We start from the raw sequence: 49,742 nt of genomic DNA, 5'->3' as shown, positions 1-49,742 counted from the left end.
TACCCCGAAAACCTCTTTCAACGCGTGAATATCCAGATGCGCCTCCGCGAGAAGCTTCTTGAGCTTGGCGTTCTCACTTTCCAATTCCTTGAGCCGCTTGGCATCGGTTGCTTCCATGCCGCCATACTTGGCCCGCCACTTGTAGAAGGTGGCATCACTGAACCCGCCAGTGCGGCACAGTTCCTTGATTGGCATCCCGGCTTCCGCCTGTTTGAGGAAACCAATGATTTGTTCTTCCGTGAATCTGCTCTTCTTCATGTCCGTCATTCTCCATGGTTTGACGGACTTCTCTACTTTAGATTGGTACGGCTGGCGGGGAGCAGGTCAATCCGAACCTCACCAGCTCTTAAATTTGCCAATTAAATGGTAAATATAAATCGACGCGAAGTCTCATTTATACGGTTCGTTAGCAATGGCCTCAATCAACAAAATCATACTCATCGGCAACCTCGGTGCGGACCCCGAGGTCCGCTACGCCCCTTCGGGCGACGCCATCTGCAATCTCCGACTGGCTACAACCGAAAAATGGAAAGACAAGTCCTCGGGGGAAATGCGTGAAACGACCGAATGGCATCGTGTCGTCCTCTACCGCCGACTAGCCGAGATTTCCCAAGAGTACTTGCGCAAAGGATCGAGCGTATACATTGAAGGGCGAATCCGTACGCGTAAATGGCAGGACAAGGAAGGCAAAGAGCGCTATACGACCGAGATCGAAGCGAATGACATGAAGATGCTTGGCGGTAGTCAGTCGGGCGCAACGAAATCAATGCCGGAAACCACCAGCGAAGAATACGGCGAGTCACCACACCAGCAGCGCAACAAACTCGGTGTCAAATCTACCCCTTTTGATCCAGGCGACATTCCGTTTTAGCCATGCCCGTTTTCGTTCGCCACGATGAACTCCCCTGCTGGTTAGGTTTGTGGCCCACCAAAAACGGGTACGACCTTGGCGAAATAAAAACGGAGCTTGCTCGCCGAGGAATCAATGCCAGAGGCTGGCGTCTGTACCTCGACTACGGCGACGATTTGTTCCAGCCCTTGCGCATCCTGTGGATTCAACCGTTCGTCACCAGCAACAACGCCATCTATGCCGTGATCTGGCTGCGTATTCTGCAACAATGCGAAATGGACGTGCCGCCGCCTCCTGCTCTAGCTGAATCCATGCATCACTGGCGGTTTCCCGGTAACGGATTCGGGCATATGCCACCGCTGTTCTTCCGAGCCGCATGGAAAGCCTGCATGGCGGCGGTGTATTGCGGGCACGATATGGAAGCATTTATCTGGGACGAAATCATTCCTGTCGCCCGGTGGTATTTTGATTCGGATTCGTATAAACGTTTGGAATCAGGGCAACTCAAGGCAGGCTGGTCAGCAATCCACCGGTTATATGAAGAGTGGCAACTTGAATTCAATCCGAACGAATACCAGCGCGATGAATGGCCCCCGTTTGTCCGATCACTCGAATGGGGGGCATTTCGCTTTCAGGCGTTAACAAGTCGTTCCGCATTGCAGATTGAAGCCCGGATCATGCGACATTGCATTGATGCCTACGACAACGATTGCCAATACGGAGGCACGCGTGCTTACTCCGTACGGGATCGACAAAGTGGACGGCGTATTGGTACGGCATCGATAGTCTGTCGTTCAGAGGGAACCAATCCTTCTTGGGACATCGACCAACTCAGGGGGCCAGAAAATGCCGATTTACCAGCTGATGCCTGCGAAGCAGCTGAAGCGTTGACGCGTTGCTTCGCAGAAATTCCTCAGGACTTTTTCATTGACTTCTTCAATGCGTTGCGCTTAACGCGTCACCGCGTGAGGAAAGTCCCGCAATTCGAAGATTTTGATGAATGTGATCTCCTCTAGCGCAATACAGAGACCATGATGGAGAGTGACTTTTACAAGAATCTCGAGAATGCCCAAGTTTATTCTTTGAGCTTCCCGGCTGATCAGGATGGTATCGGCCCTTACTGGGACGAATCAGGGAAATTGGCTATCGAAAAGCTCGCTTGCAAAGTTGACGAGCCCGTCGAACTTGTCAAACTCGGCAACGGCCGTTATCGCTTGGCAGAAAAATCTGTCGGACCTTTTTCCAGCTTGCGGCTCTACTGGGGGGATGAGTTCTTGGGCAAGAGTCTCGGAGGCAATGAAATTGAACTGCTTGGGATTCTTGTCCCGCTTAAATTCAAACACTATAGCTTCATGGTTTCGTCCGGTTTCGACAATGAGAACTCGCTTGCGCGCCTCGTCCACCAGAATTCCGGGGGGTGGGAACTCGTCGCAGGGGGGATGCTGACAATCTCGATTCCAATCGCTAACGTCATGAATTTTGAAAATCAGTTGAACACACACGAGTAAAACCCAACGATTGTCTAGGGCGCGCGAGGAGCAAGCAATACGGCAATACCAACTGCCATTACCCGCTCGCCATCCCCTCCCCCCGTCTCCAGAAGCCACCCCCCGGTTCGGATTTGATCGCTGTTTTCCGGTCGGAGTCCCAGGTTCCCGCCTGGGTTGGTTTGTTTCCCCTTTCATTTTCACACTGGCAGTCGCGCCATCGCAGAACCTCCGATGGCGCAACCTTTACTCCATGCGAGTTGGGAGATAGCCCTGGCCTTCGGCCAGCGCATTCCTTTCTCTTGAGCGAGATCGGGGAACGTCCTGATCTTGCTCGGCGCCCGTGAATCACGTCGCGACGCCGGTTTTTTCCAACCATCGCAAGGAGAATTTTCATGTCCATCAAGACCCATCCGGTTTCACTGCCTTCCTGTTCGTCGGCGGACGATCGTCCCGTAAAAGCCGCGGCGTTGTCCGTCTTCCGTGTAGTGCGCGAGATCGCCGCCCACGCCAAGGATGTCCCCCAGATCCTCACTGTCGCTGCCGCTGACATCCGTTCAGCGTGGGAGGAATCCGCCTCCCCAAAGTCGTGAAGGAAGACGCTCATGCTCTCGACAGGATTTACGATCTTTCTTGGTATCGCGCTGATACTGGCCAAGCTGCCACGCCGGACGATGCTGCGGGTGCTGAAGCACGACTTGGCGCTGGATGTAGCCGTCTCGCTGATTACCCTGCTGATCCACTGGGGGACATTCAGCGGGGTGATGGCGGCGACGGTGGCCGGCCTGCTCACCAGCCTGGCCACCTCGGGCCTCAAGCGCCTGATTGGCTATGTCGATGGCGACACCTACTATCCCGGACGGCTCCGTCTCGACGTCTGACGCGTAACCGGGATTCACTTCGTTGGCTGTTTCTTTCCGCGGCCACCGGGGAAGCCGGGCGGCAAGGCCTGCGCCTGATCCTGCGCTACAGCCTGCGCCTGCTGCGCTAGAACGCGGGTGTTCTTGCCCTTGATTCCCTTGTTTATTGCCCCGGTCCGAGTGACTTCCGGCCGGGGCCTTTCATTTTCTGGAGAACCCTCATGAACGACATTTATCAGACCGTTACCGACAAACTCATCGCCGAACTGGAAGATGGCACCGTTCCCTGGGTGCGTCCGTGGTCGGGCGACGCCGATCCCGTACCGCGTAATGCCTTATCGCAACGCCCGTACCGGGGCATCAACCAGGTCTTGCTCGGCATGGAATCCTTTGGGCACGGTTACAGCACCAACCAGTGGCTGACGTTTCGTCAGGCTCACCGGTTGGGCGCTCATGTCCGCAAGGGCGAACATGGCGCGCTGATCATCTATTACGAGTCACGTCTGGTCGAGAAGGCCGAAGCGGAGCCGCTGATCGACGGGCAGGAGCCGGAAAGGCGGTATATCCCGCTGCTCAAGGTCTTTACCGTCTTTAACCTCGATCAGGTCGAGGCTCTGCCCGACGAATACCGCGTTTTCTCCACCGATGGCACCTGGAATAGCGAAGAGTTGCCGGAGCGCATCATGACCCTGTCCGGCGCGGAAATCCGTCATCAGGGCTTCCGGGCCTTCTATTCGCCGCCCAATGACCTGATCTATCTGCCGTCTCGCGAGCACTTTGCCGATGCTGCCGCCTATTACGGGACCGCGCTGCATGAGCTGTGCCACTGGACCGGAAATCCCACTCGTCTGGGCAGGAAGCTTGGCCGGCGTTTCGGCGAGGCCGCCTATGCCATGGAAGAACTGGTTGCCGAGATGGGTGCGGCTTTCCTTGCCGCGCACTGTCGACTCGACGGCCGACTGCAACATGCCAGTTACATCGCGTCGTGGCTGGAAGTCCTGCAGCGCGATAAGCGGGCCGTCTTCGTGGCGGCAGCGCAGGCCCAGAAGGCGGCGGATTATCTGCTCGAACAGGCCGGCCTGATCGCGCCCGAGGATGCTATGCCCCTGGCGGCCTGATTCTCCCCTGATGTTGGGGATAAGTCTGTGGACAGCCGGTGTGCTGAGACGCCAAGTCCTTGGTGCGACAACCGCTAATTTCCCCTGCCTCCTTTTTTGGCAAGGGAGAGAAATCAATAACCACAAGACTGTTTGGCGACATTGTGTGGTCGAGAAACTGACAACGTCGCATCTCCCTCGCTGGCGCCATTGAGCCGGCTTCCCCTGACAAAGCCCGAACGGTTCTGCCGTCTCGGGCTTTGTCGTTTTCAGCAGCATCTTTCAAGGAGTTCATCATGTCTGAGCAAAATAACACCTTCCGATCCATGTTCCAGATCGATGTAGCGAAATTCGTCGAGAAGAAGGGGCAGTTTTCTTATCTGTCCTGGCCGTTTGCCGTGGCCCAGCTGCGCCTGGCCGATCCGGGCGCGTACTGGGAAGTGCGACGCTTCGACGGACTTCCCTATCTTTCGAGCGAACTGGGTTTCTTCGTCGAGGTAGCCGTGACGGTGCAGGGCGTGACCCTGAGTCAGGTCCATCCGGTACTGGACAACAAGAACCGCCCGATCCTGGCACCGACACCGTTCGATATCAATACCAGCATCCAGCGCTGTCTGGTCAAGGCCATTGCCCTGCACGGACTGGGCTTGTCGATCTACGCCGGAGAGGATTTGCCCGACCTCCCGGAGGGCGAGGAGTCTGCGCCAGTAGAAGAACCGGCAAATCCACCGAGAGGCAGGCGCTCGACGCCGTCCAAGGTCACCGCCTTACCCGGTCGTGTTCCTGATCCGTTCGATCCGCCGCGCAGCGAATGGCTGACCGACGCGCAGTTGCGCTTCGTCATGAAGCTGATTTCTGAAACGCACACCGATACCGATCAACTGCTGGCGTATTTCGGATTTGAGTCGCTGGACACGATTCCCAAGGCCGAAGTGAACCGCGTGATCAAGGCACTGGAATCCAAGCGGAGGGCGGCGTAATGAGCGCGACGATCGTGAAACTGGTGCAAGGCACCCCGGAATGGCATGCGCACCGTGCGCAGTACCGCAATGCCAGCGAAACGGCGGCGGTGATGGGCGTCTCGCCCTGGCAGACGCCGTACCAGCTATGGGAACTGCGCACTGGGCGTAAAACGCCGGATGTGAATGCGGCGATGGCCCGGGGATCGGCGCTGGAGCCGCAGGCACGCAGCGCATATGAAGCACTCACCGGCAACGTCATGCAGCCGCTGGTGCTGGTCGACGGCAGTTACTCGGCCAGCCTCGACGGGCTGACCTTCGATGGGCAGCTGATCGTGGAGATCAAATGCCCGGCGAAGGGGTGCGACTCGACGCTGTGGCAGGCGGTGGAGCAGGGCAACGTGCCGGAGCATTATGGCTGGCAGATCGAGCATCAGCTGATGGTGTCGGGGGCCGCACTCGCTCATATGTATGTTTTCGACGGTAGCGAGGGCATCTTGCTCGACGTTACACCGCAACCGGAACGCTGGCGGGAGATTCATACGGCGTGGGAGGATTTCATGCGCTGTATCGAAACAGATACGCCGCCGGCGCTGACGGAGCGGGATAAGGTACAGCGATCTGATCCGGCATGGAAGACGGCTGCCGAGACCTATGTGAAGCTGAAATCTGACGTGGATCGATTAGCGGAGCAGTTGGATACGGCCAAGACGGCTTTACTCAATCTCGTCAGCCATCCGAGTGAAGCTGGCTTCGGCGTCTCGGTCACGCGCTTCTGGAAACAGGGGGGCGTGGATTACAAGAAGGTACCGGAGTTGGCTGTTGTCGATCTTGAGGCGTATCGCCAGAAAGGAAGGTGGGAAACACGAATCACGACTAACAGGTGACGATCGTGACTGTCTGCGATAGAATGCGCGTCTTTGGCGATGCGTCACGTCATTCTGTAGTGCAGCGCGCAACGGATGACGGTATTTTTGACGGTATCTCTGTTATTGAATTCACTGTGTTTTAGTGTTTGCAAGGGGTTTAAGCCTTGGTTTGAACCCGTCAGCACACCAAATACCAATCCAAAGCAGTTCGGCAGTATCCATTAAACCCTCGTAGCTTCTGGCTTCGAGGGTTTTTTGTGCCCGCCTGGCACGGGCTCACGGTTGTCAGTGCAAGTCCCACCGTGAGTTGATCTCAGCGAACGAGGCGCAACTGCATGAGGGGGACCGAGTGTGGGGAGGAAGTGTGGAGCGAAACTGCGAGCCGATGAACAAGAACCGGATAGAAGGTGCTACCGAGCAGGGCGAGCGGGAACGATTCCGCTAAGCTCGCGTGATCAAGGCAGGAGGGTACTTCCGTTTGTGATCTCAACTACTCCAACCCCCGTTACCGACCCGCATGTGGGGTAGTGTGGCTGGGGGCTGTCCATAGTGACATCCCCCATATGCCAATCGAAGTATTACCCTTTTCAGATATCGATCTTTTTCTTCCGGAACTGGGAGCGTAGTCCCTGGAAGACCGAAATGGCGGTAAGCCCGATGATGATCAACGACAATGGCCGCGTGAACATGCTGCCGATCAATGCGGGGACGTTGTCCTGTACGAGCGCCAGTGATCTGGCGAGTTCCCCCTCCGCCATGGTGCCAAGAACGAGTCCAAGCACCAAGGGTTCCCTGGGGACGTCGAACTGTTTCATTACGTAACCAAGCAGGCCGATGACCAGCATGATCCATACATCAAGCAGCGACATATTGAGTGCATATGCGCCGATGACGCCAAGCGCAATGATGAGCGGGCCGAGGATCGTGGCGGGGGTCTTGATGAAGCTGACCCCGTAGCGGGCCACGGCAAGGCCGGCGGGCACAAACACCAGATTCGCGAGGAACATGCTGATGATGAAGCCGTAGGTGATGCCGGCATTGTCGGTGAACAGCCCGGGTCCCGGTTTCAGTCCGTGGATCATCAGCCCGCCGAGCATGACCGCGGACACCGCATTGCCTGGAATGCCCAGTGTCAGCGCGGGAATCAGAGATCCTCCCACCACCGCGTTGTTGGCAGTTTCCGAAGCAACGAGACCTTCGGGATTGCCCGTTCCGAACGTTTCCGGAGTTTTCGAATTTCTCTTGGCGTCGTCGTAGGCAATGAATCCGGCGATGCTTGACCCTGCCCCGGGAACGACGCCGACGATGAGACCGATGAGGGTGGCCCGCAGCATCAGCATCTTGTACTTGAAGACCTCCATCATTCGTCCGAATATGCCTTTGACTTCATGAACGGCGGCCTCCTGATGCACCGTACCTGAAATGTTCTCGACAACCTCCGGCAAGGAATAGAGTCCGATGAGCGCAACCACCAGGGGAATGCCGTTGAAAAGTTCGGGAATGCCCATGGCGAAGCGGATATCGCCGGTCATCGGGTGCATGCCCACGACCGCGAGGAACAAGCCGAATACGCCCGAGATAAATCCCTTGAGCAGGTTGTGCTCGGAAAGCGAGGCGATGACGGAGACGCCAAAGAGCGCCAGCAGGAAATACTCCTGGGATCCGAATTGCAGCGCCAGTTCTGCCAGCGGCGGGGCCATGAAAAGCAGCGCGAAGTTGCTGACGAAACCGCCGATGGCCGATGCCGCCGTCGCGAGCGCGATGGCAAGCCCGGCCTGGCCTTTTTTGGTCATCGGGAAACCGTCGAGCAAGGTGCTGCAGTTGGACGGCGTGCCGGGAATATTGATCAGTATCGCGCTGATTGCGCCGGCGTAGGTCGAGGAGCAATAGACCGCCCCAAGCAGCGAGAGCCCCTGTACGGGAGTCATGCCGAAGGTGACCGGGACGAGGAGCGCCACGCCCATGGTACTGGTGAGACCGGGTAACGAGCCGATAACGATCCCGAAGATGGTTCCCAGAATTATCAGGAGAAGCGCGATGGGATCCAGCATCTGCACCGCTCCCAGCGCGATCCCGTTCAGTATCGATTCCATATCGTCGTCTTTTCTTTTCGCAATGAGGGTGAGCTAGATCAGCAGGCCTTCGGGCAGGCGCACTCCGATGAAGAGTACGAACAAGGCATAAACCGTCAGGATGAATCCGCCGGAAACGCCGATCAGCACGAGAGGACCGTGTTTTCCATACCAATACATCGAGCCGCAAAGGAACAGGGCCGTCGCGGCGAAGTACCCGAGATAGCCGATGGCCAGCACGTAAGCCGCTGAAGCGACGAAAACCTTGATGGGGGGGTACAGGGCTGCGAGCCGGAAACTTCCCGAACCAGCCGCTTGCGGAACACGCAACGACAGGACAAGGAGAACTGCCGAGAAAATCAACTGAAGCAGCATGAGAAAGCGCGGAAACTGGGAGGATGCTGCCGGGTACATGAATGCGCGGATGAGGAATGCCGCGGAAAGCAGGACCATGGCGGCCGCAAAACCGCATTCTTTTGTTCGGGATGTCTTTGCCATACATTCATTTCCTGAAAAAGCGGTGGCCGTTCCCGCGACGGAATTGGCCACCGCTGAATACGCTACTTATTATTTCAGCAGATCCTTGAGCGCCTCGACTTCCTTGATCGACTCCTTGACGAGTGCTTCCGTCTGGGCGGAATCCATGAATTTGACGACGATGCCCATTCCCTTTGCTTCAGCCTGGAACTCTTTGGACTCGGTGACTTTCCGGAAGGCGCTCTCAAGTTTCGCAATTTTGTCGTCGGAAACTCCTTTGGGCGCTGCCAGTCCGCGGATTGCCATGCCGACCGAGGGTATCGGCTTTCCGAAGAGTTTCGATGCGGTAGGAACGTCCGGGATTGCGCTCAACGGCTCATCGTTGAAAACGACCAGCGCCTTGATCTTTCCCGCTTCAATATTGGACATGGCCGCGCTGAGCGTCGCCGCAGCGATCTCGACCTGGCCACCGAGCAGCGCGGTGATCGCCGGTCCGGAACCGTTGAAGGAAACGTAGTTGGTGGATAGCCCCAACACCTTGGCCGCGGCCAGGTGCTGAAGCTGGACGTTGCTCTGCGGGCCGTCGCCGGCAACATTGATTTTCTTCTGGGGGTCGGACGCCTGTGTGACGAAATCGTTCGCCGTCTTGAAGCGACTGTCGGACTTGACGAGCCAGACGATGGGGTCGATCTGGATGTTGCAGATGTATTTGAAATCATCAAGGGCGAAAGGCGTTTCGGGCCGCATGGCCTTGATGATCACCATCGAGGGCAGGCTGGTCGCGCCGATGCTGTAGCCATCCGGGCGGGATTTTGCCAAGGCCGTCCAGCCGATCTGTCCGCCGGCTCCGGGCTTGTTTTCCACTACCAGAGTCTGTCCAAGGAACGAAGAGGCGTGTTTCGAGATCAGTCGCAACAAAATGTCATTCCCCCCGCCTGGAGAGAACGGCACGGTTGCCACAACGGGTTTGGTCGGAAAATCAGCCTGCGCATGCACGGAAACAACTGCGCCCGCAAGCAGAAACGCTGCCGTTGCGATCATGGTCGCGTTTTTCGAAAACTTTTTCATATTTGCCTCTCTGAAAGTTGAAACTGCAGTTCCACGTCAAATAACAACGCCACGTGCCATCTGTTTAGCGATGGCGAGCCAAGCGATAGTCAATTACCCGTAATTCCTGAAACGTCGATGAGGTACATCTGGCGCTCCGATTCATGAACCGAGTCGATGCATATCTGTTTCCCGTCGCGGCTCCAGCGTGGATGCAAATCGCAACGGTTCTCCTTTTTCAAGCCTGGATCTGCGTAGAAACTGCCAATGTCATAACGTCGGTTGGCTTCTGTGTCATACAGGAACAGGATACGCTCGTGCGTTTCCGAATCCGGATAAGTGTCGCTCAGGAGCCAGCGACGGTTGGTTGGCGAAAAGGACATGTGTCCATTCTCATTCAATATGTTCTTCCCGATTATTTCGACCTCGCCGTTGTCAGCGTCGGTGTATAGGTGATAGTGGATGCTTCCAGCGTGGGGGCCCCAGACAATGATGCGATCCTTGGCGCACCACATGGGGTGGGATATCTGATACTCAGACTTTTCGTAGTCGTAGGTTCCAACAGCATTCGGATCGAAATTCTCTTCTAACTGGGGCAGGGGATGATCCGAATCCTCCAGCAGGCGCATGTCGGTTCCGTCTGGATTGACCGTAATCAGGCGGTGCAGGAAACAGGTTTCATCCTTGACCCGCTCGGTCCAGCGATGCAGCATCAGGAAGCGCGAAGAAGTCGGGTTGATCTCGATGTGGCTGACCCAGTGGATGGCCTTGTTCATGGATTTGACCGGCTTGAAGTTGCGCAGATCTGCATAGCTGGTAATTAACCGCGACTGGCCTGTGGCGATGTCCATGTAATGAATGCCATCGTTGGCGGGCGCGTTCGGCATTTGGCTCGGAGGATTGTCTTCGGCATAGCCAATCGTTTCGTGGGTGATGTACAAGCGACTGTAGTCAACGCACAGTGCGAAGCGGCTGTCAGGCGAGACCACATAAACCGGGAGTGGCAGTTCCCTTTTCACGCCGGTATCGATGTTGTATACGGTTGATCCGAACCCCGGGTAAACGGAATTTTCGTCCTCGGTCCGGCAGTTGTAGATCACTTCTCGCTGTGGCGAGCCATCCAGCCACTGCAGTTGACAACCCATCTGCCAGTTCCAGGCTGTGGTCCGGTCGAGGCAATGGAAGCGGTCGCCGTTTTCGAGATCGAAGAACCCCACTTCCGCCGGAAGATCCGGAGTCAGGTTGGCATCCATCATCGCCACCTGGTTGGCGAGCAAGTAGCGACCGCTACGGTCCCAGACTGTTTTGTTGTAGTAACCAAAAAAATGATGCCCGGCTCCGGATCCAAGGCGGCGACACGGGCATGGTGATTTGACGATGGGTGATGTGCTCATCTGGACTCCTGCTTCATCGGGACGTGGTTCGTTACGGGCTTCAGCCACCCGGTTGTTACGGGATCGCTTTGAAAGGTGGCTCGAATGTTTACGCGCCAACTCTAGTGTCGAGTTCCTATACGGGCAAATGCTATTATTTTGTATATCAATTCAAAATTGATATACCTGAGTAGCGGGCACAAAGGAGAGTCAATATGGCCAGAAACCTTAATTTCCAGCAGATCGAAGCGTTCAAGGCGGTCATGCAAACGGGTACGACTACCCGCGCCGCGGCCATGCTGAACACGACGCAGCCCTCAATCAGCCGTCGTATTGCTGAACTTCAGAGTGCGACAGAACTCACGCTGTTTGATTTGCACCAAGGGCGTTTGAGGCCGACCAGCGAGGGCAACTTCTTGTACAAAGCCATCCAGCAGCACTTTGCAGGTCTGCAAAAGATTGAATCGATTGTTGCGGTCATGCGTGAATCTGGTACGCAAACGTTGCGGCTTGGCTGCACGCCGACCTTGGGCATCGGGTTGTTACCCGAGGTTGTCGGGGGGTTCTTGAAAAAGTACCCCAACACGCATATCAGCATCCAGACGATGAGTACCCATCAACTGGAGGGTTTCCTGAATCAGGATCTGATTGATCTGGCGCTCGCGACCGGCGAATTCAACCACAGCGATTTTCAACCCGTGGTGATCAAGACGACTCCGGCAGTCTGCGTCTTGCCACTCAATCATCCATTGAAAGACGCGGATACGATTGAGCTTTCGATGCTCAAAGGGGAGAGGATTCTTTCGATCAGTGAGACCGATGAGCTTTGCATGAAAATCAAAGAACAACTTCTGAAACATGGGATGCCCGACTATTTTTCGGTACAAACCACGTCATCAATCACGGTTTGTGCACTGGTTGCGGCGGGCATCGGTGTGGGTATCGTCACCCCGTATATAGCGAATACTTTTGTGGGCCAGCTGCTAATCAAGCCGTTGAAACCGTCTATCGCTATCGATCTCCAGATGGCGACGTCGGTTAATACTGCCCCCTCGTTGTTGACGCGCTATTTCATAAGTCTTTTGTTGAAGAAAACGAGCGCGTCCGGAGAAAAACCAGCTTACATTGACTCCGTGTAGATTCAGAACGGTGCGTCGCAGGAAAAGCACAGAGCTTTTTTTGTTACCGGATGCACGAAAGAAAGGTATTCGGCGTGCAGCAGCAGCCTGTCTGACTTCTCCCTGGCTTTTTCGTCGGCATACAGGGGGTCGCCGAGGATCGGGTGGCCGAGTGCCTGCATGTGTACCCGCAACTGGTGGGTGCGGCCCGTTTCGGGAACGAGAGCGACCCGCGAGGTGTGCCGTTCGCTGTCGTACGCGGTGACCCGGAAACGGGTCAGCGACGGTTTGCCGATCTCGAAGTCGACCTTGTGTAGCGGACGATTCGGCCAATCGACGATCAACGGCAGATCGACTTCGCCGGACTCCTTTTCGGGCTTCCCGTCGACTACGGCGACGTAGCGCTTTTCCACGCGACGCTCCTGGAAAAGGATGCTCAGTTCTCGGTGCATCGCCTTGCCGCGGGCCAGAACGAGGAGCCCGGAGGTGTCGTAGTCCAATCGATGGACGATCAGGGCGTCGGGAAATTCGACCTGCACGCGGGTGATCAGGCAATCCTGCTTGTCCGGGCCGCGTCCCGGTACCGAGAGCAGGCGAGTGGGCTTGTCCACGACGATCAGGGAACGATCGATGTGAATCAGGGTGAAATCTTTTCCCGAAACGGAACGAAAGGGCTGCGCGGTCATGGAATAATGCCGGGTGGCGGCGCCGGGTTTTGCGACGCGCGATTATAGGCCATCCGTTCGCGGACGTCGCCGCTATTCCCCTTCTGAAAAACTATCGAAGAATCCCGATGGACGTATTCCTGAAGCAACTCTCGCTTGCCCTTCCTCTGTTTTCGCTGGTGCTGATCGGCTACCTGGCAATGCGCCTCTCCGGTTGGCCGACGTCAGTTTCCGATGGGCTGACACGGTTCGTGTTTACCCTGGCTTTGCCGGCGATGCTGTTCCGCCTGATGAGCAAATCGCGTGAGCTGCCGCCGGTTGATTCGCGCCTGCTGATCGCGTTTTTCGGGGGGTGCCTGATCGTCTTTCTGATCGGGCGGCTGGTGTCGTGGAAAGTGTTCAAACTCGATGGTGTCTCGCAGTCCGTTTTTGCCCTGGGTGGCGTGTTTTCCAACAACGTCATGCTCGGCCTGCCGCTGGCCAAGGTTTCGCTCGGCGAGGCGGCCGTACCGTCCGTGGCGCTCGTGCTGGTATTCAACGCGCTGATCCTGTGGACGCTGGTGACCGTCTCGGTGGAGTGGGCGCGGCACGGCAGCTTCTCGGCCAAAGGGTTTGCGCGGACAGCGAAGGGCGTTCTGACCAATCCCATCGTCGTTGGCATTCTTGGCGGTACGCTGGTCAGCCTGTCCGGGTGGAACATGCCGGAAGCGATCAGTTCGCCGATCAACATGATCGGGCAGTCCGGTTCAACGATGGCGCTGGTTGCCCTCGGCATGGGGCTCGCCGAGTATGGTATTCGCGATGGTCTGCGGGTCAGCTTCGCCGTTTGTGCGATCAAGTTGATCGTCCTGCCGCTGATTGTCTGGGGGCTGGCCTGGATGCTCGGATTGCCGAAAATGGAAACGCAGGTGGTGGTCCTGCTCTCGTCCATGGCCACCGGTGCCAACGTCTATCTGATGTCGCGCCAGTTCAAGGCACTGGAAGGGCCGACGGCCAGCGCACTGGTGTTGTCGACGCTGCTGGCCTCGGTGACGACCCCGTTCGTTCTGGCGCTGATGAGCTGATCCGGGAAGTTCAGTCGCTCCGTCGGCCGCTACCGATGGCGCGCAGGAATTCGTTGCGGAACGGCTCGGAGGTTTCGAATTCGCCGGTGAATGCTTGCGTGACGACGCGCTCGTCGCCGCGGCGGTCCTCGCCGAGCAACAGGCAGAGCTGTTCGGCCTCGATCACGCAGGCCGCACCGCGCGCCTTGCCGTGCGTCATCAGTGCTTCGGCGATGTCGCGGGTCATCCATTCCTGGTAGGTGAAGCGATGGCCGATGGTGTCGACCAGCCGGGCGATGCGCCCGAAGCCGTGCAACCGCCCGCCGGGCAGGTAGGCGACGTGCGCGACGCCGCGGAAGGGAACGAGATGGTGCGGGCAGACACCGTGAATCGCGATGCCGCGCACCACCACCATGTCGCGGCGATGATCGTCGAAGCCGTCTCCCAGCGCGACGGCCGGATCCATGTCGTAGCCCCCGAGCAGGCGCTTTTGCCAGAGTTCACGCACGCGCTGAGCCGTCTTGCCCATGTGCGCGCTGTCCGGCGCGATGCCGCAGGCGGCGAGGAGGTCGAGGATGGCCTTTTCAAACGCTATTGCGTCAAATGGTTTCGCGCGCGGGATGCCGAGCGTGGCAGGCGTGGGGGCGTCGTGATCGCAGAAATCGGACATCGGGTTCTCCGTTTTGCAGAGGCGGTGGTCGGGCGATCGATCATACACCGGGCTCGTGGCGGGCCTTTGTGGTTCGCCGAGAGGAACTGTACCTCTCTACTCAGAAAGCTGTGGCTATTTGTGGAGTCGCAAGATCTTGTCCGCTGGTTTTTGCGAGAGAGGAGGTGGTCTGAAGCAGTCACCCGAAGGTTCTTGCTTCCACATAAGCGAGCGTCGAACCGTCGGCGCCAGCTTGAATTTCGAGTTCCTCGAGGCTTGTAGTCGTGGTGCCACTTGTGCCTGATAGGTGGAGCTAAATCCTTATTTATATTCTGTCGGGACGCCGGTTTTTTCGATTGACTCAAGGATTTCAGCTTCAACTTCTGCAATGTGCTTCTCAAGCAACGATATTCCATCGTTCAACTTGTCGTTCGTGAGTAGGTCCAGAATATTTGCGTGCCTATCGAGCGCAAGATCAACGTAGGACTTGAAATAGGTATGTGTTCTGAATAGTTCTACCTGGTTTCGAATTGAGTCGTAATAGTTGCTTAGCCTTTCGTTGCCCGCGAAATTTGGAAAGAGCAAGTGAAAAGATCTGTCGTACTCCAGGAAAGACTCAAACTGACTTTTTGAATTTATATTTTCTTTTCGGTCGAGCATTTCTTCTGTCTCGCGCATTGCCGCGAGAAGGCGATCCCTATGCTTCTGGTACGCGAGGCGACACATTGTTGTCTCAAGCATCATGCGAATCTCGAAAACTTCTTTCACATCTTCCTTTGTCGGGATTAACACGAAGCTCCCGATGTTCGGAATGATTCGAACGAGTTGCTCCATAGCCAAACGGTCGATCGCCTTGATAACCGGTGAGCGACTTATTCCATAGTGTTCGGCGATACTGATGACGTTTAGTTTTTCGCCCCAGGCAAGGTTCCCGACGAGGATGTCGTGCTTGATGCGTTTATAGCATTCGTCGGTCAATGTGCCAATTGTGATTTTGCTCGAAGCCTGTTTCTGTTCAGACATAAAACTCTCCCTTGCCGGAAATGGTGTCACCAGGCGTTGGGGCAAAAGAAGGCCATCCTGTACTAAACCTGTTTTCGGGACCACAAGTTCATTCTTTCTGTGACTAGTGTTGTCTCAATAAGACGATATTTTTGCATAATCTAACATGTTGGATGTTGACTGTCGATATTTTTCTGATACAGTTACCAACATGTTGCATCCGACGGGCATCATGTTAAACTTCTAACCACCAAGGAGATCGTGAAATGAAGCAACCTCGCGGCATCATCCCTGCAATGCTATCTGTGTTTCAAGACGATGGAAGCGTAGATATTGCGGGCACGAAGGCCTATGCAGAATGGCTGATAAAGAAGGGCGTCCACGGCCTTTCCCCCTGCGGAAGTACCGGCGAGGGGGCTGCGATGAGCGACGATGAGAGGCTTCAGGTTATCAAGGCGACAGTCGAGCAAGCCAACGGACGGGTTCCGGTTTACGCCGGCATCATCCATTATTCGACCAAGTTGGCCGTCAAACTCGCACAAGGTGCCATGGATGCAGGATGCGACGGCCTGATGGTGCTTCTGCCCTACTATTACAAGCCCACGATCCCCGATGCGGTCGATCATCTTCGGGCGGTATCGAAGGCTATCAAACAGCCCATCATGGTCTACAACAATCCCTGGTTTGCTGGCTTCGAGTTGCCACCGGCACTTGTCAAGCAACTTGCTGATGAAGGGGTCGTCAATTCCATCAAGGCCGCGCACGGCGATCCGATGCGGGTCAATTACCTCAAGTATCTCTGCGGTGACCAGGTGACTGCCCTTTACGGCCATGACTATTCCCCGTTGGAGGCGTTCTGCGTCGGTGGTGACGGGTGGCTTTCCGGGCTGCCGAATATTGTTCCCGACTTGGCCGTTGAGTTGTTCAATGCGGCGACGGTTGAGAAAGATCTCATCAAAGCCCAAAAGATCTGGGCGCGGATGCAACCGATTGCCTACTACTTCATGTACGAGCGTGTTGGCGACAACGCATCACCGCACTGGCTTGCGGTGTTTAAGGAAGCGTTGCGTTTGATGGGCGAAGATTTTGGTCTGCCCAGACTACCGACCAAGCCGATGTCCGATGCGGATCGAGCGGTTCTGCAACGCTATCTCTATCAGGTCTACCCTGATCTTGTAGAGGCGCCTGAATAGTGTCGATAAATGCCAATTGTATAAATGGCATCGCAGGTTTTCTGCGATTCCGTGTTGAACTCGATCAAGGAGGATGTGATGAATAAAAGTGGAAAAAGAGCAGCTATTGCAGCAATGATGGTCTCGATGGGGCTGTCCCTCGCAGTCAGCACCAGCGCCACCGCTCAGCCGGCTGCCCTTCCAGATGGAAACGTGAATTTCATTATTCCAGTGGCGGCAGGAGGTGGAACAGACAGCACATTTCGCGCGTTAGCCGAGGCGACAAAACAGCACCTCGGAAAAACCATTGTGGTTGTCAACCTACCTGGCGCAGGAGGCACTATCGGGTTTTCGCAGGCGATGTCTAAGCCGGCAAACGGCCTGAATATCAATTCCTATACAGTAGAAATTTTCACCCTTCCGATCTTCCAGAAGGCTCCGTTCTCTGGAAAAGACTTCAGGCCTATCATCCTTGTCAACGAAGATCCTGCATGCTTGGTTGTCTCTGCAGAATCAAAATTGGGCTCGCTTGATGAATTCATCGCAGCAGCCAAGAAAGCTCCTGGGAAAATCAGTGTAGGCAATTCTGGCTTCGGAAATATTTGGCATATTTCGGCTTCTGCATTTGCCAAGAAAGCGGGGATAGAGCTTCGTCAAATTCCCTATGACGGTGCTGCACCGACGGTTCAGGCGGTGCTCGGCGGGCATATCGAAGCATTCGTCGCTAGCCCTCCAGAAGTGGCCTCTCAGGTCGAAGCGGGGAAACTTAGAATCCTCGCCGTAATGTCCGACAAGCGGGTAGCCAAATTCCCGGATGTGCCTACGCTTAAGGAAAAGGGCATTGATTTGAGCATAGGCACATGGCGGGCAATAGGTGCGCCAACGGCAACGCCTGATACAGCGGTGAGTGCCCTGCATGATGCCTTTGCCAAGGGAATGCAGGAGAAATCATTTGTGGACTTTATGAATGGACGAGGTTTAACCATTCGTTATATGAATACGAAAGATATTACCGACTTCGTTGCACGCGAGACACCTTTCTACGAAGCTCTCGCAACGGAAATCAAAGCGTCTAAAAAGTAGTAGTTGCATTCCCGGCCTTGTGAAGGAATAAAGGGGGAAGCGGTCACTTTTCGCTTCCCTCTTATAGAAAAAGAGAGGGTGAAATGCAGCGACTCAGCGGGAGATGTGTATTTGTTGTAATTGTCATGCTGGCGGCGCTGGCAATGGGGGTTGATAGTGCAGTCAATTTCCCTGAAGGATATGGTGAGCCGGGCCCATCCCTATTCCCGTTACTAATATCGGCTTCAGTTTTGATTCTTGGAGCATGGTTTGTTGTAACGGACTTCAAACAAAAAAATACTAGACGCTCTTCCTCCCAGTCCTTCGGGAGAGTTCATGTTCTTCTGCTCACAGCGTTACTTGCTTATTTGTTCGGAATGCCTTGGGTCGGGTTCGTCCCGGCCACACTTCTACTCCTAACAGCGCTAGGGCTGCTTTTTGGCTTCTCTGGGTTGTGGCGGCCGATCATATTGTCGCTACTAACAACGTCAGGTTTGTATCTCGTGTTCTTCATTCTTCTCAAAGTGCCTTTAGATACGATTTAATTGGCGGTCAAATATGCACAATATCTTTGACGGGCTTGTCGCAGTATTCCACGGTTGGAACTTCTTGGCGATTGTTCTGGGTACGCTAGGAGGATTAGTGGTCGGGTCAGTGCCCGGACTCACTTCGACAATGGCAATGGCTATTCTCGCGCCTCTAACGTTTGGCTTCGAGGCTATTCCCGCGATTTGTATGCTGATGGGAATTTACATTGGTGGCATCGCTGGTGGATCAATAGCAGCAGTCAGTCTGAACATTCCCGGAACACCGGCGTCCGCAGCTACCTGCATCGATGGGTTCTATTTATGCAAGCAAGGAGAAGGACAGAAAGCATTGGTTGTCTCCCTAGGGGCATCGGCCTTTGGAACAATTTTTAGCGGGATCGTGCTTGTGACGATGGCGCCGATGATTGCCTCAATAGGATTGAAATTCGGAGCACCCGAATATTTTGCCTTGGGGATTTTGGGGCTTGCCATAATAATTTCCGTGTCGGGAGAATTCCTGCTCAATGGAATCATTTCCGCGTTGCTTGGATTTATGCTCTCCGTGGTCGGAATTGACGCGATTTCGGGTTATTCGCGCTTCACGTTAGAAACAACCCACCTTTCTGGCGGCTTCTCTTACATCGCAGTTCTGATAGGGCTATACGGCCTTGCCGAGACATTTGATGTTATCGGAACCACAAGACTTACGGCGCAGGTTCAAACGCTCAGCTCAAAATCCAGAGTTTCATTACGCGAGTGGCTCCGTTTGCTTCCCACCATGATTCGTTCATCCTGCATTGGCACAGTTGTCGGCGCCTTGCCCGGAGCAGGCGCAGATATCGCGTCCTGGGCCAGTTATGACACTGCAACTCGCTTGGCCGGAAAGGGCGATAAATTCGGCAAGGGAGAGCTCAAAGGGATTGCTGCATCAGAAGCGGCAAATAATGCAGACGTCGGAGGGGCTCTAATCCCGATGACTACTTTTGGGATCCCTGGCGATGGCCAAACAGCCATGTTAATTGGCTTTCTGATGATTCATGGCTTGGATCCTGGACCAATGCTTATGCAAAAAAGTCCCGACTTGGTGTGGTCCATGTTCGCCGCTGTTCCCGTAGCAAGCGTAGCAATGCTTCTGTTGGGACTTGTTTTATCAAAACCGATAATTCGCCTTGTCAATCAGCCAATGGAAGTTATTTATCCCTGCATCATCATGTTCTGTATCGTTGGGACATTTGCGATCAGCAATAGTCTCTTCGATGTTTACGTCATGATCGCAATGGGGGTGGTCGGCTATTTCATGCGTCGTTATGGCTTTCCTGTCCCGCCGTTAATGCTTGCATTAATCCTCGCGCCGATGATTGAGACCAATCTCCGCAGAGGGCTCCTTACCTACGATAACGACATAACAATGTTCTTCCAGCGGCCTATATTTTTAGGAATTATTTCGCTGGGGGCTGTATTGATCGGCAGCACGATGTGGTTCAGGAAGAAGAAAATTCCGGAAGTGCCAGAAATTGAGGCTTCCAATTCCTAACGCTGTGAATCTTGGTGGGTCATTTATAAAAGGGGAAAACCATGCAACGAATTTCTTTACGTAAATCGGCAGTAGTCTTATCCCTGTTCGCAGGCTTGATTCCGGCGTTTTCCGTGAATGCGGCAAGTGCTGTTACATTAAAGCTTGCCCACTTATACAACGCCGACCATCCTTATACGCCAGCAATAAAGAAGTTTGCCGAAGAGGTAAAAACACTATCGCAAGGTCGGTTGGTCATCAAAGACTATCCGTCAGGACAACTTGGTAGCGAGAAAGATACATGCGATGCCGTCAGCATGGATACCATCGATATGGCAATCATTGGCCCAGGGGAACTTGCGAAGCGTCACAAGCCAATCTTCATTTTTGATGGTCCGTATGTGTTTCGGGATGTTGACCATCTCCTAAAAACCGTTGCGTCCCCTGTCGGACAGGAGATGTGGAATGCGCTCGCGACGAGTTCCAACATCCGAGTGCTCAATGCATTTTATTATGGCAAGAAGCACATTACTACGGCCAAGAAGGCAGTTCGTAGCCCGGCGGATATGAAGGGGCTCAAGTTCCGCGTCATTGACTCCCCGATGAACGTCGCGATTGCAAAGGCGTTTGGTGCGAGTCCTGTTCCGATGGCATTCTCTGAGCTCTATCTCAGCTTGCAACAAGGAGTCGTTGATGGGCAGGAAAATCCAATTCCCACCATCATTAGCCAGAAATTCTATGAAGTTCAGAAGTATTTGATCCTCTCGGGGGCGATTACGCAGGCTGCACCGATGGCGATCTCCGAGAAAAAATATAAGGCGCTGCCGGCTGATCTCCGGAAAATCCTGACGGATTCTCTGAACAAGATGATCGTGAACGTGAATAACGAGATCATTGCCAGCGAAAAGAATCAGATTGAGTTTTTGAAAGGAAAGGGGATGGAGGTAGTTGAGCCTGATCATGGAGCATTTAAGGAGGCTGCCAAGGTAGTCATTGAGCAGTTTGAGCCTCAATGGGGAAGTGGTCTCTATGAAAAAATCCAGAATGTGAAATAGCCTCTCTGCGCTATCTCATCAGTCGTCAGCAATTAATGCGGATTTTTTCTTTCGCGGCAAAAAATTTGAGGGGCTATGAAGCGAGTTATTGATCGAATTGAAGAAATCATCGTCATTTTTCTGCTTTGCGTTATGACGTTGATTCTCTCCCTTCAAGTTTTTTGCCGATTTGTGTTGGACTTGCCCCTTACTTGGAGTGAAGAAGCTGCCCGATATCTTTTCGTGTGGATAACGTTCATTGGCGCAGGTTATGGGGTGAAGCACCACTATCACATCGAGATGGAAGCTGTTGTCAGGCTTTTCCCCAAAAAATCAAAGGTAATAACGCAAGTAATAACAAACAGCATTTGTATCGCCGCATTTAGCTACATCATCCCAGACTCACTGAAATTCGTCGCCAATCAAGGCCAGATCAGCTCGTCAGCGATGGGGATATCTATGGGGCTTGTTTTTGCATGTATTCCCATCGGGGTTGCAATTCTGGTTGTCCGCTTGGTGATCGACACGGTCCATGTCGTCAGGGGGACTGAGCATAGAAATGGAGAGGTAGTGATCGAATGAGCATCTTGCTTGGTACCTTTATCCTGCTCATGGTGTTAAAAACACCTGTCTCGTTTTCTCTTTTCGTAAGCTCGGTCGTTTATCTCGTAGCCAATGACATGCCGGTCATCATTGCCGTGCAGCGCATGGCAGCTGGCCCGGATTCTTTTCCGCTACTTGCCGTTCCCGGATTCATCCTGGCGGGCGCGATTATGAATACGGCCGGCATTACCGAGCGCTTGTTTTTTTTCGCGAACAAGTGCGTAGGTCATATCACCGGCGGGTTAGGTCACGCCAACATACTAGCGAGCATTATTTTTGCGGGGATGTCGGGCACAGCCATCGCAGATGCGGCAGGTCTTGGAGCTGTTGAGCTTAAAGCAATGAAAGACCGAGGGTTCGATGACGATTTTAGCTTGGCTGTTACAGGGGCATCATCGACTATCGGACCGATCATTCCGCCAAGTGTTCCGGCTGTGTTATTCGGTGTTGTTGCCAGCGTCTCGATTGGCCGACTCTTCGCGGGTGGCTTTATCCCTGGGGTGATAATGGGCGCGGCTATCAGCGCACTAGTGTACCTCCAGGCTAAAAAGCGCGGGTACCCGAAGGACCCCAAACCCACCACAAATGAATTGTGGCAAGCGTTTAAGTATGCATTTTTCCCCCTTGTTACGCCGGTCATTATTATCGGCGGAATCCTCGCAGGTGTATTCACTCCTACCGAGGCAGCATTTATCACAGTCATCTACTCGATCTTCCTGGGTTTTGCTTACAGATCGATAACGCCAAAAGCGCTCATCGGATTCGTAAGAGAGACAGCGAACACCACCATTTCAGTCATGTTCATTGTTGCAAGCTCGGCAATCTTTGGGTGGATTTTGGCGAGCGAACAAATGCCACAAAAACTGTCGGAACTGTTTCTTGTGTCATTCCCCAACAAATATGTCGCGTTGTTTGTCATCAACGTCTTGTTGCTGATCGCCGGAAGCTTCATGGAGACGATCGCTGCAATAACTATACTGACCCCGGTTCTATTGCCAGTGGTTGTCGGCTTTGGCGTCGATCCAGTTCATTTCGGAATCATCATGATTTTGAATTTGATGATCGGCTTGCTTACACCACCGGTTGGAATGGTGCTGTATGTCTTGGCAGCTGTTTCACGAGTTCCCTTTGAAAAAATCGCCAATGCAGTTATTCCATATGTCGTGGTTCTCGTCACAGTCCTCTTCATTTTGACTTATGTGCCTTTTTTTGTGCTGTGGCTGCCCAACTTGATGTTCGGGGCTTAAATCGGACACGAATTTTGTTTAGTTCACCCATAACGTCTCCGGCGCTGAGAAAGTGAGCGTGAATAGGAGAAAACCTAAACCGAAATCGAGGTTAGCGACAATGAACGTATTAGTCGTTGGAAGTATCAATATGGACTTGGTGTCCAATGCGGAGCGTTTCCCTTCACCTGGAGAAACTGTACTCGGTAGCTCGTTTTGTACTTTCCCTGGAGGAAAGGGTGCCAATCAGGCGGTGGCAGCTGCACGTCTTGGGGCTAATGTCACGATGATCGGCTGTGTTGGTGACGACCCATTTGGCACTGAACTTGTCACGATATTGCAGAAAGAGGGTATTGATACTCGGTATATTCAGATCGCTCGAGGTGTTTCATCGGGCGTTGCAACGATCACGCTAAATCAATCGGAAAATTCGATTGTTGTAATCCCGGGGGCGAATCACATGCTTTCCCCAACGCATCTTGAATCCACGCGCGAAGCATTTCGTACGGCTGATGTGGTTCTTTGTCAGCTTGAAATTCCATTACCGACAGTGGAAGCTGCTGCGGAAATTGCCGCGGAATTCGGTAAGCCATTTTTGCTAAATCCCGCACCAGCGAGTCATCTTCCCCGATCACTGCTCGAGAAGATCACATTGCTTACGCCAAATGAGCATGAATTGGGCTTGGTTTTCGGGCAACCATTAGCCTCTTGGAAAGAAATTCTCATTAGAAATCCGCGTCGAATTCTTATGACACACGGCGCGGAAGGCGCATGGTTTGCCGATGCTGAAGGAAATCTGGTTCATCAGCCTGCATTTTCCGTTGAGGCTGTTGATACTACCGGTGCCGGCGATACCTTTAATGGGGCGTTGGCCGCGTTTTGGGGGAAAGATCTGTCAGAACTCGCATTTTTTGCCTGTAGCGCGGGAGCTCTCTCTGTTCTGCAAAAAGGGGCGCAAAGCGGAATGCCTACTCGGGAGAGGCTAAAGAGTTTCTTGAGCGGAAAAGCGTATACGCAGGCTGACTCAGTTTGAGGGCCTTGTAGCATACCGTTAAGATAAGAGCGTCATCAGCGCGGAATTGGGCAACAGACATGTCAAAAAGTCCTTTTCATGAAAGAGTTGTTGTTGTCACAGGCGGAGCCTCCGGAATAGGTCGCTCGATCGCTGAGTGTTTCGATGCAGAAGGAGCAAAAGTCTCCATTCTCGATTGTTGCTTGCGTGGAGCCCCCGACAGCGTTGGATCCTACGAGTGTGATGTTAGGTTTGACGATCAAGTAGAAAGAGCGATACGAGCAATCGGAGAAGGACACGGTCGCATTGACATACTGGTGAACAACGCGGGAGTCAGTTATCCAGCTACTGTTGAAGAAGGCCCTCTTTCTGATTGGAAGAATGTTATTGACGTAAACGTGCTTGGTTATGTGAGAGCAACTCGAGCGGCTTTGCCTTACTTGCGCCTTGCTGAACATGCGGCAATTATTAATATTTCGTCCTGCACTGCGACTACTGGGTTACGTCGGCGTGTGGTCTATTCCGCAACAAAAGGGGCCATTGAGGCGATGTCGCGAGCCATGGCCGCCGACCTTGTGCACGAAGGTGTCCGCGTGAACTGTGTTGCTCCCGGAACAGTTGATATGCCACTAATCAGAGAATTGATCGGAAAGTCGCGCAATCCAGAAGCACAACGGCAAGTCTATAACGACCGGCAACCGACTGGATTCATGTTGACTGCTGATGAAGTCGCAAGGGCAGTGCTCTATTTGGCTGACCCTCGCTCTCGATCCACAGTAGGCTCCGTCCTTACTGTTGATGGAGGCATGTCTTCGATGAGGCTGTATAGCTCCTGAGAAAGATGCGGTCGCGACGCATAGTCGCGCCTTTGAAAGGTGTGTGCCGGATTCGGTGCAAACGGTAGCCATCGATTCGCTGAGATAAACAGCGGCTGGTGTCTCATCGCCTCGGAGGGAGGCAGTCACCATCTTCATGGTACTGATACGGCTAGGTAACACATCGCTTTTCTCATTTTTTTCTGCTCCCGCTTGCCGGCAACTTGAGTGGGCCAATGAAGCAATTTCACCGACCCCACTGATTTCTACCCGCATAGATGACATCCAACATGTTGCACGTTGACATTCCGGGTTGCCGTGTTATATTTACCAACATGTTGCATCTGATCATGTTACATATGATCATGTTACATAGACGGTCTGGTGGTTCCGCCTGTTGTTGGTTTGTCCTTAATGATTGATGGGCCATGAAGTCGTTGGCTCTTTGCGCCCAGTGATCAAGAGGAATGGCCTACCTGAGGTGGCTCCCAGAAAATTCAATGAGACGAAGAGATGAACCAAGGAGACGAAACGATGAAACATGCTTCCGGCCTGATGCCTGCCTGCATGACGATCTGGAACGAAGATCAGAGCTACAGCAAGCCGAAAATGGAGAAATATCTGCGCTGGTTGATTGAGCAGGGAGCTCAAAACCTGTCTATTTGCGGTAGCACTGGCGAAAACATTGCCATGAACCCGGACGAGCAAAAGGAGATCATCGCCCACGTTCTCAAGTTCATCGACGGTGAAGTGCCGATTTACTGCGGCACGGGCTTTTATGCAACCAAGGCTACCATCGAGATGAGCCGCTTTGCCCAGGAACACGGCGCAGCCGGTGTGATGGTCATTCTGCCGTTCTACCTGAACCCTCACAAAAAGGCCGTCTTGAACCACTTCCGTGAGTTGCGCGCGAATCTGGAAATTCCCATCATGGTCTACAACAACCCGTGGTTCGCGGGTTATGAGCTAACCCCGCTCGAAGTCAAGGCCCTGAAGGACGAAGGCGTGATCCAAGCCATCAAGGCTGCGCATGGCGATGCCAACCGCGTGCATGAGTTGCGCTTCCACTGCGGAGACGATCTCGACATCTTCTACGGCCATGACTATGCCGCTATGGAAGGCATGCTGGCCGGCGCGAATGGCTGGCTCAGCGGATTCCCGGCCGTCTTGCCAAAGGCCTGCCGCACGCTGATGGACATCTGCATTACCGAGAAAAATGTTGATAAAGCGCGCGCGCAACAGGCGAAGATGCAGCCTTACATCGACTATTTCTTCTATGACAAGGAAAACGGCGTGCCGCACTGGCAGGAAATCTGCAAATACACGCTGACGGCCCAAGGGCTTGACGTCGGCCTGCCGCGCCATCCGCTTGGCGAGCTTGATGTAGCCAACAAGAAAAAAGTCGACAGACTTCTCGCCGAATTGTTATAGCCAACAGCCCCGGCATGGCGGCGCATCATGGCGCCGCCATGCCGGGCTAATCGAACGGAAGTCCTGTAGCGGAAAGATCATGATTCGGGTTTTATGAGTAATGCGCAACCGGGAAAAGAAGTCATCCCGGGACTATGACAAAATGGAGGGAATTATGACGTTTCTTAGAAAAACTTCGCATGCAATGCTTACGCTTGTTGCCGCGACAGCGGTCTTTTTCGCCGGACAGGCGGATGCCAAGACCATCAAGGTCGGCACAGGCATTTCCGAGCAACATTACCAATACAAGGCTCTAAGCAAGTTCAAGGAATACGTAGAGGACAAGACGAAAGGGGGCATAAAGGTCGAGATTTTCCCAAACGCGATGCTTGGCAGCGATCTTGAAGTACTTGAGGCCATTAAACTCGGTACCGTTCATATGAACGTGCCGACTCCTTCGGTCCTAGGTAACTTCGTCAAAGAATTCCGCCTGCCGGATCTGCCCTATGTCTTCCCGAACGATAAGGTTTCTGCCGAAGTCGCACGCGGCCCGTGGGCACGCAAGCTTTTGGATATGCTCGACCCGGTCGGTATCCACGGTCTGGCCGTCGGAAATTTCGGCGTGCGCCATCTGACCAACCGCGTCCGGCCGATTACATCGCTTGAGGATCTGAAGGGGTTGAAAATCCGCACCATGCAGAATCCTGTCATTCTAGACGTGTTCCGCGCGCTCGGCACCAACCCGACTCCGATGGGTTTCGGGGAGGTTTTCTCCGCTCTTCAGACCGGCACCATTGACGGCCAAGAGAATCCCTATGCGACGATTTTGTTATCCCGTTTCTACGAAGTGCAGAAACATCTGTCCAACAGCGGACACATGCATTCGTGGGATGTCCTCGTCATCGGAAAACGCTTTTACGACTCTTTGAGCAAGGAAGAGCAGAGCATTGTGTCCGAAGGGGCGCGCATCTTTGCCGAATACGAGCATGAAGCCTCTGCCAAGAGCGAAAAGGAAGCTCTTGCCAAGCTGGTCGAAACCGGCATCACCTATACCGAAATTTCCCCTGAGAACCGAGCCAAAATGCGCGCGGCGGCCCTCCCCGTCATCGAAAAGCATGGCAAGGCAATTTCCGAAAAACTGTACGCCGAGCTGATCGCGGAAATCGCGAAGGTATCCAAGTAGTCTGAAGGCCTGCCACCGGGCGTGGAGCGGGACAGAACCGTCCTTGCCTCGCCCGGATTTTTGTCTGGTCTTGTGGGCAAAAACAGCAACAGGGTAGAGCATCGTCAAGTGATTAAGGCATCACTGCGGAGGCTCTGATGGCAGCCAAAGGGAGGTCAAGATTCATGTTGCGAAAAATACTTCATCACTCCGAGAAGTTCGAGGAGGTTGTGAGCGTCGTCCTGTTTTCGATACTCGTCATCCTTTGTTTCATGCAGGTCTTGTTTCGCTTTGCCATCAATTTCTCCCTCGCCTGGACAGAGGAGTTGGCAAATTACGACTTCATCTTGCTCGTCTACATATCGTGCAGCTTGTGCATTGTTAAGGGCGCGCACGTCCGAGTGGAGATCATCGATCTCTTCATCCGAGGGCTGCCGAAATATCTTCTGAATCAGAGCATCGACGTTATCTGGACCGCGTTTACCTTCCTGGTCGGCTGGTACTCCGTGGAAATTGCCAAAGATGCCATCCTAATCGGCAAGACCACACCGGCGCTCGATTGGCCCTACGGGTGGGTCTATAGCGTCATTCCGTTTACCTTCGGACTCATGACTCTGCGCCTGGTGCAGCGAATGTGGACTCGCCATCAGCTATGGGCGGCCAAGAGGGAACACATTTAGAAATACACAAACGAAGAGGGGTTCAAGATGAGCGGCACCGCTGTAATGTTCGCGTCCTTTTTCTGCCTGCTGTTCCTGGGGATGCCGATCGCCATCACCATCGGGGTGTCGACCGGCCTTGCGCTGATCGTCAGTGATATTCCTTTAAACTTTCTGTCGCAAATCGCCTTTTCCGCGCTCGACGGTTTCGTCTTTCTCGCCATTCCACTGTTCATCATGGCCGGATACATCATGGAGGTCGGCGGACTGTCGCAACGGCTCGTCGATTTTGCCTCCAGTCTGGTCGGCCGGGTTACGGGCGGCCTTGCGGTGGTCAATGTGCTGGCGTGCATGTTTTTCGCCTCGATTTCCGGTTCATCACCGGCCACCGTCGCCGCCATTGGCACGATGATGATTCCATCCATGATCAAGCGGGGTTACAGCGCGGAATTTTCGGGCGGTCTCACTGCATGCGCTGGATCACTGGGAATCATGATCCCCCCCTCGATTCCGATGATCATCTACGCGGTCAGCGCCAATCTTTCGATCGGCCAGATGTTCGTGGCCGGCATCATGCCGGGAATACTGATTGGCGCGGGACTCATCTCTGTCGCCGTCTTCATTTCCCTGAAACGCGGCTACCATGGTTCCGATCAGCCCTTCTCATGGCAACGGGTGGCGAAAACCGCTTGGGCCGGAAAATGGGCGCTATTGATGCCATTCATCGTATTGGGTGGAATCTATTCGGGCGTCTTTACACCGACCGAGGCCGCGTGCGTCACGGTGATCTACTCCCTAATCGTCAGCTTGTTCATTTATCGCGACATGACGATCAAGGATCTTTATGAGATCACCGTGCGTTCGGCCATGACAACCGGGTCGGTAATGATCATCCTCGGCTTCGCCATGGCCTTTGCTCGTTTCCTTACCATCGCCCAAATCCCTAACCAGATTGCTGAAGCGATCTTGCATATCACCAACAACGCTACAGTGATCATGCTCTTCTTCGTCGCGATGATTACCATCACCGGCATGTTCATGGACACCACTGCGCAGATCCTGATCTATACACCGCTCCTGCTGCCCGTATTGGTAAAACTGGGAGTCAATCCGTACCATTTCGGCATCATCCTGGTGGTTGGCACGGAACTTGGGCTCATCACGCCACCCGTCGGCGTGAATACATTCATCGCGAAATCCATTAGCGGTACCAGACTCATCGATCTGACCCTATCTATTCTTCCCTTTGTGGGCAGCATGTTGTTTGTTCAGGTTCTGATGGTTTTTCTTCCCGACATCATCTTGTGGCTACCCAAGCTTCTTTATCGCTGAGGAGCACTGGTGAGACAAGCCGATGAACGTTCAAGAAATACAAGACAAGGAACAAACGAGATGATCCCGCAACCGCCAGGATTTCCGACAGAGACGCCTTTCCTCCTCGAAGAACTGGACGGAATGATCGAGGGGGTAGTCCGCACCGACGACAAAAGCCGCGTCATCTTTGCTAGCGACGCGTCGGCCTATCAGGAATTCCCGCTGGGAGTGGTTACACCAGCCAACAGGGAAGATATCGTCGCTATCGTGCGTTTCTGCAAGGCTCATGGACTGCCGGTGATTCCGAGGGGGGCGGGCACTTCCCTGGCTGGTCAGGTCGTCGGTCGGGGGCTGGTTCTTGATATGCGCAAGTTCGATCGCATCTTGGACTTCAACCAGCAGGAGAAGTGGGTCACGGTTGAGCCAAGCGTCATCCGAAAATCCCTCAACGATTGGCTTGCGCCACACGGCCTGTTGTTCGGTCCGGAGACTAGCACGGCAGACCGCGCGGTCATCGGTGGGATGATCGGAAACAATTCGTGCGGCATGCATTCGCTGGTCTGGGGATCGACTCGGGATCACCTGCTCGCTTGCCGGGCTGTGCTCGCGGACGGCAGTCTGGCCCATTTTAAAGCCCTGTCCAGCAACGAATTCCATGCGCGGAGAAAGGTGGATTCTCTTGAGGGGCGACTTTATCAGACCCTGTTCGACGAGTTGAGCGATCCTCAGGTGCGTGCAGAGATCGAGGCTGGCTATCCAAAGCCGTCAATTCGTCGCCGCAACAATGGCTATGCGCTTGACCTTCTTCTCCGCTCCAACGTCTTCACGCCTGACGGACCGGACTTCAATATGTGCAAGCTTATTGCCGGATCGGAGGGCACACTCTGTGTTGTGACCGAGGCCACGCTCAATCTGGTGGAGCCGCTGCCGCCGATTGTTGGCTGTGTGGCGATGCACTTTCATGATTCCATCGAGTCGCTCAAGGCCACCTTGGTGGCCTTGAGGTACGGACCGACGGCGGCCGAACTGATCGGCTCCTTCCATGTCCAGCAGGCCATAGCCAACAACAAGGTCAATAAATTCAACACGGTTGCTCGATGCAGCCAGTGGATCGATGGTGAGCCCGAATCAATTATTGTTGTCGAATTTTCAGAAAACAGTCGTGAGGAAATTGAGACCAAGGCTGCTGCGATGACCGCTGAGCTCAAGGAGCTGGGCATGGGCTACAGTTGGCCACTGTTCCTCGGCGACGACGTGGAAAAAATCTGGACGCTGCGCCGTTCCCTTGGCGGCATCAACAGCTCGAAACCTGGCGATATCAAGCCCTTCGAGGCGATTGAGGACTGCGCAGTAGATGTCGAGGATCAGCCGGATTACGTGTCCCAGCTTGAGCAGATGCTACACCGGGAAGGTGTCCAATTTACCCACTCGGCTCATGCGGGAGATGGCGAGTTGCATACCATCTTGTTTGTCAATCACAAGACCCGAGAAGGCATCGGTTCCGTACGTCGTGTGCTGGAGAATGTCGCGAAGCTGGTCAAGCAGTACCGAGGCTCGCTGTCGGGAGAGCATGGAGACGGACGGCTGCGTGCGGAGTTCGTGCCGCAAATACTGGGTGAGAAGAGCTATGCCCTGTGCAAACGAATCAAACACGCCTTCGATGAGGACGGAATTTTCAATCCTAACAAGATCGTAGACGCTCCGCCCATGGACGTCTCCCTGCGCTACACACCCGGCGTGGAGACGCCTCAGCCAGATACCTATTTCAATTGGGAGCGCGATCTGGGGTTTATGAGCGCGATCGAACGATGCAGCGGCATTGGCGAATGCAAGAAGATCAACTCCGGCCTTATGTGTCCAAGCTACCAGGCGACGCGGGAGGAGCAAGACTCCACTCGCGCGCGGGCCAACGTTCTGCGCGAATTCCTGACCAAATCGGAAAAAGCCAACCGTTTCGATCATCAGGAAATCAAGGATATTCTCGATCTCTGCCTTTCCTGCAAGGGTTGCAAGAGCGAATGTCCTGCCGGCGTTGACATGGCGCGGATGAAGGCGGAGTTCATGCAACACTATTATGATCTCCACCGTCCCCGCTTGCGCGTTCGGCTGATCGCCTACTTCGCTTCGCTGATGCGGCTGGCCGTACCGGTGGCTCCCTTGTTTAACAAGGTTATGGCCATCCCGCTTCTAGCCTCTCCCTTCAAGCAGCTGGTGGGGTTCTCCAGAGCACGATCCATTCCAGAAGTCTGTCGCCTGACTTTTTCCCGCTGGTTTGCCGCCAACCATGTTTCCCCGACCAACGCGCGGCGCAAGGTACATTTCTTTTGTGACGAATTTACCGACCTCAACGACGTCCACATCGGTGTGGCGGCGGTCAGTCTCCTAGCTCGCCTAGGCTATGAGGTCGTATTGTTGCGCAACATGGAAAGCGGGCGTTCATCCATTTCCCAAGGGTTCGTGAAACGAGCGGCCGTGTTCGCTCGTGAGAACGTCGCCGCCTTTTCCTCCCAGATCAGTGAAGATGCGCCGATGATTGCCGTTGAGCCTTCGACCATCGCCTGTTTCAAGGACGAATATCCCGATTTGGTGGATAGCTCGTTGCGGGGACAGGCGCGGGAATTGGCCAGAAACAGTTTGATGTTCGAAGAATTCATCACCCGCGAGATGGATTTGGGATTCATCACTGCCGACATGTTCACCGACGAGACACGCGAGGTCATGGTGCACGTGCATTGCCACCAAAAATCCCTGTCCTCGGGCGACCTCGTTGTCCGTGCCCTGTCTCTGCCGCGCAACTACAAAGTCAAGCAGATACCCAGCGGATGCTGTGGCATGGCCGGAGCGTTTGGCTACGAAGCGGAGCATTACGCGTTGTCCATGCGCATTGGCGAGCAGGTTCTGTTTCCAGCGGTGCGGTCGTTTGACGAGACGGCCATTATCGCCGCCTCGGGCACCAGTTGCCGCCATCAAATCAAGGATGGTACGAGCCGGAAGGCCCTGCACACCGCAGAAATTCTGTACCGCGCCTTAAAAGACACAGGAACTTGATACTGCGCTATCGATACCCATGAAACTCATTGTAGAGGCTGAGAACGAGATCCTAGAATACAAATGGTGCGTCCCTGGGTAGGGGGCGCGGCGTGCAGCGTTATTGGTAATCTTTCACCGTATCGCTCCGATCGATCGATTCGATGATCTCTTGTTCGACTTCCGAAATGTGTGTTTGGAGCATGCACACCGCATCTTCGAGCCGACCTTCGGAAAGAGACTTGATAATCCCATGATGTCTGTCGATCGCCAGGTCGATATAAGTCTTGTAATACGTTTTCGTACGGAACAGTTCGATCTGGTTCCGGATCGAGTCGTAATACGCTGCCATTTGGCCGTTATCTGCATGCTTGGGAAACGTCAAGTGAAAAGCATGGTCGTATTCAAGGAATGCCTCGAAGCTGATCTTGTTGTCAGAGGTGGCTGATTTCTCGATCATGGAGTCGATGTTGGCGAGATCAGCAAGTAGCTTCCCCTTGTTCTTCTCGTATGCCAGCCGGCACATCGTGGTCTCGAGCATCAGGCGGATTTCAGTGACCTCCTTGATATCCTCCTTGGTCGGGATGCGTACAAAGCTGCCGACATTGGGGATGATTTGCACCAGTTGCTCCATTGCCAGCCGCTCGATGGCCTTGATTACCGGAGAACGGCTAATGCCGTAGGTTTCGGCCAGATTGATCACGTTCAAGCGTTCGCCCCAGCCTAGTTTACCTGTCAGGATGTCCTGTTTGATCCGTTTGTAGCATTCGTCGGTGAGGGAACCAACCTGGATCTTGTTTGTGTTGTCCAGCGGGTTGTTCATCGCTGATCTCCGTTGCAGTCCTGAAGTGAGTGTGGTTATGAAAGTGAGTCGTTTCTGAAGCTGTTGGTTGCTCGCCACGGGCAGGCAGTTCTGTGATGTTTTTCTCTAGGGTTCTTCCTGACGGTATTTTATCAAACACCCATCATGTTGGATGTTGATGAGTGCAGCCGTCATAAGATGGATGCCGATCTCGAACAAGAGCTTCAACGCTCAGTGCGATACAAGAGTGTGTTTTCGGTTCTGTTATTTGACATTGAGTGGTTTAAACAAATCAACGACACCTACGGTCACCCGACTGGAGATGCCGTACTTAGAGAACTCGCGCAGTTAGTCAGAGCTAATTTGCGCGTGACAGAAATTCCGTGCAGGTGGGGAGGAAAAGAGTTTCTTGTGTTATGTCCTGAGACTCGTCTGGAAGAAGCCAGGGCGCTTGGAATCAGATTCCGTTCATTAGTCGAAAAGCACCAGTTTGCAGTAGATAGACGCGCTACGATCAGCGTTGGCGTTACGGAATTTACGGGCACTGAAAAAATCGTCGAGTTGATCAAGCGTGTGGATGAGAACCTCTATGCTGCCAAACATAGCGGCAGAAACACCGTTATAACGGGTTGGAGAAGGCCGACGAGGTTCGCTCGTATAGTGCGGCATCCGGTTCAATGGCGGCGATCTGGCCGTGGCGGATTTCCGCACATGGCCGGGCGGTTTCTGCGCAACTGGGTGGTTGGCTGAGATGAAAAGCCGCAGTCATTCCGGCAGTTCGTTGTATTTCGCGCTCGACCCGAAGCACTTGTCCGCCGGATATTTCAGCGCGTTCTTTTCCAGTTTGCGCTCCGCAGCCTCGATCAGATTGATTCCGGCCTTTTCGGCGATCAACAGCAGGTAGAGCAGGACGTCGGCGCATTCGTCGCGTAGCGCTTCCATCCTGTCGTCGTCCCGCAACATGGTGTCGATCTCCGTGTCGCCCTTCCATTGCGTCAGTTCGAGGAGTTCAGACGCTTCCAGGTTGAGCGAGACGATCAGGTTGCGCAGGGTGTGGAACTGCGCCCAGTCGCGCTCGTCGCGAAACGCCATCAGCGCCCGGGTCAGTGCCTGGAGATCCATTCTTCGCCCTTCAGAAGAAGCGCTGCAGTGCCTCGGCCGGCAGGGGCATTCCCGTCGCGTGGGCGCGTGCGAGGAGTTCCCAGTAGTAGCGGTACGAGGCTCGGTCGTGCAGCAGGCCTTCGTGCGCGATCGGGGCCCAGTCCTTGTCCTGTGCCGCGGTAACGATGGCGACCGCTTTTTCCACTTCCGAGAAGTCGGGGCGCATGGCTTCGACGATCGGCACGATCTGGTTGGGGTGGATGCTCCACATGCGCAGGTAGCCGAATTCGTTGCGCGCACGCCGGGCGTCGTTGCGGATCACGTCGAGATCCTTGAGTTCCGTCGTGACGTTGTGCGTCGGCACGACGCCGTTGGCCAGCGCCGCCGTGGTGATCTCGCACTTGGCGCGGGCGACCAGCGGGTGGTCGAACTGGCCGGGGCTCTTCATGGCCGCGCCGGGGATGGCGCCGTGATGGCCGGAGACGAAATCCATCAGGCCGAAATCGAGCGACTCGACGCCGGGTGTTGCCGCGATCTCCCAGACCTCGTGCAGTGCGCCGAGCGTTTCGATCAGGACATGGACCGGGATTGGCCGTTGCAGCCCGTTTTTCGCCTCGACTTCGCGCAGGAAGCCGATCTGTGCTTGCACGTCGGCAACGCCGCGCGGCTTGGGCAGGGTGATGAAGGGCAGCCGTGAACCGGCGATGGCGACGATGATTTCGATGTCCTGTTGCCAGTGCGGGTGGGTGAAATCGTGTACCCGGATGGCCACGCGCCCGTGCCGGTTGTCCGCGCTCATGACGATGCCGGCGGCCATCTCGGCGTGCTCGCGTTCGGCGCCGGCGTGCGCGCCGTCCTCGCAATCGCAGGTGATGTCGAAGATCGGCCCCAGTTCGTTCTGCAACTGGAGCGCCTTTTTCATCAGCTTCTCCGATCCGGCGTAGTGGTCGACGGCGGGCAGGATGGGAAAGGGTTTTTCGCCGGGGAAGAGAACGTCGCTAGGGTGTCGCATGGCAGGTATCCGAACGGGCAAAAGACAGGATTTTACCGTGGGGTGTCCAAAGGATGGACGAAAAAAAGCCGCAGACCTGCTGCGGCTTTCCGTAACCGTGAGACGGCTGTTTAAAGCATGCCCTTGACAGCGTCGGCCTCGTCGGTCAGTTCCTTGAGCGTCTTGGCGATCTTTTCCTGGGCAAAGGCGTCGATCTCGATGCCCTGGATGATCTTGAACGAACCGTCCTTGCATTCACACGGGAAGCCGAAAACGATGCCTTCCGGGATGCCGTAGGAACCGTCGCTCGGGACGCCCATCGTAACCCAGTCCTCGGAACCGAGGACCCAGTCACGGATGTGATCGATGGCCGCATTGGCCGCCGAGGCGGCGGACGACAGGCCGCGGGCTTCGATGATCGCCGCGCCGCGCTTGCCGACGGTCGGCAGGAACACGCTGTTGTTCCAGTGATCGTCGTTGATCATCTTCTTGACATTGTCGCCGTTGGACGTGCAGTGACGGTAGTCGGCGTACATCGTCGGCGAGTGGTTGCCCCAGACGACCAGGTTCTTCAGGCTGTCGACCGGGCGTCCGGTCTTGCCGGCCAGTTGCGACTTGGCACGGTTGTAGTCGAGGCGCAGCATGGCGTGGTAGTTGGCCGGGTTGGTACGGCCAACCTTCATGGCGGCGGAACGGGCGATGTAGGCGTTGGTGTTTGCCGGGTTGCCGACGACCAGTACCTTGACGTCTTCCTTGGCGTTTTCCGCGATGGCCTTGCCCTGGATGGTGAAGATGGCGCCGTTGGCGGTCAGCAGGTCGGCACGCTCCATGCCGGGGCCGCGCGGACGGGCTCCGACGAGCAGACAGATGTCGGCATCCTTGAAGGCGATGTCCGGGTATTCGGTGGCGAAAACGCCGTGCAGCAGCGGGAAGGCGCAATCATCGAGCTCCATGATGACGCCCTGGCAGGCCTTCTGGGCTTGCGGCAGGTCGAGCAGTTGGAGGATGACGGGTTGGTCCTTGCCGAGCATTTCGCCGGACGCGATGCGGAAAAGCAGGCTGTAACCAATCTGACCAGCGGCACCGGTGACGGCGACGCGGACGGGGGCTTTAGACATGTTGCAACTCCTGTGGATAACAAAAGGCTGGAACAAGGCAATCAGAGGCAATTGTCGCTGCCTGAGACGACCCCGTTCAGGACGGTAAAAACAGCCTTGGATCATAAGTGGGAAGCCCGAATGAGTCAATTGTTGAATGGTTGTCGTATAACTTCTTTGGAGTGGTTTTGCGCCGTGTTGGACCGCTTTGAGCAAGTGTGCTAAATCTGCTGCCCGGATTCTTTTTGGTTAAGGAGATGACATGCTGAACGATACGGATATCAAGCGTCTGCGCTGGAAATGTACCCACCGCGCGCAACTGGAACTGGATGTGCTGCTCGGGAACTTTCTTGAAAAGCACTTTTCGAATCTGGGCCCGGAGCAACAAGAGACATTCGCGAAACTGGTGGAGATGGAAGACAGGGAACTGTGGCCATTGGTCGTCGGAAAGCGCGAATGCGACAGCCCGTTACAGGCTGAAGTGGTCAAGTTGCTCGGGAGTGCACGCGTCATAACCTGAATATCAATCAAATACCCCGACGGGAGAGATTTCATGACATCCGAACGTAAGGCAACCCTGATCATCGAAGGCCGGGAACCGGTCGAGTTTCCGATTCTGACCCCGGTGCATGGCAACGACTGCATCGACATCCGGGCGCTGGGGGCCAAGACAGGGCTGTTTACCTACGATTCGGGCTTCCTCTCCACGGCGTCGTGCAGCTCGACGATCACCTTCATCGACGGCGACAAGGGCGAACTGCTCTATCGCGGCTATCCAATCGAGCAACTGGCCGAGAAGTGCGAGTTCCTCGACGTGGCGTACCTGTTGCGCAACGGCGAACTGCCGAATGCCGAGCAGAAGAAAACGTTCGTGAACATCATCAAGACGCACACGATGATCCACGAGCAGATGGCGCGCTTCTATCAGGGCTTCCGCCGCGACGCGCACCCGATGGCGGTGATGGTGGGCGTGGTCGGAGCCCTGTCGGCGTTCTATCACGAGGCCGAGGATTTCTCGGACCCGACGCAGCGCAGCATTAATTTCAACCGGATCGTCGCCAAGTTGCCGACCATCGTGGCCATGGCCTACAAGTACTCGATGGGCGAGCCGTTCATGTATCCGCGCAACGATCTACCTTATACGGCCAACTTCATGCACATGATGTTCGGCACGCCCTGCGAGAAGTACGAGCCGAACCCGGTGCTGGTACACGCGCTCGACACCATCTTCACCCTGCATGCCGACCACGAGCAGAACGCTTCGACGTCGACCGTGCGTCTCGCCGGGTCGTCCGGTGCCAATCCGTATGCCTGCATTTCGGCGGGTATTGGCTGTCTCTGGGGGCCGGCGCATGGTGGCGCGAACGAGGCTTGCCTGAAGATGCTTGAGGAAATCGGCGACGTTTCGCGCGTGCCGGAATACATCAAGCGCGCCAAGGACAAGAACGATCCGTTCAAGCTGATGGGCTTTGGCCACCGTGTCTACAAGAACTTCGATCCGCGCGCCAAGTTGATGCGCAAAATCTGCAGCAATGTTCTTCAGGAACTCGGTCTGGAAAACGATCGTCTGTTCAAACTGGCGCTGGAACTGGAACGTATTGCGCTGGAAGACGAGTATTTCGTCGAGAAGAAGCTTTACCCGAACGTCGATTTCTACTCCGGTATCGTGCAGAAGGCGATGGGCATCCCGACGTCAATGTTCACCTGCATCTTTGCGCTGGCGCGCACTGTCGGCTGGATGGCGCAGTGGGAGGAAATGATCACCGATTCCGAGCAGAAGATCGGGCGGCCACGCCAGTTGTACGTTGGTGCGCCGCGGCGCGACGTACCGCCGGCGGATCAGCGCTGATTTTTTAACGACAAGAGAAGGGCGATAGCGAAGGCTGTCGCCCTTCTCGTTTATGGGGCGGTCAGGGATTCAGCAACTTGAAGCCGGGCAGCCCGGTTTCGAAACGGCGAACCGCCGTGCTGTCGCGCAATTCGACGACGATGATTTCCATGACGTGCCAGACCTTGACCCCGGGACGGACACAGCCGACCGCGACCGAGTCCTTGCGGCCGAACGCCATGTGAACGTGCGGGATGGGGTTGCCCTGCTCGTCGGGGAAGATGGTTCCCACGCCGGAAATTTCGTGAGCATCTTCGAGTACGCGCTCGACGAAAACCAGCGGATCGGCGCGACCTTCTTCCGTTCCGGCGACCAGTCGGCTGCCGGCGTCGGCATCACCCAGGGCAATCAGTCCCGCTGCCGAGACACCCTGCTCGCGGGCGAAACGTTCAAGACATTCGTGGACGATGTCGCCGTCCTCCAGGCGGATGACGAACACGCGTCCGAGGGATGCTTGGGAATACTTCATGTGGGCTCCTTTGGGGGGAAAAGCGTGCCTGCGAGACTACCCAGAAATGGGCGTGTTCGACAAGGAGCCTGACGAAGATCACGCCATCAAGGTGTTTTGGTGACGATGGGGCGGAGGGCTTCGTCCGCCATGCCGACCAGCAGGGCTTTTCCGTCGGGCAATACGCGGAATTCTCCATATTTCGCCTTCTGCCAGCGCTCTCCTTCGCCTTCCCTGAAAAACCAGGCGTCGGTGACGACGACCCAGCGGCCATCCTTCGGGCTCATTTCAAGGAGACTCTCATCCTTCGCCAGGGGGTGACGATCAGGATCGTGTTCACGCTGAACCGTCGCGACATTGCGGGCATCGAGCCTGATCACCAGCAGCGGCCGTTTGCCCATCATTGCCTCGGGCGACGGCAAGTCCAAAGTGTTCAGCGTGGCGAAGCGCAGCTGCATGTAATCCCCCTGCATCAGCGAGCGCGGATCAACGGGGGCCAGCGCAAGATACAGCGGCTTGCCGCGCGAGATCAGGTCTTCCTTCTGCCAGATGCCCAGGTTGATCGCCAGCAGCGTGGCAAGCGAACCGGCAAGTACTCCCCAGGTGCGGCGCGACGTGAACGGGTGGAAGAGGGGCGTTGCCGTGCCATTGCCTTTGAGGCGGTACCTTGTCGTCGGAAAACGCCGCCGATCCTGAGCGGCCAAGATGGCCATTCCCAGCACGAGACCGATAGAGATGAGCAGAAGGGCCTTCTCCGAAAGAGCCCATTGAAGCTGGTAATAGAAGCTGCCGACGATCCAGACGGAAGCGGCCGCGCTGGCGCCAGCGAGCCGCCAGCGGTGGGTGATGGCAGTGATTGCCATCGCCAGAACCGGGGCCCCGAGCATCGGAAGAAACCAGGCCAGGATGGTGAGTGCCGCTGCAACCACGACGAACAAGGGGTGACGAAGGCCGTGCCAGCTCCGTGCCGAGAGGAAGGCGGCTGTCAGGACAAGGGCACAGGACAGTAACTGAAGCGCAAGCGCCAGGCTGCGTGGATGTCCGCTTCCGGGATCCCATGAATGGAGGTGGCCAAGTGCTTCGAATCCCATCGTTCCGGAAAGGAGAAATGTGGCGCCCGCGATCCAGGCGAATCCGATCAAGGTGCTGATCAGCCAACCGGTCGCCAGACTCTCGATGGCGGCGGCGATACTTACGCGGATGTTTTGCAGCCATAGCGCCAGCAACCAGGCGATCAGCAATGCGTGCAGCGAGATCAGTCCATCCAGCTGAGCGTGGCGCCAATGCCATGCCGGCCAGAGCCCCTGATACAGCAGGCCAGCGGCACCGCATCCGAGCAGAACGCGGAGCCATGCAGGCCGAAGCATCGTTGCGACGCCGAGTGTGATTGCCAGCATTCCCCATGCGCCAACGGTGGCTCCCATATCGTCGAAGCAGCCGACGGCCAGCAGCGCGAGGCCGACGAGGAGTACAGGAACCGCGAGTTGCTCGACAAACAACGGCAAGTCGCTTGAGCGCAGTATGGCGATGGCGGCTGCCAAGGCGAACCCGCCGACGAGATAGGGGCCGGCTCCGGAATAGATGGTGTTGCCAAGCATTGTGCCCAGCAGGAGGAATAGCGGGATGGCGGCGAACCAGGCGCCGATGGCGGTCAACAGGACAACGGGCCACGGCCGCGAGTTGTCCGGCGCGAACACGGTATCGGCCGGCAGGATGCCCGCGTTGATCCCGGCAAGGATCGTCTCTTGTGTCGACGGGGCGGTTTTCGTTTTCAAGCCGTCTCACCTTCGATTCCGGATGCGGTGTTGTGCCGGCGCGCAATTTTCAGAATGCAGGCAACCGATGCAGCCAACAGTGCCGCGGCGGAAAGGGTAATCAGCAATAGCCCGCCGAACCAGTCGTTTCGCCACAGGCTGTCGCCGAGCGCATTTGTCATTCCAGAGACCAGCAGCGCGTTCAGCCCCAGGGTCGTCATGCTGAGGACAAAGACGTCAAATCCTGCTTCGGTACTGAGCCAGGCGGCGCAAGCCGCCAGAAGAAACAGGCCAAAATGGAAGGCCGGCAGGGCGTGGCCGTCGAACAGTCCGGCGAGGGCCGTCGTGGTGATTGCCGATACCGCCAATGCAGCAGCGGTCCGAAAACTCCATACGCCAGCGCCTGTGTACCTTTTTCCTTGCGGGCTTACCAGAGCGACCATCAAGAGCGCGGCAAACCAGCCGGCCAGATGGGTATGAAGCAATCCGGGGTTTACATACCAGCGATGGCCTGAATACGTGTGAATCCATGACGCAATGGCCGTTGAAGTGATCAGGGCCCACGGCGTCCAGAGCAGATCGCTGCGTGCCCCCCAGCACAGCGGCAGGGACAGTACCGACCAGAGGGCAAACAGCAGCCAGGGATCGGCTCCAGTCTGATAGGTCTGCCCGAAATACGCGAACAGCGCGCCGATGCCGAGCAGCGCCAGAAGTCCGAGTGGCGCGCGCATGCTCAAACGGAGGGCAGCGCACAGTCCGGCGAGCAACACCAGTCCTTGCAGCAGGGCGAAGTGAGCGAATCTTCCGAAGTGTTCCCAGTTCGCGGCGATCCACATCACAACGCCCAGTCCTCCGAGCGCGGCTGCCAGCGCTGCAACGACTCGCGGCAGCGTCGTGTTCAGCGCGGCGGGTTCGGTGCCCAATCGTGCCTCGTTGAGCAGCCATTGCGTCTGTTGTGGAGTGAGTTCGTGTTTTGCTGCCAGTTCAAGCAACTCGTGTCGAAGAGCCATTTGTTATTGATGTGGAGAAGGGCTGTTGTCCAAAGGGCTGTGAACCAGGGCGGGCGATCCATCATCGCCGCCGTGCCGGACGTCGAGGCGAGCAGTCTACGCGCTGGCGTTCCCGGCTAAACGGCCTTGCAGCCTTATTCCCTGTCTTGTGGAGAAAAAAAGCAGCGGAATGGTAACAGCCGGAATAATTATGTACTAGTCATTTTTATTCCGGGCTGCGATCGCAATGCTCCGCCGCGCGACCGTAGGGGGCGCACGACGGAGGGATCGTCGGTTACATGAACGCTTCCGCTCGCTTGATCAGATCGTCCAGCCCCGCTTCACTCGGGTTGCGCGGCTTGCCGGGGTGGATGATTGCGACCTGGCAGTTCTCGGCGGCTTCGACGAGCTGGGCGTAGGTGCCGGCATTGATGTCCTTGATGTAAGCCTGTTTGTTGCCGTCGTAGGCGAACATCTTGTCGTTGATCTGGATGCACTCGTTGCACGAGGCGCAGCGCGGCGTTTCGATGTAGGCCTCGTCGGAGAGGTGTTCCGCAGCCGGTTCAACTGGCGTCGCTTCGGCGGCAGCGGGTGCCGCAGGCGACGGCGCTGCATCCGCGGGGGCACTGGCGACGGCGATGGCCTTTGCACTTTCTTCCCAAGCCGAGCGCTCACGCGCCAACAGTCGTTCGGCGTGCGAATTGTGGATGCCGCCGAGTTCCTGCAGGCTGTTCCACATCGACAGGCAACGACGTGCCTCGCGGACGATCTTTTCGGTGACGATGACCTTGTGCAGTCGGTCGTCCGGATCGACCATCAGAAGCGAGGGGAGTCGATCGATTCGCTCGATGTCGTCCCGCTTGTCGCGAGCGATGATCTCGCCGGCATCGGCCAGCCAGTCACGCCAGTGCGACTTGGGTACGTCGGCGAAGAACTTGCGGTAGCGGGCGTCGCAGGCGACGAAATCGATCAGCGTGAAGGGGCGCTGTTCGCTGACACTCTGGCATGCCGCATCTTCGTAGGTGATCCGGTGGGATGGCCAGTCGACTTCGGGCTGCGGGTTCGTCTCCAGCGAGAAGCGCGAGGCCCAGTCATTGCCGGCCGTCGGATCCATCGTGAAGGCCGGAAAAACGCGCGCTTCGAGCGCCGCTGCGCCGACCAGATAGGGCGGCACCTGCCCGTGGCCGCTGGCAACGCCGGAGAAGATGCTGAACAGTGCTGGTCCGGAGCAGTCGAGTCCACGGACGATCTTGTCGCGCAACCGGAACAGCGCGGAGGCGGGGGCCTGCACGACGAACACGCCAGCCATGCCCAGCGCCATGCGCGCGAGCTGCCGGCTGCGCAGGGCGAAGGCGAGGTGGCCGTTGCTGATCGGCGACTCCTCGATGACGTCGTCGGTCTGCACCAGTACCTTGATCGGCAGGTTGAGCGACATGATCTCGGTCAGCGTTCCCAACTCGCCGCCGGGCAGTTGCTCGGCGTGGATGCGTGCCAGGTAGTCCGGGAACAGCGCCATGTCGCGAGGGTCAAGGCCGTTCTCGCCGAAGGATTCGAAGAGACGGTCGTGTTTCGACTCGCTGTACTCACCGCGCACTTCCAGTTCGGCAATGGCCACGGCCTTGGAGAGTTCAATAGCCTTGGGCAGGCGCTCACGGTAGGCCCTGATCGCCTCGCCGCAGGAGTCGAAGGCGAAAACGTAGGGCTTGCTGGTCGAATGCGGCGACGGGAAGAATTGTTGCGTCTTGAGCGTCGTCAGCAATTTTTCGATGCGCTTCTTGCGGTTCTTGCTCAGGTTTTCCTTCGGGGCGGATTTGCTCAGCAGTTTCGACATGACGTCGAAATCGAACTGGTCCATCGGGCCGGAGCCGAAGGTGCGCTTGAGGTTGGCGGCACTGCGGCCGGCGTTGGAGTTGGCAAAGTCGGCCTGCAGGATTTCCGAGAGCTTGATCACCAGCCGGTCCGCGACGTCGCCGAAGCGCCGGGCGCGTTGCGTCTGGGTCAGCGCCCAGACGTGACCGATCAGCTGGAAGGGCATCGCGCCGTTGCAATCGACGACCTCGCCATCGGCCTTGAGGTTGGCGCGGGCTCGTGCCAGGCTGTCGGCGACCGGTTTGTCGTTCTTGCCGAGTTCCTTGGCCGCTTTGTCCCACAGGACCGAGAGTTTGCCTTCCTTGCCGGTCGCGGCCTGCGTGCGAATGTGCTGCTCAAGTCGCAGCACGTGCTTGCGGATTCGCTCCCCGTCAGTGCCGCGGGCAATCTTGTCGAGAATGCCGTCGATCAATCCGGAGAGCGATTCGACGCACGGGGCGCCCGCTTCGTCCTTGAGCAGGAGCAGCGGAAAGTCGTAACGCATCGTCGTTAAATCCCGGTAGCCGGCGAAGAGCGCGGGACGCAAGTCGAGGCGGTCGATCGTTTCCAGGTTCGGCGTGTTGGCTTTTCCGGAGAGGAAAAACGCTACGTGGGCTTGCAGATCAGCTTCCATAAGTGGGTGCCATCTCTCTAGTCGTTGGTCAAGGCGCGTCCCGCGTTGTTTCCGATTGCCGCGGGCGCGCTGGTCGCGTCGTGTTTCCTTTTCAGACGGAGTATTTGTCCAGCTCGGCTTCGAAGTTCGTCCGGATTGCCTCGGTCGTGCGCAGGGCGCCGCTGTGGCGGGTGTCCTCGTAGCACGGCACGTTCGGGTTCCGGTAAAGGATGCCGACCGGAATGGTCTCGGTGTCGGAGGCGATCTCGCGGGCACGGTGGATGTCCATCGGATCGTGCTCGACCTGGTTCTTGTACACCCGTGCGAGTCCTTGGCTGATCTGGATGCCGTCGGCGTGATGCACGAGCTGCACGCGATCCGGATCCTGTACCCACGGCTCCAGCGACTTGGGCAGCCATTCCGGGCAGCGCTGGATGATGCGCACGAACGAGAAGCCCTTGTGGTGGTAGGCGGCCTTGACGATGTCGAACAGCGTTTCCGGAATCCAGTCGACCGCCTGGGCGATGAACGAAACGTTGGAAACGCCGAGCGAGACGGTCAGTGGATTGAGTGCGTCGAGGTAGCTGCCGCGCGGCGTGGTGTTGCTCTTGGTGCCGATCGGCGAGGTTGGCGACGCCTGCTTCTTGGTCAGCCCGTAGATCTGGTTGTCGTGCAGGAACACGGTCATGTTCATGTTGTAGCGCAGCGCGTGGATCCAGTGCGCCGCGCCGATGCTGCAGCAGTCGCCGTCGCCGGTGTTGACGAAGACGGCGAGGTCCGGGCGGGCCATCTTGACGCCTTCGGCAACCGGGAAGGCACGGCCGTGGATGCCGTGGAAGCCGTAGGTCTTCATGTAGTGCGGGAAGCGGCTGGAACAGCCGATGCCCGAGACGAACACGGTCTTTTCAGGACGCAGTCCCTCGTCGCGGCACAGCCGCTGGACGGCGGCCAGGATGGCGTTGTCGCCACAGCCGGTGCACCAGCGGGGCACGCCGCTCTGGTAGTCTTCAAGCGCCGACTGCTCCTTGTACAGGTCGAGCAGCTGCTTGGTGGCGGATGTCTTCATGCGTTTCCCCTATTTCTCGAGTTTGTTCAGGAGCACTTGGCGGATCGTGCGCGGCTTGACCGGCTGCCCGCGGACTTCCGTCCAGCAATCGACGTCGACCAGATAGCGCGAGCGCAGCAGCGTGGCCAGCGACGAGTAGCGGCGACTGTCTTCGTCGATCAGCTGATCGTCGGGGCGGTCGCTCCAGTTGGTCTCGATCGTCATCACCTTCTTGAAGCGCTTCATGATGTCCTTGATGCCGGGCTGCATCGGCTGCAGGAAACGCAGATGGATCGAGGCTACCTTCTTGCCTTCGGCGCGCAGCGCGTCCACCGCTTCCTCGATCGCGCCCTTGGTACTGCCCCAGCCGATGACCAGCAGGTCGCCTTTTTCGGCGCCGAACACTTCGGGCGGCAGCAGCGTCTTCTGCAGCGCAGCGAGCTTCAGGCTGCGCGCGCGCAAGCCTTCCTGGTTGATGTCCGGGTCGTAGGCGACGTGGCTGTCGCGGTCGTGCGCGAGGCCGGTGACGGTGTGCATGCCGCCGGGCTGGCCTGGAATGAAGCGGCGGGCGATGCCGGTGACCGGATCCCAGTCATACGGGCGTGCACCGTCCGGCACCGGGCTCTGATCGATCGGCGGCGCCAGCCAGGATTCCTGGAACTGCGGCCGGTCGAAGGGCTGCTGCGACGACGACAGGCTGGCGTCGCTGAGGATGACGACAACGGTGTTGAAGGTCTCGGCGATGCGGCGGGCAGTGATCACCGAATAGAAGCAGTCTTCGATCGTTGCCGGCGCCATCACGACCTTCGGCGCGTCGCCGTGGCTGCCGAAGATGGTGGTCATCAGGTCGCCTTGTTCGACCTTGGTCGGCTGGCCGGTGCTCGGGCCGCCGCGCTGGACGTTGACCACCACCAGCGGGATCTCGGCCATCACCGCGAGGCCGATGGCTTCCTGCTTGAGCGAGTAGCCGGGGCCGGAGGTAATGGTCACGGTGCACTTGCCGGCGTAGGAGGCGCCGATGGCGAAGGCGCAGGCGGCGATCTCATCCTCGGCCTGATGCACGATGCCGCCGACCTTCTCGAAGGCTTCCGACAGGTAGTGGGAGGCCGAGGTGGCGGGAGTGATCGGGTACATCGCACAGATGTCCATCCCGGAGGCCATCACGCCGAGCGCCAGCGAGGTGTTGCCGTTGATCGAGATCTGCTTCTTGTCGGTCGGTGTGGCCGGGATCTGGAAGCAGAAGTCGATGTTGGCTTCGGCCCACTTGTGCCCGGCTTCGAGCAGTTCGACGTTGGCGTCGATGACGCTCTTTTCCTTCTTGCCGAAAGTCAGCGCAATCTGCTCGCGGGCGGCCTGCAGGTCGAAGTTATAGATGTGGCAGAGGATGCCCAGCGCGAACATGTTCTTGCCGCGCCGCGCGTTGGTAGTGAGCTTGAGACACTCCTCTTCCATCGGGATCTCGTGGACCTTGTAGCCGGCCTTGACCAGCCGGTCGTACGCCTCGGCGTAGGAGCGCGCGATGTTCGGGTCCGAGTGGGTGCGCCACATGTTTTCCAGCAGGATGATGCAGCCGGGCTTCAGTTCGCGGGCATTGACGCGGCCGAGCAGTACCTGCTCGTTGAAGGCGACGACCAGATCCGTTTCGTCGCCGCCGTTGGTGACGTAGCCGGAGCCGATGCGGATGCGGATGCCGCTGGCACCAGCGACGCTGCGGGCCGGCGGGCGGATTTCCGCGGGAATGATCTCGGTGGTCCAGATGCCGTTGCCCATGCGGGCGGCGATCGAGCCGAGCGACTGGCCGCAGCGCTGCGCGCCTTCGCCGGAATCGCTGATGATCTCGACGATGTGCTCCTTGAGTGTGACGCACGTCTTCTTGCCGGCTTTCTTCGATACTCTCTTCGTAGTCATAGGTGGTTATTCCAGATTCGCGGTTGAGCGGTGGCCGGCCTAGGCCCGGATGCGGGCGAAGTTGCGTTCGCCTGTGTCGATGCCGAACAAGGTGTCGCCGCCGGAGCGGTACGGGCGGTTGCTGTCGCGGATGCCGAGATAGGCCTTCATGCTCGCGGCCGCGCGACGTCCGGCGCCCATCGCCTCGATCACCGTCGCGGCGCCGGTGACGATGTCGCCCCCCGCGAAGACGCCGGCCAGCGAGGTGGCGAGGTTTTCATCGGTATCGATATAGCCCCACTTGTTCAGGCGCAGCCCGGAGGTTTGCCCCATGATCGGGTTGGCGTTGGTGCCGATGGCGTAGACGACGAGGTCGCACTCGAAATCGAACTCGCTGCCAGCCACCGGTACCGGGCGGCGGCGGCCGGAGGCATCGGGCTCGCCGAGTTCCATGCGCACGCAGCGCATGCCCATCACGTTGCCGTGGCCGTCGTCGAGAATCGCTACCGGGTTGGTCAGCCAGTGGAACTCGACGCCTTCTTCCTCGGCGTGGTGGATTTCCTCGGCGCGGGCCGGGGCTTCCTTGTGTGAACGGCGGTAGATGCAGTACACCTTCTCGGCGCCGAGGCGCAGCGACACGCGCATCGCATCCATCGCCGTGTTGCCGGCGCCGACGACGGCGACGCGCTTGCCGATCGGCTGCGGCGTGTCGAAACTGGGGAATTCCTTGGCGCGCATCAGGTTGCAGCGGGTGAGCAGCTCGTTGGCCGAAAGCACGCCGTTCAGCGAATCGCCGGGAATTCCGAGCATCGTCGGGTAGCCTGCACCGACACCGACGAAGACCGCGTCGTAGCCCATTTCGGAGATCATCTGCTCCAGCGTGAACAACCGCCCGACCAGCGTGTTGCACTCGAACTTGACGCCGAGCTTCCTGAGGTTGGCGATCTCGGCGTCGATCACCGCGTTGGGCAGGCGGAAGTCGGGGATGCCGTACTTCAGTACGCCACCGGCCTGGTGGAAAGCCTCATAGACCGTCACGTCACAGCCGGCCTTGGCCATGTCGGCTGCGCAGGCCATGCCCGCCGGCCCGGAGCCGACGATGCCGACCTTGAAGCGGGTCGGTTCGATATGCGGGATGTTGGCCCAGCCTTCGCGGATTGCCGTGTCACCGACGAACCGTTCCAGGCGGCCGATGGCGACGGCTTCCAGCGTCTGTCCGACTGTGCATTGGCCTTCGCACTGGTTTTCCTGCGGGCAGACGCGGCCGCAGATCGCCGGCAGCAGGCTGGTCTCGGTCAGGATGTCGTAGGCGCCGCGAAGATCCTTTTCGTTGATTTTGCGGATGAAACCGGGAATGTTGATGCCCACCGGGCAGCCGGAAACACAGGGCTGGTCCGGGCAGAACAGGCAGCGCTCGGATTCGCGCATCGCGTCGTCCGGATGGTAGCCGCAGGCTACCTCGTCGAAATTCCGCGCACGTACCGCCGGATCCTGTTCGCGCATCGGCGTCCGTTCCTGCGGGATGCTTCGTATCGTCCTTTTCTTGGCCATGGATAGTTACCGTGTGCTGAAACGTTGAGAAGGGTGGGGCGGGTTACTTGCTCTGCGCGGCATCGACCGCCTTGTCGATCGACTTCTGCATCCGGCAGCCCTTTTCCCAGTGATCGAGCGCCATGCGTTCTTCCTTGGTGTAACGGCGCAGGCGGGTCATCAGGTCGTCGAAGTCGACGAGGTGACCGTCAAAGTCAGGGCCGTCGACGCAGGCGAACTTCACCTGATCACCGATCTTCACGCGGCAGCCGCCGCACATCCCGGTGCCGTCGACCATGATCGGGTTCAGGCTGACCATCGTCTTGATCTTGTACGGGCGGGTCGTCTCGGCACAGCTCTTCATCATGATCGGCGGGCCGATGGCGATTACTTCGTCGATGTCGGTATGCTTCTTGATCGCCTGCTCGATGCCGGCCGTCACGCGACCGTGCAGGCCGACCGAGCCGTCGTCGGAACAGATGATCAGTTCGTCGCAGATCGCGCGGAACTTGTCTTCCCAGAACACCAGATCCTTGGTGCGGAAACCGATGACGCCGATCACGTAGGCGCCGCTCTCCTTGAGCGCACGCGCCTGCGGATAGACCGGAGCGACGCCGAGGCCGCCGCCGACGCAGACGACCTTCTTCGCGTGCGACTCGGGCGTCGGGATGCCCATCGGCCCGACCAGCCCGTACAGCGAGGTGCCGACCTTGCACTCCTGCTGCATCTGGCGGGTCGTTTTACCCACGGCCTGGATGACCAGGGTGACCGTGCCCTTGGTCCGGTCGAAGTCGGCGATGGTCAGTGGCACCCGTTCACCGTGTTCGTTGAGCATCACGATGACGAACTGCCCCGGCTTGGCCGCCTTGGCCATCAGCGGATGGCTGATTTCCAGCAGAAAGGTGACGTCGGAGAAATCCTCGCGTTTTACGATTTCAAAGTGTGACATAGACCCTCTCGAACCCGGACAAGGCCGGCGTTGGGATGGATGGGGAAAGAGAAGCTGAAAGGAAATGCGGAAGGAAAAACGGGTAAGGAAAGGGTGGGCAACCGGAACGTTGCCGAGTGGTAGGTGGCGAAGATCGTTTCTAGCGACACGACTTGCGATGCCCTTCCTTGTTTTACAGCAGGATCGATCCGTGCCAGGGGGCGCCGTGCGGGACGCATGAATGGGGAAAACAGGCGCTGTTCCGTTGTGTTTCTATTATTGCGGACGCGCTCAAGAAGCCTTTGAACCCCACCCTGCAACCAACCAGCCTGCCCACTGCCATGCGGGACTTGCCTATTTTTCGCGTGATCCGTTGTGTCGGCAATTGAAAGATCGTCATGATCTGGTGCTGTTTCCGAACTATAGATTCGGCCCGAATAACGCTTGAATTTCGGGTTGTTGTCCCGACATGGGAATGATGGAAACGACAGAAAAAGAAGTTCAAACGCTGGAGCAGTTGTATGCCCTACGCAAGCAAGCGGTCCGGCTGCACAAAAGCGGGATGCGTGTGATGCAGATTGTCACGGCGACGGGGCTCAGCTGGCCGGGCGTACGCATGGCCCTGGACTTGTACGAAGCAGGCGGCATGGTCGCCTTGAAGCCCTCCGTACGCGGGAAGAAACCGGGTACGGGTCGAAGCCTGTCATCGGAACAGGA

Annotated in this window: 48 protein-coding genes; 28 read left to right on the top strand and 20 right to left on the bottom strand. The window is 56.7% G+C overall.

The window, feature by feature from the left end; translation table 11 throughout:
• A partial coding sequence (locus BO74_RS11710; RefSeq protein WP_496442549.1) for a transposase occupies positions 1-258 on the bottom strand: 258 nt, incomplete at its 3' end.
• A gap of 154 nt (positions 259-412) precedes the next feature.
• Here BO74_RS11710 and ssb point away from each other — a divergent pair.
• From ssb to BO74_RS11670, 8 genes are all read left to right on the top strand, one after another.
• Entirely contained in the window at positions 413-871 is a 459-nt protein-coding gene (ssb, locus tag BO74_RS11705; RefSeq protein WP_496442548.1) for a single-stranded DNA-binding protein, read from the top strand.
• A 2-nt stretch (positions 872-873) separates the two neighbouring features.
• Positions 874-1,866, top strand: a complete 993-nt coding sequence (locus BO74_RS11700; protein ID WP_496442547.1) for a hypothetical protein — start codon at positions 874-876, stop codon at positions 1,864-1,866.
• A gap of 15 nt (positions 1,867-1,881) precedes the next feature.
• The gene (locus BO74_RS11695) at positions 1,882-2,358 is read left to right on the top strand and encodes a hypothetical protein (RefSeq protein WP_496442546.1); all 477 of its coding nucleotides are present in this window, start codon (positions 1,882-1,884) and stop codon (positions 2,356-2,358) included.
• A 374-nt stretch (positions 2,359-2,732) separates the two neighbouring features.
• A complete protein-coding gene (locus BO74_RS11690; RefSeq protein WP_496442545.1) occupies positions 2,733-2,930 on the top strand; it encodes a hypothetical protein in 198 nt (65 codons plus the stop codon).
• A 12-nt stretch (positions 2,931-2,942) separates the two neighbouring features.
• Complete coding sequence (locus BO74_RS11685) at positions 2,943-3,218, top strand: hypothetical protein (RefSeq protein WP_496442544.1); 276 nt, start codon at positions 2,943-2,945, stop codon at positions 3,216-3,218.
• 200 nt (positions 3,219-3,418) lie between these two features.
• Positions 3,419-4,315 carry an ArdC family protein gene (locus BO74_RS11680; protein WP_496442543.1) on the top strand — a complete coding sequence of 299 codons (897 nt, stop codon included), beginning with the start codon at positions 3,419-3,421 and terminating at the stop codon, positions 4,313-4,315.
• A 275-nt stretch (positions 4,316-4,590) separates the two neighbouring features.
• A complete protein-coding gene (locus BO74_RS11675) occupies positions 4,591-5,274 on the top strand; it encodes a Sak single strand annealing protein (RefSeq protein WP_496442541.1) in 684 nt (227 codons plus the stop codon).
• Entirely contained in the window at positions 5,274-6,140 is an 867-nt protein-coding gene (locus BO74_RS11670; protein ID WP_496442539.1) for a YqaJ viral recombinase family nuclease, read from the top strand. Before BO74_RS11675 ends, BO74_RS11670 begins: the two co-directional genes overlap by 1 nt.
• A gap of 569 nt (positions 6,141-6,709) precedes the next feature.
• On the opposite strand, the gene BO74_RS11665 is transcribed toward BO74_RS11670, so the two are convergent.
• The 4 genes from BO74_RS11665 to BO74_RS11650 form a co-directional block, all read right to left on the bottom strand.
• A complete protein-coding gene (locus tag BO74_RS11665; protein ID WP_496442537.1) occupies positions 6,710-8,215 on the bottom strand; it encodes a tripartite tricarboxylate transporter permease in 1,506 nt (501 codons plus the stop codon).
• A gap of 33 nt (positions 8,216-8,248) precedes the next feature.
• The gene (locus tag BO74_RS11660) at positions 8,249-8,692 is read right to left on the bottom strand and encodes a tripartite tricarboxylate transporter TctB family protein (protein ID WP_496442535.1); all 444 of its coding nucleotides are present in this window, start codon (positions 8,690-8,692) and stop codon (positions 8,249-8,251) included.
• Between the two features lie 69 nt (positions 8,693-8,761).
• Positions 8,762-9,712 (bottom strand): Bug family tripartite tricarboxylate transporter substrate binding protein, encoded by a 951-nt coding sequence (locus BO74_RS11655; RefSeq protein ID WP_496442533.1) that lies wholly within the window; start codon positions 9,710-9,712, stop codon positions 8,762-8,764.
• Between the two features lie 116 nt (positions 9,713-9,828).
• Positions 9,829-11,112: a hypothetical protein gene (locus BO74_RS11650; protein ID WP_496442531.1), complete on the bottom strand. Its 1,284-nt coding sequence runs from the start codon at positions 11,110-11,112 to the stop codon at positions 9,829-9,831.
• Positions 11,113-11,306: 194 nt separating this feature from the next.
• On the opposite strand from BO74_RS11650, the gene BO74_RS11645 reads away from it, so the two are divergent.
• Positions 11,307-12,230 carry a LysR family transcriptional regulator gene (locus BO74_RS11645; RefSeq protein WP_496442529.1) on the top strand — a complete coding sequence of 308 codons (924 nt, stop codon included), beginning with the start codon at positions 11,307-11,309 and terminating at the stop codon, positions 12,228-12,230.
• 2 nt (positions 12,231-12,232) lie between these two features.
• Here the strand turns inward: BO74_RS11645 and BO74_RS11640 are convergent, their stop codons facing one another.
• Positions 12,233-12,895, bottom strand: coding sequence for a pseudouridine synthase (locus BO74_RS11640; RefSeq protein ID WP_496442527.1), 663 nt, complete (start codon positions 12,893-12,895; stop codon positions 12,233-12,235).
• 107 nt (positions 12,896-13,002) lie between these two features.
• Here BO74_RS11640 and BO74_RS11635 point away from each other — a divergent pair, with 107 nt between their 5' ends.
• Entirely contained in the window at positions 13,003-13,938 is a 936-nt protein-coding gene (locus BO74_RS11635; RefSeq protein WP_496442525.1) for an AEC family transporter, read from the top strand.
• Positions 13,939-13,948: 10 nt separating this feature from the next.
• Here the strand turns inward: BO74_RS11635 and folE are convergent, their stop codons facing one another.
• Both folE and BO74_RS11625 read right to left on the bottom strand, forming a co-directional pair.
• Positions 13,949-14,587 carry a GTP cyclohydrolase I FolE gene (gene folE / locus BO74_RS11630; protein WP_496442523.1) on the bottom strand — a complete coding sequence of 213 codons (639 nt, stop codon included), beginning with the start codon at positions 14,585-14,587 and terminating at the stop codon, positions 13,949-13,951.
• A 300-nt stretch (positions 14,588-14,887) separates the two neighbouring features.
• On the bottom strand, positions 14,888-15,589 hold the full coding sequence (locus BO74_RS11625) for a GntR family transcriptional regulator (RefSeq protein ID WP_496442521.1): 702 nt from the start codon (positions 15,587-15,589) through the stop codon (positions 14,888-14,890).
• 245 nt (positions 15,590-15,834) lie between these two features.
• On the opposite strand from BO74_RS11625, the gene BO74_RS11620 reads away from it, so the two are divergent.
• The 14 genes from BO74_RS11620 (at position 15,835) to BO74_RS11555 (ending at position 32,125) form a co-directional block, all read left to right on the top strand.
• Positions 15,835-16,761 (top strand): dihydrodipicolinate synthase family protein, encoded by a 927-nt coding sequence (locus BO74_RS11620; protein ID WP_496442519.1) that lies wholly within the window; start codon positions 15,835-15,837, stop codon positions 16,759-16,761.
• 78 nt (positions 16,762-16,839) lie between these two features.
• Positions 16,840-17,823 (top strand): tripartite tricarboxylate transporter substrate binding protein, encoded by a 984-nt coding sequence (locus BO74_RS11615; protein ID WP_496442518.1) that lies wholly within the window; start codon positions 16,840-16,842, stop codon positions 17,821-17,823.
• Between the two features lie 83 nt (positions 17,824-17,906).
• Positions 17,907-18,347 (top strand): tripartite tricarboxylate transporter TctB family protein, encoded by a 441-nt coding sequence (locus BO74_RS11610; RefSeq protein WP_496442516.1) that lies wholly within the window; start codon positions 17,907-17,909, stop codon positions 18,345-18,347.
• Between the two features lie 13 nt (positions 18,348-18,360).
• Positions 18,361-19,863: a tripartite tricarboxylate transporter permease gene (locus BO74_RS11605; protein ID WP_496442514.1), complete on the top strand. Its 1,503-nt coding sequence runs from the start codon at positions 18,361-18,363 to the stop codon at positions 19,861-19,863.
• A gap of 41 nt (positions 19,864-19,904) precedes the next feature.
• Complete coding sequence (locus tag BO74_RS11600; RefSeq protein WP_496442512.1) at positions 19,905-20,897, top strand: sialic acid TRAP transporter substrate-binding protein SiaP; 993 nt, start codon at positions 19,905-19,907, stop codon at positions 20,895-20,897.
• A gap of 75 nt (positions 20,898-20,972) precedes the next feature.
• Positions 20,973-21,458 (top strand): TRAP transporter small permease, encoded by a 486-nt coding sequence (locus tag BO74_RS11595; RefSeq protein ID WP_496442510.1) that lies wholly within the window; start codon positions 20,973-20,975, stop codon positions 21,456-21,458.
• A complete protein-coding gene (locus BO74_RS11590) occupies positions 21,455-22,726 on the top strand; it encodes a TRAP transporter large permease (RefSeq protein ID WP_496442508.1) in 1,272 nt (423 codons plus the stop codon). The genes BO74_RS11595 and BO74_RS11590 overlap by 4 nt, the downstream gene beginning before the upstream one ends.
• A gap of 100 nt (positions 22,727-22,826) precedes the next feature.
• On the top strand, positions 22,827-23,738 hold the full coding sequence (gene rbsK, locus BO74_RS11585) for a ribokinase (RefSeq protein ID WP_496442506.1): 912 nt from the start codon (positions 22,827-22,829) through the stop codon (positions 23,736-23,738).
• 59 nt (positions 23,739-23,797) lie between these two features.
• Positions 23,798-24,553: an SDR family NAD(P)-dependent oxidoreductase gene (locus tag BO74_RS11580; RefSeq protein WP_496442504.1), complete on the top strand. Its 756-nt coding sequence runs from the start codon at positions 23,798-23,800 to the stop codon at positions 24,551-24,553.
• A gap of 513 nt (positions 24,554-25,066) precedes the next feature.
• Positions 25,067-25,963, top strand: coding sequence for a dihydrodipicolinate synthase family protein (locus BO74_RS11575; RefSeq protein ID WP_496442502.1), 897 nt, complete (start codon positions 25,067-25,069; stop codon positions 25,961-25,963).
• A gap of 154 nt (positions 25,964-26,117) precedes the next feature.
• Positions 26,118-27,125: a TRAP transporter substrate-binding protein gene (locus tag BO74_RS11570; RefSeq protein ID WP_496442500.1), complete on the top strand. Its 1,008-nt coding sequence runs from the start codon at positions 26,118-26,120 to the stop codon at positions 27,123-27,125.
• Positions 27,126-27,262: 137 nt separating this feature from the next.
• A complete protein-coding gene (locus tag BO74_RS11565; RefSeq protein WP_496442498.1) occupies positions 27,263-27,784 on the top strand; it encodes a TRAP transporter small permease in 522 nt (173 codons plus the stop codon).
• Between the two features lie 27 nt (positions 27,785-27,811).
• Positions 27,812-29,095, top strand: a complete 1,284-nt coding sequence (locus BO74_RS11560; protein WP_496442496.1) for a TRAP transporter large permease — start codon at positions 27,812-27,814, stop codon at positions 29,093-29,095.
• A gap of 60 nt (positions 29,096-29,155) precedes the next feature.
• Entirely contained in the window at positions 29,156-32,125 is a 2,970-nt protein-coding gene (locus BO74_RS11555; RefSeq protein ID WP_496442495.1) for an FAD-binding and (Fe-S)-binding domain-containing protein, read from the top strand.
• A 100-nt stretch (positions 32,126-32,225) separates the two neighbouring features.
• Here the strand turns inward: BO74_RS11555 and BO74_RS11550 are convergent, their stop codons facing one another.
• Positions 32,226-32,927: a GntR family transcriptional regulator gene (locus BO74_RS11550; protein ID WP_496442494.1), complete on the bottom strand. Its 702-nt coding sequence runs from the start codon at positions 32,925-32,927 to the stop codon at positions 32,226-32,228.
• A gap of 144 nt (positions 32,928-33,071) precedes the next feature.
• On the opposite strand from BO74_RS11550, the gene BO74_RS11545 reads away from it, so the two are divergent.
• Positions 33,072-33,656 carry a GGDEF domain-containing protein gene (locus BO74_RS11545; RefSeq protein ID WP_496442493.1) on the top strand — a complete coding sequence of 195 codons (585 nt, stop codon included), beginning with the start codon at positions 33,072-33,074 and terminating at the stop codon, positions 33,654-33,656.
• A 15-nt stretch (positions 33,657-33,671) separates the two neighbouring features.
• Here BO74_RS11545 and BO74_RS11540 read toward each other — a convergent pair whose 3' ends face one another.
• The 3 genes from BO74_RS11540 to BO74_RS11530 all read right to left on the bottom strand — a co-directional run bounded on the left by BO74_RS11540 (position 33,672) and on the right by BO74_RS11530 (position 36,116).
• The gene (locus tag BO74_RS11540; protein ID WP_496442491.1) at positions 33,672-34,028 is read right to left on the bottom strand and encodes a nucleotide pyrophosphohydrolase; all 357 of its coding nucleotides are present in this window, start codon (positions 34,026-34,028) and stop codon (positions 33,672-33,674) included.
• A gap of 10 nt (positions 34,029-34,038) precedes the next feature.
• Complete coding sequence (locus BO74_RS11535) at positions 34,039-35,019, bottom strand: HpcH/HpaI aldolase/citrate lyase family protein (protein ID WP_496442490.1); 981 nt, start codon at positions 35,017-35,019, stop codon at positions 34,039-34,041.
• Between the two features lie 110 nt (positions 35,020-35,129).
• On the bottom strand, positions 35,130-36,116 hold the full coding sequence (locus tag BO74_RS11530; protein ID WP_496442489.1) for a malate dehydrogenase: 987 nt from the start codon (positions 36,114-36,116) through the stop codon (positions 35,130-35,132).
• 241 nt (positions 36,117-36,357) lie between these two features.
• On the opposite strand from BO74_RS11530, the gene BO74_RS11525 reads away from it, so the two are divergent.
• Positions 36,358-36,615, top strand: a complete 258-nt coding sequence (locus BO74_RS11525) for an FAD assembly factor SdhE (protein ID WP_496442487.1) — start codon at positions 36,358-36,360, stop codon at positions 36,613-36,615.
• A gap of 33 nt (positions 36,616-36,648) precedes the next feature.
• Positions 36,649-37,944, top strand: coding sequence for a citrate synthase (gltA, locus tag BO74_RS11520; RefSeq protein ID WP_496442486.1), 1,296 nt, complete (start codon positions 36,649-36,651; stop codon positions 37,942-37,944).
• A gap of 61 nt (positions 37,945-38,005) precedes the next feature.
• On the opposite strand, the gene BO74_RS11515 is transcribed toward gltA (BO74_RS11520), so the two are convergent.
• The 8 genes from BO74_RS11515 to BO74_RS11480 form a co-directional block, all read right to left on the bottom strand.
• Positions 38,006-38,452, bottom strand: coding sequence for a PPC domain-containing DNA-binding protein (locus tag BO74_RS11515; RefSeq protein WP_496442485.1), 447 nt, complete (start codon positions 38,450-38,452; stop codon positions 38,006-38,008).
• Positions 38,453-38,538: 86 nt separating this feature from the next.
• A complete protein-coding gene (locus tag BO74_RS11510; protein WP_496442483.1) occupies positions 38,539-40,206 on the bottom strand; it encodes a GDYXXLXY domain-containing protein in 1,668 nt (555 codons plus the stop codon).
• Positions 40,203-41,195, bottom strand: coding sequence for a DUF2157 domain-containing protein (locus BO74_RS11505; protein WP_496442481.1), 993 nt, complete (start codon positions 41,193-41,195; stop codon positions 40,203-40,205). The genes BO74_RS11510 and BO74_RS11505 overlap by 4 nt, the downstream gene beginning before the upstream one ends.
• Positions 41,196-41,469: 274 nt before the next feature.
• The gene (locus tag BO74_RS11500; RefSeq protein WP_496442480.1) at positions 41,470-43,656 is read right to left on the bottom strand and encodes a ferredoxin; all 2,187 of its coding nucleotides are present in this window, start codon (positions 43,654-43,656) and stop codon (positions 41,470-41,472) included.
• Between the two features lie 91 nt (positions 43,657-43,747).
• Positions 43,748-44,701: a thiamine pyrophosphate-dependent enzyme gene (locus BO74_RS11495; RefSeq protein ID WP_496442478.1), complete on the bottom strand. Its 954-nt coding sequence runs from the start codon at positions 44,699-44,701 to the stop codon at positions 43,748-43,750.
• Positions 44,702-44,710: 9 nt separating this feature from the next.
• A complete protein-coding gene (locus BO74_RS11490) occupies positions 44,711-46,588 on the bottom strand; it encodes a 2-oxoacid:acceptor oxidoreductase subunit alpha (protein WP_496442476.1) in 1,878 nt (625 codons plus the stop codon).
• 39 nt (positions 46,589-46,627) lie between these two features.
• Complete coding sequence (gene gltA / locus BO74_RS11485; protein ID WP_496442474.1) at positions 46,628-48,118, bottom strand: NADPH-dependent glutamate synthase; 1,491 nt, start codon at positions 48,116-48,118, stop codon at positions 46,628-46,630.
• Between the two features lie 43 nt (positions 48,119-48,161).
• Positions 48,162-49,046 carry a sulfide/dihydroorotate dehydrogenase-like FAD/NAD-binding protein gene (locus BO74_RS11480; protein ID WP_496442472.1) on the bottom strand — a complete coding sequence of 295 codons (885 nt, stop codon included), beginning with the start codon at positions 49,044-49,046 and terminating at the stop codon, positions 48,162-48,164.
• Between the two features lie 457 nt (positions 49,047-49,503).
• Here BO74_RS11480 and BO74_RS11475 point away from each other — a divergent pair.
• Positions 49,504-49,742: helix-turn-helix domain-containing protein (locus tag BO74_RS11475; RefSeq protein WP_496442470.1), on the top strand; the 239-nt coding region annotated here is incomplete at its 3' end.

The organism is Propionivibrio pelophilus DSM 12018 (assembly GCF_059569095.1).
Note: the sequence above shows the minus strand (reverse complement) of the source record. Positions and strands in the feature narration are given on the sequence as shown.

Excerpts from the sequence above, each read along its gene's own strand:
- ssb (WP_496442548.1), top strand. The coding sequence starts at position 413 with ATGGCCTCAATCAACAAAATCATACTCATCGGCAACCTCGGTGCGGAC.
- BO74_RS11700 (WP_496442547.1), top strand. The coding sequence starts at position 874 with ATGCCCGTTTTCGTTCGCCACGATGAACTCCCCTGCTGGTTAGGTTTG.
- BO74_RS11695 (WP_496442546.1), top strand. The coding sequence starts at position 1,882 with ATGATGGAGAGTGACTTTTACAAGAATCTCGAGAATGCCCAAGTTTAT.
- BO74_RS11690 (WP_496442545.1), top strand. The coding sequence starts at position 2,733 with ATGTCCATCAAGACCCATCCGGTTTCACTGCCTTCCTGTTCGTCGGCG.
- BO74_RS11685 (WP_496442544.1), top strand. The coding sequence starts at position 2,943 with ATGCTCTCGACAGGATTTACGATCTTTCTTGGTATCGCGCTGATACTG.
- BO74_RS11680 (WP_496442543.1), top strand. The coding sequence starts at position 3,419 with ATGAACGACATTTATCAGACCGTTACCGACAAACTCATCGCCGAACTG.
- BO74_RS11675 (WP_496442541.1), top strand. The coding sequence starts at position 4,591 with ATGTCTGAGCAAAATAACACCTTCCGATCCATGTTCCAGATCGATGTA.
- BO74_RS11670 (WP_496442539.1), top strand. The coding sequence starts at position 5,274 with ATGAGCGCGACGATCGTGAAACTGGTGCAAGGCACCCCGGAATGGCAT.
- BO74_RS11665 (WP_496442537.1), bottom strand. The coding sequence starts at position 8,215 with ATGGAATCGATACTGAACGGGATCGCGCTGGGAGCGGTGCAGATGCTG.
- BO74_RS11660 (WP_496442535.1), bottom strand. The coding sequence starts at position 8,692 with ATGGCAAAGACATCCCGAACAAAAGAATGCGGTTTTGCGGCCGCCATG.
- BO74_RS11655 (WP_496442533.1), bottom strand. The coding sequence starts at position 9,712 with ATGATCGCAACGGCAGCGTTTCTGCTTGCGGGCGCAGTTGTTTCCGTG.
- BO74_RS11650 (WP_496442531.1), bottom strand. The coding sequence starts at position 11,112 with ATGAGCACATCACCCATCGTCAAATCACCATGCCCGTGTCGCCGCCTT.
- BO74_RS11645 (WP_496442529.1), top strand. The coding sequence starts at position 11,307 with ATGGCCAGAAACCTTAATTTCCAGCAGATCGAAGCGTTCAAGGCGGTC.
- BO74_RS11640 (WP_496442527.1), bottom strand. The coding sequence starts at position 12,895 with ATGACCGCGCAGCCCTTTCGTTCCGTTTCGGGAAAAGATTTCACCCTG.
- BO74_RS11635 (WP_496442525.1), top strand. The coding sequence starts at position 13,003 with ATGGACGTATTCCTGAAGCAACTCTCGCTTGCCCTTCCTCTGTTTTCG.
- folE (WP_496442523.1), bottom strand. The coding sequence starts at position 14,587 with ATGTCCGATTTCTGCGATCACGACGCCCCCACGCCTGCCACGCTCGGC.
- BO74_RS11625 (WP_496442521.1), bottom strand. The coding sequence starts at position 15,589 with ATGTCTGAACAGAAACAGGCTTCGAGCAAAATCACAATTGGCACATTG.
- BO74_RS11620 (WP_496442519.1), top strand. The coding sequence starts at position 15,835 with ATGAAGCAACCTCGCGGCATCATCCCTGCAATGCTATCTGTGTTTCAA.
- BO74_RS11615 (WP_496442518.1), top strand. The coding sequence starts at position 16,840 with ATGAATAAAAGTGGAAAAAGAGCAGCTATTGCAGCAATGATGGTCTCG.
- BO74_RS11610 (WP_496442516.1), top strand. The coding sequence starts at position 17,907 with ATGCAGCGACTCAGCGGGAGATGTGTATTTGTTGTAATTGTCATGCTG.
- BO74_RS11605 (WP_496442514.1), top strand. The coding sequence starts at position 18,361 with ATGCACAATATCTTTGACGGGCTTGTCGCAGTATTCCACGGTTGGAAC.
- BO74_RS11600 (WP_496442512.1), top strand. The coding sequence starts at position 19,905 with ATGCAACGAATTTCTTTACGTAAATCGGCAGTAGTCTTATCCCTGTTC.
- BO74_RS11595 (WP_496442510.1), top strand. The coding sequence starts at position 20,973 with ATGAAGCGAGTTATTGATCGAATTGAAGAAATCATCGTCATTTTTCTG.
- BO74_RS11590 (WP_496442508.1), top strand. The coding sequence starts at position 21,455 with ATGAGCATCTTGCTTGGTACCTTTATCCTGCTCATGGTGTTAAAAACA.
- rbsK (WP_496442506.1), top strand. The coding sequence starts at position 22,827 with ATGAACGTATTAGTCGTTGGAAGTATCAATATGGACTTGGTGTCCAAT.
- BO74_RS11580 (WP_496442504.1), top strand. The coding sequence starts at position 23,798 with ATGTCAAAAAGTCCTTTTCATGAAAGAGTTGTTGTTGTCACAGGCGGA.
- BO74_RS11575 (WP_496442502.1), top strand. The coding sequence starts at position 25,067 with ATGAAACATGCTTCCGGCCTGATGCCTGCCTGCATGACGATCTGGAAC.
- BO74_RS11570 (WP_496442500.1), top strand. The coding sequence starts at position 26,118 with ATGACGTTTCTTAGAAAAACTTCGCATGCAATGCTTACGCTTGTTGCC.
- BO74_RS11565 (WP_496442498.1), top strand. The coding sequence starts at position 27,263 with ATGGCAGCCAAAGGGAGGTCAAGATTCATGTTGCGAAAAATACTTCAT.
- BO74_RS11560 (WP_496442496.1), top strand. The coding sequence starts at position 27,812 with ATGAGCGGCACCGCTGTAATGTTCGCGTCCTTTTTCTGCCTGCTGTTC.
- BO74_RS11555 (WP_496442495.1), top strand. The coding sequence starts at position 29,156 with ATGATCCCGCAACCGCCAGGATTTCCGACAGAGACGCCTTTCCTCCTC.
- BO74_RS11550 (WP_496442494.1), bottom strand. The coding sequence starts at position 32,927 with ATGAACAACCCGCTGGACAACACAAACAAGATCCAGGTTGGTTCCCTC.
- BO74_RS11545 (WP_496442493.1), top strand. The coding sequence starts at position 33,072 with ATGTTGGATGTTGATGAGTGCAGCCGTCATAAGATGGATGCCGATCTC.
- BO74_RS11540 (WP_496442491.1), bottom strand. The coding sequence starts at position 34,028 with ATGGATCTCCAGGCACTGACCCGGGCGCTGATGGCGTTTCGCGACGAG.
- BO74_RS11535 (WP_496442490.1), bottom strand. The coding sequence starts at position 35,019 with ATGCGACACCCTAGCGACGTTCTCTTCCCCGGCGAAAAACCCTTTCCC.
- BO74_RS11530 (WP_496442489.1), bottom strand. The coding sequence starts at position 36,116 with ATGTCTAAAGCCCCCGTCCGCGTCGCCGTCACCGGTGCCGCTGGTCAG.
- BO74_RS11525 (WP_496442487.1), top strand. The coding sequence starts at position 36,358 with ATGCTGAACGATACGGATATCAAGCGTCTGCGCTGGAAATGTACCCAC.
- gltA (WP_496442486.1), top strand. The coding sequence starts at position 36,649 with ATGACATCCGAACGTAAGGCAACCCTGATCATCGAAGGCCGGGAACCG.
- BO74_RS11515 (WP_496442485.1), bottom strand. The coding sequence starts at position 38,452 with ATGAAGTATTCCCAAGCATCCCTCGGACGCGTGTTCGTCATCCGCCTG.
- BO74_RS11505 (WP_496442481.1), bottom strand. The coding sequence starts at position 41,195 with ATGGCTCTTCGACACGAGTTGCTTGAACTGGCAGCAAAACACGAACTC.
- BO74_RS11500 (WP_496442480.1), bottom strand. The coding sequence starts at position 43,656 with ATGGAAGCTGATCTGCAAGCCCACGTAGCGTTTTTCCTCTCCGGAAAA.
- BO74_RS11495 (WP_496442478.1), bottom strand. The coding sequence starts at position 44,701 with ATGAAGACATCCGCCACCAAGCAGCTGCTCGACCTGTACAAGGAGCAG.
- BO74_RS11490 (WP_496442476.1), bottom strand. The coding sequence starts at position 46,588 with ATGACTACGAAGAGAGTATCGAAGAAAGCCGGCAAGAAGACGTGCGTC.
- gltA (WP_496442474.1), bottom strand. The coding sequence starts at position 48,118 with ATGGCCAAGAAAAGGACGATACGAAGCATCCCGCAGGAACGGACGCCG.
- BO74_RS11480 (WP_496442472.1), bottom strand. The coding sequence starts at position 49,046 with ATGTCACACTTTGAAATCGTAAAACGCGAGGATTTCTCCGACGTCACC.